Origin of the sequence: Sphingopyxis sp. A083, assembly GCF_001468495.1 — a bacterium.
Classification (GTDB): Bacteria; Pseudomonadota; Alphaproteobacteria; order Sphingomonadales; family Sphingomonadaceae; genus Sphingopyxis; species Sphingopyxis terrae.
In genome coordinates this window covers 1-56646 of sequence record NZ_LNSK01000010.1, presented here as the reverse complement: position 1 = coordinate 56646, position 56646 = coordinate 1, and the positions used below count along the sequence as shown (strand labels likewise).

General features: G+C 64.1%; 53 protein-coding genes and 1 pseudogene (1 of these 54 only partly in view). 16 read left to right on the top strand and 38 right to left on the bottom strand.

The features are described 5' to 3' along the window. The 3 genes from ATE59_RS14705 to argJ form a co-directional block, all read left to right on the top strand. Positions 1-372 carry the final stretch of a M20/M25/M40 family metallo-hydrolase gene (locus tag ATE59_RS14705; protein WP_058813094.1) on the top strand. 948 nt of this gene lie to the left of the window's left edge, so only the last 372 of its 1320 coding nucleotides appear in the window; its start codon lies beyond the left edge, outside the window; it ends in the stop codon at positions 370-372. A 92-nt stretch (positions 373-464) separates the two neighbouring features. Next, positions 465-1904 (top strand): aldehyde dehydrogenase family protein, encoded by a 1440-nt coding sequence (locus ATE59_RS14700; RefSeq protein WP_058813093.1) that lies wholly within the window; start codon positions 465-467, stop codon positions 1902-1904. A gap of 137 nt (positions 1905-2041) precedes the next feature. After that, positions 2042-3274, top strand: a complete 1233-nt coding sequence (argJ, locus tag ATE59_RS14695; protein WP_058813092.1) for a bifunctional glutamate N-acetyltransferase/amino-acid acetyltransferase ArgJ — start codon at positions 2042-2044, stop codon at positions 3272-3274. 48 nt (positions 3275-3322) lie between these two features. Here argJ and trxA read toward each other — a convergent pair whose 3' ends face one another. The 9 genes from trxA to ahcY all read right to left on the bottom strand — a co-directional run bounded on the left by trxA (position 3323) and on the right by ahcY (position 19571). Next, positions 3323-3643 carry a thioredoxin TrxA gene (gene trxA / locus ATE59_RS14690; RefSeq protein ID WP_003040459.1) on the bottom strand — a complete coding sequence of 107 codons (321 nt, stop codon included), beginning with the start codon at positions 3641-3643 and terminating at the stop codon, positions 3323-3325. Between the two features lie 41 nt (positions 3644-3684). Further along, on the bottom strand, positions 3685-7152 hold the full coding sequence (gene addA, locus ATE59_RS14685) for a double-strand break repair helicase AddA (protein ID WP_058813091.1): 3468 nt from the start codon (positions 7150-7152) through the stop codon (positions 3685-3687). Beyond that, positions 7149-10118, bottom strand: coding sequence for a double-strand break repair protein AddB (addB, locus tag ATE59_RS14680; protein WP_058813090.1), 2970 nt, complete (start codon positions 10116-10118; stop codon positions 7149-7151). The genes addA and addB overlap by 4 nt, the downstream gene beginning before the upstream one ends. 96 nt (positions 10119-10214) lie before the next feature. After that, entirely contained in the window at positions 10215-10934 is a 720-nt protein-coding gene (locus ATE59_RS14675; RefSeq protein WP_058813089.1) for a nucleotidyltransferase family protein, read from the bottom strand. Positions 10935-10938: 4 nt separating this feature from the next. Further along, a complete protein-coding gene (locus tag ATE59_RS14670) occupies positions 10939-11931 on the bottom strand; it encodes an aminoglycoside phosphotransferase family protein (RefSeq protein ID WP_231737411.1) in 993 nt (330 codons plus the stop codon). Further along, complete coding sequence (gene tsaE / locus ATE59_RS14665; RefSeq protein ID WP_058813088.1) at positions 11916-12365, bottom strand: tRNA (adenosine(37)-N6)-threonylcarbamoyltransferase complex ATPase subunit type 1 TsaE; 450 nt, start codon at positions 12363-12365, stop codon at positions 11916-11918. The genes ATE59_RS14670 and tsaE overlap by 16 nt, the downstream gene beginning before the upstream one ends. Continuing rightward, on the bottom strand, positions 12362-14710 hold the full coding sequence (locus tag ATE59_RS14660; RefSeq protein WP_443029282.1) for a PAS-domain containing protein: 2349 nt from the start codon (positions 14708-14710) through the stop codon (positions 12362-12364). The genes tsaE and ATE59_RS14660 overlap by 4 nt, the downstream gene beginning before the upstream one ends. A gap of 188 nt (positions 14711-14898) precedes the next feature. Continuing rightward, the gene (locus ATE59_RS14655) at positions 14899-17976 is read right to left on the bottom strand and encodes a TonB-dependent receptor domain-containing protein (RefSeq protein ID WP_058813086.1); all 3078 of its coding nucleotides are present in this window, start codon (positions 17974-17976) and stop codon (positions 14899-14901) included. A gap of 158 nt (positions 17977-18134) precedes the next feature. After that, positions 18135-19571, bottom strand: a complete 1437-nt coding sequence (ahcY, locus tag ATE59_RS14650) for an adenosylhomocysteinase (RefSeq protein WP_443029283.1) — start codon at positions 19569-19571, stop codon at positions 18135-18137. 432 nt (positions 19572-20003) lie between these two features. On the opposite strand from ahcY, the gene ATE59_RS14645 reads away from it, so the two are divergent. Next, complete coding sequence (locus ATE59_RS14645) at positions 20004-20399, top strand: hypothetical protein (RefSeq protein WP_003040480.1); 396 nt, start codon at positions 20004-20006, stop codon at positions 20397-20399. Between the two features lie 25 nt (positions 20400-20424). On the opposite strand, the gene ATE59_RS14640 is transcribed toward ATE59_RS14645, so the two are convergent. Then, complete coding sequence (locus ATE59_RS14640; RefSeq protein ID WP_082657445.1) at positions 20425-21039, bottom strand: YqgE/AlgH family protein; 615 nt, start codon at positions 21037-21039, stop codon at positions 20425-20427. Between the two features lie 114 nt (positions 21040-21153). Here ATE59_RS14640 and ATE59_RS14635 point away from each other — a divergent pair, with 114 nt between their 5' ends. The 3 genes from ATE59_RS14635 (at position 21154) to ATE59_RS14625 (ending at position 23976) form a co-directional block, all read left to right on the top strand. Further along, positions 21154-21636 carry a peroxiredoxin gene (locus ATE59_RS14635; protein WP_003040485.1) on the top strand — a complete coding sequence of 161 codons (483 nt, stop codon included), beginning with the start codon at positions 21154-21156 and terminating at the stop codon, positions 21634-21636. Between the two features lie 85 nt (positions 21637-21721). Then, positions 21722-23206: an AMP nucleosidase gene (locus ATE59_RS14630; protein ID WP_003040488.1), complete on the top strand. Its 1485-nt coding sequence runs from the start codon at positions 21722-21724 to the stop codon at positions 23204-23206. Continuing rightward, positions 23203-23976, top strand: coding sequence for an SDR family NAD(P)-dependent oxidoreductase (locus ATE59_RS14625; protein WP_003040490.1), 774 nt, complete (start codon positions 23203-23205; stop codon positions 23974-23976). The genes ATE59_RS14630 and ATE59_RS14625 overlap by 4 nt, the downstream gene beginning before the upstream one ends. Positions 23977-23982: 6 nt before the next feature. Here the strand turns inward: ATE59_RS14625 and ATE59_RS14620 are convergent, their stop codons facing one another. Next, a complete protein-coding gene (locus ATE59_RS14620; RefSeq protein ID WP_003040491.1) occupies positions 23983-24465 on the bottom strand; it encodes an SRPBCC family protein in 483 nt (160 codons plus the stop codon). Between the two features lie 48 nt (positions 24466-24513). Between ATE59_RS14620 and ATE59_RS14615 the strand changes: the two genes are divergently transcribed. Beyond that, positions 24514-24840, top strand: coding sequence for an ArsR/SmtB family transcription factor (locus ATE59_RS14615; RefSeq protein ID WP_058813085.1), 327 nt, complete (start codon positions 24514-24516; stop codon positions 24838-24840). 46 nt (positions 24841-24886) lie between these two features. On the opposite strand, the gene ATE59_RS14610 is transcribed toward ATE59_RS14615, so the two are convergent. Further along, positions 24887-25993 carry a fatty acid desaturase family protein gene (locus ATE59_RS14610; RefSeq protein ID WP_082657446.1) on the bottom strand — a complete coding sequence of 369 codons (1107 nt, stop codon included), beginning with the start codon at positions 25991-25993 and terminating at the stop codon, positions 24887-24889. Between the two features lie 118 nt (positions 25994-26111). On the opposite strand from ATE59_RS14610, the gene ATE59_RS14605 reads away from it, so the two are divergent. The 3 genes from ATE59_RS14605 (at position 26112) to ATE59_RS14595 (ending at position 29935) form a co-directional block, all read left to right on the top strand. After that, a complete protein-coding gene (locus ATE59_RS14605; protein WP_058813084.1) occupies positions 26112-27281 on the top strand; it encodes a hypothetical protein in 1170 nt (389 codons plus the stop codon). A gap of 80 nt (positions 27282-27361) precedes the next feature. Beyond that, a complete protein-coding gene (locus ATE59_RS14600) occupies positions 27362-28798 on the top strand; it encodes a DUF1800 domain-containing protein (RefSeq protein WP_058813083.1) in 1437 nt (478 codons plus the stop codon). A 3-nt stretch (positions 28799-28801) separates the two neighbouring features. Further along, positions 28802-29935 carry a DUF1501 domain-containing protein gene (locus tag ATE59_RS14595; RefSeq protein ID WP_058813082.1) on the top strand — a complete coding sequence of 378 codons (1134 nt, stop codon included), beginning with the start codon at positions 28802-28804 and terminating at the stop codon, positions 29933-29935. Positions 29936-29998: 63 nt separating this feature from the next. Here the strand turns inward: ATE59_RS14595 and xth are convergent, their stop codons facing one another. From xth to ATE59_RS14560, 7 genes are all read right to left on the bottom strand, one after another. After that, complete coding sequence (gene xth / locus ATE59_RS14590) at positions 29999-30769, bottom strand: exodeoxyribonuclease III (RefSeq protein WP_058813081.1); 771 nt, start codon at positions 30767-30769, stop codon at positions 29999-30001. A 39-nt stretch (positions 30770-30808) separates the two neighbouring features. Continuing rightward, a complete protein-coding gene (gene erpA / locus ATE59_RS14585) occupies positions 30809-31153 on the bottom strand; it encodes an iron-sulfur cluster insertion protein ErpA (RefSeq protein ID WP_082657444.1) in 345 nt (114 codons plus the stop codon). 87 nt (positions 31154-31240) lie between these two features. Further along, entirely contained in the window at positions 31241-31870 is a 630-nt protein-coding gene (locus ATE59_RS14580) for a M23 family metallopeptidase (RefSeq protein WP_003040511.1), read from the bottom strand. A 184-nt stretch (positions 31871-32054) separates the two neighbouring features. Then, positions 32055-32846: a ferritin-like domain-containing protein gene (locus ATE59_RS14575; protein WP_058813080.1), complete on the bottom strand. Its 792-nt coding sequence runs from the start codon at positions 32844-32846 to the stop codon at positions 32055-32057. Continuing rightward, on the bottom strand, positions 32846-33313 hold the full coding sequence (locus ATE59_RS14570; protein WP_058813079.1) for a peroxiredoxin: 468 nt from the start codon (positions 33311-33313) through the stop codon (positions 32846-32848). The genes ATE59_RS14575 and ATE59_RS14570 overlap by 1 nt, the downstream gene beginning before the upstream one ends. Beyond that, entirely contained in the window at positions 33310-36012 is a 2703-nt protein-coding gene (locus ATE59_RS14565) for a bifunctional [glutamine synthetase] adenylyltransferase/[glutamine synthetase]-adenylyl-L-tyrosine phosphorylase (RefSeq protein WP_058813078.1), read from the bottom strand. The genes ATE59_RS14570 and ATE59_RS14565 overlap by 4 nt, the downstream gene beginning before the upstream one ends. Positions 36013-36067: 55 nt before the next feature. Continuing rightward, on the bottom strand, positions 36068-36862 hold the full coding sequence (locus ATE59_RS14560) for a response regulator (RefSeq protein WP_058813077.1): 795 nt from the start codon (positions 36860-36862) through the stop codon (positions 36068-36070). Positions 36863-37073: 211 nt separating this feature from the next. Between ATE59_RS14560 and ATE59_RS17885 the strand changes: the two genes are divergently transcribed. Next, on the top strand, positions 37074-37244 hold the full coding sequence (locus ATE59_RS17885; RefSeq protein WP_156000915.1) for a NepR family anti-sigma factor: 171 nt from the start codon (positions 37074-37076) through the stop codon (positions 37242-37244). A gap of 4 nt (positions 37245-37248) precedes the next feature. Here the strand turns inward: ATE59_RS17885 and tgt are convergent, their stop codons facing one another. From tgt to ATE59_RS14520, 9 genes and pseudogenes are all read right to left on the bottom strand, one after another. After that, on the bottom strand, positions 37249-38373 hold the full coding sequence (tgt, locus tag ATE59_RS14555) for a tRNA guanosine(34) transglycosylase Tgt (RefSeq protein WP_058813076.1): 1125 nt from the start codon (positions 38371-38373) through the stop codon (positions 37249-37251). 89 nt (positions 38374-38462) lie between these two features. Then, positions 38463-38951 carry a hemerythrin domain-containing protein gene (locus tag ATE59_RS14550; RefSeq protein ID WP_003040526.1) on the bottom strand — a complete coding sequence of 163 codons (489 nt, stop codon included), beginning with the start codon at positions 38949-38951 and terminating at the stop codon, positions 38463-38465. Between the two features lie 64 nt (positions 38952-39015). Beyond that, the gene (locus tag ATE59_RS14545; protein ID WP_058813075.1) at positions 39016-41199 is read right to left on the bottom strand and encodes a putative bifunctional diguanylate cyclase/phosphodiesterase; all 2184 of its coding nucleotides are present in this window, start codon (positions 41197-41199) and stop codon (positions 39016-39018) included. A gap of 179 nt (positions 41200-41378) precedes the next feature. After that, positions 41379-41879 carry a cupin domain-containing protein gene (locus ATE59_RS14540; RefSeq protein ID WP_058813074.1) on the bottom strand — a complete coding sequence of 167 codons (501 nt, stop codon included), beginning with the start codon at positions 41877-41879 and terminating at the stop codon, positions 41379-41381. Between the two features lie 64 nt (positions 41880-41943). Beyond that, positions 41944-42705 (bottom strand): TenA family transcriptional regulator, encoded by a 762-nt coding sequence (locus ATE59_RS14535; RefSeq protein ID WP_058813073.1) that lies wholly within the window; start codon positions 42703-42705, stop codon positions 41944-41946. A gap of 254 nt (positions 42706-42959) precedes the next feature. After that, positions 42960-43085 (bottom strand): annotated as a pseudogene (locus ATE59_RS17650) (S-adenosylmethionine:tRNA ribosyltransferase-isomerase); the annotation flags it as partial. Positions 43086-43277: 192 nt separating this feature from the next. Then, positions 43278-44168, bottom strand: a complete 891-nt coding sequence (locus ATE59_RS14530) for a plasmid partitioning protein RepB C-terminal domain-containing protein (protein WP_058813072.1) — start codon at positions 44166-44168, stop codon at positions 43278-43280. Then, positions 44165-45055, bottom strand: coding sequence for a plasmid partitioning protein RepB C-terminal domain-containing protein (locus ATE59_RS14525; RefSeq protein WP_058813071.1), 891 nt, complete (start codon positions 45053-45055; stop codon positions 44165-44167). Before ATE59_RS14525 ends, ATE59_RS14530 begins: the two co-directional genes overlap by 4 nt. A gap of 2 nt (positions 45056-45057) precedes the next feature. Further along, on the bottom strand, positions 45058-46629 hold the full coding sequence (locus tag ATE59_RS14520; RefSeq protein ID WP_058813070.1) for a recombinase family protein: 1572 nt from the start codon (positions 46627-46629) through the stop codon (positions 45058-45060). A gap of 74 nt (positions 46630-46703) precedes the next feature. Here ATE59_RS14520 and ATE59_RS14515 point away from each other — a divergent pair, with 74 nt between their 5' ends. Both ATE59_RS14515 and ATE59_RS14510 read left to right on the top strand, forming a co-directional pair. Further along, positions 46704-47057 carry a hypothetical protein gene (locus tag ATE59_RS14515; RefSeq protein ID WP_156416805.1) on the top strand — a complete coding sequence of 118 codons (354 nt, stop codon included), beginning with the start codon at positions 46704-46706 and terminating at the stop codon, positions 47055-47057. A gap of 259 nt (positions 47058-47316) precedes the next feature. Then, positions 47317-47961, top strand: coding sequence for a hypothetical protein (locus tag ATE59_RS14510; protein ID WP_156416804.1), 645 nt, complete (start codon positions 47317-47319; stop codon positions 47959-47961). Positions 47962-47968: 7 nt separating this feature from the next. Here ATE59_RS14510 and ATE59_RS17645 read toward each other — a convergent pair whose 3' ends face one another. The 8 genes from ATE59_RS17645 to ATE59_RS14470 all read right to left on the bottom strand — a co-directional run bounded on the left by ATE59_RS17645 (position 47969) and on the right by ATE59_RS14470 (position 54421). After that, positions 47969-48700: a thermonuclease family protein gene (locus ATE59_RS17645; protein ID WP_082657442.1), complete on the bottom strand. Its 732-nt coding sequence runs from the start codon at positions 48698-48700 to the stop codon at positions 47969-47971. Next, a complete protein-coding gene (locus ATE59_RS14505) occupies positions 48681-49199 on the bottom strand; it encodes a hypothetical protein (protein WP_058813067.1) in 519 nt (172 codons plus the stop codon). The genes ATE59_RS17645 and ATE59_RS14505 overlap by 20 nt, the downstream gene beginning before the upstream one ends. A 248-nt stretch (positions 49200-49447) precedes the next feature. After that, on the bottom strand, positions 49448-50638 hold the full coding sequence (locus ATE59_RS14500) for a tyrosine-type recombinase/integrase (RefSeq protein ID WP_058813066.1): 1191 nt from the start codon (positions 50636-50638) through the stop codon (positions 49448-49450). A gap of 245 nt (positions 50639-50883) precedes the next feature. Further along, positions 50884-52143 (bottom strand): VapE domain-containing protein, encoded by a 1260-nt coding sequence (locus ATE59_RS14495; RefSeq protein ID WP_082657441.1) that lies wholly within the window; start codon positions 52141-52143, stop codon positions 50884-50886. Positions 52144-52369: 226 nt separating this feature from the next. Then, positions 52370-52744 carry a hypothetical protein gene (locus tag ATE59_RS14490; protein ID WP_058813064.1) on the bottom strand — a complete coding sequence of 125 codons (375 nt, stop codon included), beginning with the start codon at positions 52742-52744 and terminating at the stop codon, positions 52370-52372. Positions 52745-53277: 533 nt separating this feature from the next. Beyond that, complete coding sequence (locus tag ATE59_RS14480; RefSeq protein ID WP_058813062.1) at positions 53278-53649, bottom strand: hypothetical protein; 372 nt, start codon at positions 53647-53649, stop codon at positions 53278-53280. A 132-nt stretch (positions 53650-53781) separates the two neighbouring features. Then, positions 53782-54033: a hypothetical protein gene (locus tag ATE59_RS14475; protein WP_058813061.1), complete on the bottom strand. Its 252-nt coding sequence runs from the start codon at positions 54031-54033 to the stop codon at positions 53782-53784. Between the two features lie 61 nt (positions 54034-54094). Beyond that, complete coding sequence (locus tag ATE59_RS14470) at positions 54095-54421, bottom strand: hypothetical protein (RefSeq protein WP_058813060.1); 327 nt, start codon at positions 54419-54421, stop codon at positions 54095-54097. Between the two features lie 160 nt (positions 54422-54581). Here ATE59_RS14470 and ATE59_RS14465 point away from each other — a divergent pair, with 160 nt between their 5' ends. Both ATE59_RS14465 and ATE59_RS14460 read left to right on the top strand, forming a co-directional pair. Continuing rightward, positions 54582-54755 (top strand): helix-turn-helix domain-containing protein, encoded by a 174-nt coding sequence (locus ATE59_RS14465; RefSeq protein ID WP_231737405.1) that lies wholly within the window; start codon positions 54582-54584, stop codon positions 54753-54755. Positions 54756-54766: 11 nt separating this feature from the next. Continuing rightward, positions 54767-55018, top strand: coding sequence for a hypothetical protein (locus tag ATE59_RS14460; RefSeq protein ID WP_058813058.1), 252 nt, complete (start codon positions 54767-54769; stop codon positions 55016-55018). 75 nt (positions 55019-55093) lie between these two features. On the opposite strand, the gene ATE59_RS14455 is transcribed toward ATE59_RS14460, so the two are convergent. Continuing rightward, positions 55094-56179 (bottom strand): hypothetical protein, encoded by a 1086-nt coding sequence (locus ATE59_RS14455; protein ID WP_058813057.1) that lies wholly within the window; start codon positions 56177-56179, stop codon positions 55094-55096. 42 nt (positions 56180-56221) lie between these two features. Further along, complete coding sequence (locus ATE59_RS17640; RefSeq protein ID WP_197409183.1) at positions 56222-56563, bottom strand: AlbA family DNA-binding domain-containing protein; 342 nt, start codon at positions 56561-56563, stop codon at positions 56222-56224. Positions 56564-56646: the final 83 nt, after the last annotated feature.

Sequence of the window (56646 nt, the reverse complement as noted above, 5' to 3'; positions counted from 1 at the left end):
CAGTCGGCACGGGTGAAGGACAAGATGGCGGCGATCGTTGCGCGCCATCTGCCCGGCACCGATGCGAAGCTTGCCTTCGACCCCGGTGCTTATCCGCCGATGGCGCCGACGGCGGGCAACAAGGCGCTGCTCGACCGGCTCAACGGCGTCAACCGCGACATGGGACTTCCCGAAATGGCGGCGCTCGACCCGCTGAAACGCGGTGCTGGCGACATCAGCTTCGTCGCCGCCGATGTCGATGGCCTTGCCGGGCTCGGCACCTATTCGACCGGCGATCATGCGCCCGGCGAAAGGGTCGAATTGTCCAGCATCGCACGCCAGGCGACGCGTGCTGCCATACTCATGTCACGCATTGCCGCTGAAAAGCGCTGAGCTGGAAGAAATCGCAGCCGACCGCGCTTGATTCGCGCGGCACAGTGATTAGGTAGCAATCCGAGACGGAAGTTTCCGCCGATGGGAGAAAGATGATGAGCGATACCGAAACGCACCTGAAACAGAATTACATCGGCGGCAAATGGGTCGACAGCAAGGGCGGCAAGCTGCACGACGTCATCAACCCGGCGACCGAGGAAGCGGCATCGACCGTCGTGCTCGGCACCGCGGCCGACGTCGACGATGCCGTCGCCGCCGCCAAGGAAGCCTATAAGACCTATTCGCAGACGACGCGGGAGGAGCGCCTGGCGCTGCTCGGCCGTATCGTCGAGGAGTATAAGAAGCGCGGCGCCGATCTTGCCAAGTCGATGGCGGCCGAAATGGGCGCACCGGTCAGCTTCGCAGGCACCGCGCAAGTCGGCGCCGGCATCGGCGGCTTCCTCGGCACGATCGAGGCGCTGAAGAATTTCGAGTTCAGCGAACAGCATGGCGCAAACAAGGTCGTCTATGAACCGATCGGCGTCGTCGGGATGATCACCCCCTGGAACTGGCCGCTCAACCAGATTGCGCTCAAGGTCGCGCCCGCGCTCGCCGCTGGCAACACGATGGTGCTGAAGCCGTCGGAAGAATGCCCCGGCAATGCGGTTATTTTCGCCGAAATCCTCGATGCGGCAGGCGTTCCGCCGGGCGTGTTCAACTTGGTTCAGGGTGACGGCCCGACCGTCGGCAATGCGATCAGCGCGCATCCGGGGATCGAAATGGTGAGCTTCACCGGATCGACCCGCGCCGGCATCCTCGTCGCCAAGGCGGCGGCCGACACGGTCAAGCGCGTGCATCAGGAACTGGGCGGCAAATCGCCGAACATCGTCCTGCCCGACGCCGATCTGGCCCAGGTCCTGCCCCCGACGGTGCAGGGCGTGCTCGTCAACACCGGTCAGAGCTGCATCGCCCCGACGCGTATTCTGGTCCACAAGGACCGCAAGGAAGAGGCCGTCGGCGTCATCAAGGCGATGTTCGACGGAACGCAGGTTGGCGATCCGGCGCAGGAAGGCGGTCATATCGGCCCCGTCGTCAACAAGGCGCAGTTCGAAAAGATCCAAGGCCTGATCCAGTCGGCGATCGACGAGGGCGCAACGCTCGAAACCGGCGGCACCGGCCTGCCGGCAAACGTCAACCGCGGCTATTTCATCAAGCCGACCGTCTTCTCGGGCGTCACGCCCGACATGCGGATCGCCAAGGAAGAAGTGTTCGGCCCCGTTGCGACGATCATGGAATATTCCAGCCTCGACGAAGCGGTCGATATCGCCAACGACACCGAATATGGCCTGTCGGCCGTGGTATCGGGCGATCCGTCCAAGGCGGCCGAGGTGGCGCCGAAGCTGCGCGCCGGCATGGTCGCGGTCAACGCTTGGGGCCCCGGACCGGGCGCGCCCTTCGGCGGTTACAAGGCGTCGGGCAATGGCCGCGAAGGCGGGCTGTTTGGCCTCAAGGACTTTATGGAAGTCAAGGCGATCAGCGGCATCCCGGCGTAAGCCGACCGATCCTCCTTGTGGCGACGCCGCGGGGAGGACGACCGCCGGGAAGCGCTCGCCGCTGAACTCCGGCAGCAAAGCCCCTTCCGTTCGCGGGAGGGGTTTTTCTTTGCCCCCCCAACGGCTATGCGCGCGCCATGACTGATCGCTCGCCGCTCGCGCCCGCTGCCTTCCCCGCCCTGCCCGAAATCGCCGGGGTGACGCGCCGTATCGCGCGCGCGCACTACAAGAATTGGGACCGCTGCGACCTCACCTATGTCGAACTGACGCCGGGTACCATCGTCGCGGGCGTGACGACGCAGAATGTCTGCTGTTCGACCGAGGTCGAAATGTGCCGCGAGGGCATCGCGCACGGCCGCGCCCGCGCGCTGATCGTCAATGCGGGCAATTCGAACGCCTTCACCGGCTATCGCGGACGCGAGGCGGTCGAGCAGATCGTCGATCAGGTCGCTGCGCATCTGGCGTGCGATGCGAGGGAAGTGTTCGTCTGCTCGACGGGCGTGATCGGCGTGCCGCTGCCCAAGGACAAGGCGCACGCCGGCGTCGCCAAGGTCATCAGCTTCGACACCCCGAGCGCAAGCTGGGAAGAAACGGCGCAGACGATCACCACCACCGACACCTTCCCCAAGGGTGCGGCGGCAAGCGCGGTCGTCGGCGGTACCACGGTGCAGGTCGCGGGAATCGTCAAGGGATCGGGGATGATCGCGCCCGACATGGCGACGATGCTCGGCTATATCTTCACCGATGCAGCGGTGGCGCCCGATCTGTTGCAAGCGATGCTGAGCGAGGCGACCGCGGACAGTTTCAACGCGATCACGGTCGACAGCGACACGTCGACCAGCGACACGGTGCTGCTGTTCGCGACCGGCCTGGCGGGCAATCCGGTGCTGACGACGCGCGACGACCCGGGCGCCGACGCGCTTTATGCAGCGATCCGCAGCGTGGCGCTCGATCTTGCGCAGCTTGTCGTGCGCGACGGCGAAGGCGCGTCGAAATTCATCGAAATTGCGGTGACCGGCGCGGTCAGCGATGCCAGCGCCAAGCGCGTCGCGCTGTCGATCGCCAATTCGCCGCTGGTCAAGACCGCGATCGCGGGCGAGGATGCCAATTGGGGCCGCGTCGTGATGGCGGTGGGCAAGGCGGGCGAACCCGCCGACCGCGACCGGCTGGCAATCCGCTTCGGCGACCATTGGGTCGCGAAGGACGGGCTACCCGTCGACGGCTATGACGAGGGCCCCGTTGCGGCGCATCTGAAGGGCCAGGACATTCGCGTCGGCGCCGACCTCGGCCTCGGCGACGGGCGCGCGACCGTTTGGACCTGCGACCTGACCCACGGCTATATCAGCATCAACGCCGACTATCGGAGCTGAGTTTTCCGAGAAACGTCACCCCCGCAAAGGCGGGGGCGACGATTTGTATCAAAGCGCGCCTTCGAGCCAGCCCTTGAGCGCGCTCTTCGGTGCGGCGCCGACCTTGGTGTCGGCGATCTGGCCATTCTTGAACAGGATCATCGTCGGGATGCCGCGCACGCCATATTTGCTCGGCGCGTCGGGATGGTCGTCGATGTTCAGCTTGGCGATCACCACCTTGCCGGCGAGTTCGTTCGAGATTTCTTCGAGCGACGGGCCGATCATCTTGCACGGACCGCACCATTCGGCCCAGAAATCGACGAGCACGGGGGTGTCGCTGTCGAGGACATCGGCCTGAAAGCTGGCGTCGGTGATTGCCTTGGTTGCCATCGTCTGAACTCCTGAAATTCTGAAAAATCGTTGATGCCAAGCTAGGACGTCGGGGCGTCCGGCTCAAGGGGCGGCGGCGGCAAATTCGCCTTGGCGGCAAGCAAGCCGGGCTTGTGCGGTGCCAGCACCGCATCGTCGAGCGCGATGAGGCGCGGTCCCGCCGTATAGAGCAGCGCCGTTTCGACGCGCCGGCCCGGAAAGATGACCGCCAGCGCATCGCGATAGGCCGCCATCTGGCGCAGATAGGCGGGCGCGACATCGGACGCGCTCCCGGGTATCCGCCGCCCGGTTTTGTAATCGATCACCGTCACCGCGTCGTCGGTCACGCGCAGCCGGTCGACGATCCCCGCCACGACCATGCCGTCGACCACCGCCGAGAGCGGTACTTCGGCCAGGCTGTCGGGGCCGAAAAGCGCGGCGTGCGCCGGATCATCAAGGATGGCGAGCACCTCGTCCGCCATTGCCATACGCGCCGCATCGTCGAGCATCGGCGCCTGCGCCGCGAGCCAGCGCAGCGCCGCCGCGCGCCGCCTATCGGTCGCGACCGGCGGCAGGCGTTCGAACAGCGCGTGGAGCAGCAGGCCGCGCGTTACCGCCGCGACGCGCGCCGAACCCTGCGGCGGCACCGCGACATCATCTTCGCCCAGCGCCGAGGGCGCGAGCGGGCGCGGCGGGCGCGCCTCCTCGGGCGCCGGGGTGTGGGTCCAGGCGGGCAGCGCGAGCGGCGGCGGTGCGGCGCGCACAGCCGCATCCCTGCGCGCCCATTTGCCATCATTGACGCGGTGGACACGGCGGCGGCCCCACAGCGGCCCCGCATCCTCCCAATCGCAACCAAGCCCCTCCAGCGCCACCGCGGCCGCGCTGTGCCAGCTCGTCTCGGGCACCGACAGGTCGGGCTTTTTGGTAACGCCCGCGACGATCAGCATCTCTTCGGCGCGGGTCATCGCGACGTAGAACAGCCGCCAATGCTCCTGCGCCGCGGCATCGGCCGCGTCCTGATAGGCCTGCGCCAGCGCACCCTGCCGCTCGTCGGCGGGCATCGCGAAGACGGGCAGCTTTTCCCAGGCGGCGACATCGACGGTGAAGGGACGATGACCGATCGCGGCATCGTCGGTCGCATCGGCGAGAATGACGATCGGCGCCTGCAAGCCCTTAGATCCGTGGACCGTCATCACGCGCACGACGTCGCTGCGCGCTTCGGTCTGGCGCTTGATATCGGCGCTGCTGCCCGCGATCCGGGTCAGAAAGCCGAGTAGCGACACGGTTTCGCGCGCCTCGAACGCCAGCGCTTGGCTCAGCAGTTCGTCGATCGGGTCGCGCGCCTCGCGCCCCAGCCGCGCGTACAGCTTGCGCCGTCCGTCGATCGGCCCTGAGAGGATTGTTTCGAGAAAGCGGAAAGGGGTCGTGAAATCGGCCATGCCGAGCAGCGCGCGCAGCGCCGCCATCGTCGCGGGTGGCATAGTCTCCTCATGGGAGCGTAGATGTTCCCATATGGCGGCGCGGCCGCGCTTTGCCGTACGCGCGTAGAGGTCATCCTGCGTCCAGCCGAGCAGCGGCGAGACGAGCAGCGCGGCGAGGTTGAGATCGTCGAGCGGCTGCACCGCGAAGCGCATCGCGGCGATCAGATCCTGCACCGCGAGCGGCTGGGTCAGCGCGAAGCGGTCGACGCCCGCGACGGGGACATGCAGCGCCTGCAGCCGCGCGACGATCCGCGCCGCCAGATCGCGGCGCCGGCGCACGAGGATCATGATATCGCCGGGCGCCACAGGGCGGCCATCCTTGCCGTTCGCGATCCAGTCCTGCACCTCGCCCGCGATCGCCTTGGCCAACCGCATCGAGGCGGGATCGGAGGCGGGGGCGCTGCCGTCCCCCTCGTCTCCGCCGTCCTCCGCGGCTGCGGCATCGATCGCCTTGCCGACGGGCAGCGGCGCCCAGAGTTCGACCTGGCCGGCTTGGGCGCTTCGAAACGGGCGGTGGGGCGGCTCTTCGCCGTCGAGCCCCATCGCTCTCGTCCCGCCGTCGCCGAGCCAGCGGTCGACGACGTCGAGCACCGCGGGCGTCGAGCGATAGTTGGAAACCAGATCGACCTGGCGGAAGGGCTGGCCGCCCATCTCACCCAGCGCGTGGAACATGTCGCGCGCGGTCGCGAACGCCTTGGGCTCGGTGCCCTGAAAGCCGAAGATCGCCTGCTTGCGGTCGCCGACCGTGAACAGTGTCCGCAGCCGGTCGTCCTTTGCGCTGACGCCCGCGAAAAATTCCTCGGCAAGCGACAGGACAATGCCCCACTGGCGCATATTCGTATCCTGCGCCTCATCGACGAGGATATGGTCGGTGCGCTGATCGAGCTTGAAGCGCACCCATTCGCCGAAGCTGCTGACTCGTAGCAGCGTCCCGGCGAGCGTGATGAGATCGTCGAAGTCGGCAAGACCCGCATCGCGCTTGGCGAGCGCATAGGCCTCGGCAAAGCGCGCGCCAAGCTTCCACCCCGCCGCGAGATCGTCGGCGACGCGCATCGCGGTGGCGGTCGCGCGCAGCCGCCCGGCGGCATCGACGATGCGCACCGCGCTGTCGGCACAATCGGTCATCCGGCCCTTGTCGCCTGCAAAATCGGCGCGCAGCTCGCCCTTGCCGGTCAGGAAACAGCCGAGCAGTTCATCGAGCATCGCGGCGCGCGCCGACGCCTCGGCGATGAGCCAGCCGACCATCTTGTCCGAACAAGCATCGCCGGTCTTGGTCCCCCACGCCGCCCCGCTGGTCGCGACCGCCTTGATATCGGCGTCGGCGATCGCTCCGCCTGCAATTTCAGCAGCGAGCCACGCATCGGGATCGCCGCTAGGGAGATCGAACGCCGCGCGCAAATCATGCGCCGCCGGGGGCAGCGCCGCGCGCGGACCACCGAAGACGGCGGCGCAGCTCGACAGGAAGGCAAGCGCGGATTCCTGCCCCAGCCGCCGCGACAGCATCGCCGCAACCGCCCGCAGCGCCTCGCGGTCGGGATCATGCTCGAGCAGGTCACCGAGTATCTGCCGCTTGAGCGCCGCTAATTCATCCTCCTCGATAGCGCGAAAGCCGGGGAGCAGCTTTGCCTCGAGCGGAAAGCTGGCGAGCAAGGTCTGGCAGAAGCTGTGGATCGTCTGGACGCGGATCGCGCCGCCGGGGCTGTCGATCACCGTCGCGAACAGCGACCGCGCGCGCGTCATCAGCCCCGGCCGCTCCCAGTCGAGCCCCAGCGCGTGGAGATCGAGCCGCAGATCGCCGTCGCTCATCCGCACCCAGGTCGCGAGCCGTTCGTGGATCCGGTGCGCCATTTCGGCAGCGCCCGCCTTGGTGAAGGTGATGCACAGGATCGCCTGCGGCGAAACGCCGTCCAGCATCAGCCGCAGCACGCGCGCCGACAGCACCTGCGTCTTGCCGGTCCCCGCCGATGCGCCGAGCCAGACATGGCTTTCGGGATCGGCGGCGGCGCCCTGCCGCGGATCGAGGGTGGCGAGGCCGGCGCTTCTGCTCACAGTCCGTCCTCACCGCGTCCGAACCATTCGTCGCGGCGCATGAGTTGGTCATAATCGCCATAGCCGCCGCCCTCGCCGGGCGCGAAGGGCGCGTCGCCGAGCAGATAGTCGTGCGCCAGCCGGGTCAGCGTGTCGGCAGCATGGTCGATCGCCGCCTCTGCGGTCTTGAGCGTGCTGCGCGGGCCATAGCTGTTCGAAATCCGCCCCGCACCGTCGGCGCGGCGATCAGGACGCAAGCTCCAATATTCGAGCGCCACGACGGGGGCGGCATCGATACCCTCCATCGCCCCTTCGCGCGCAAGCAGGCCGAGCAGCCCGAGCTGATTGTCGAGCCCGTCGGCGGCGGCCTGCGCGCTCGGCGCGCCGCCCGATTTATAATCGATGATGGCAAGGCCATCGGGGCCGCGGTCGATGCGGTCGGCCTTGCCATGCAGCGTAATGCCGTCGTCGGTCCGTTCGCCCCGCGCTTCGACTGCGACGGGCTTGCGGTCGGCCTCCCAAACCTGCGCCGCAGCCCAGCGCAGCGCGGGTTCGATACGCGGCAGCCAGAAGGCGCGCGCAAGCCCGTCGAGCGCCGGATCGGCGGCGAGCGCGGCCAGTTCCGCTTCGAAAGCCTCGCGCGTCGCGCCGCCGCGCACCCAATCTTCGAACAATTTATGCACCCGCGTACCGCGCCAGCGCGGATCGGGCGCGGCACTCAACGGATCGAGCGCCGAGAGGCCGAGCATGCGGTCGGCGTAAAAGGCGAAGGGATCGCGTGCGAGCTTGTCGACGCCGGTGACGCTGATCCGGCGCGGACGGTCGGCGGCGGGCGGCTGCGGCGCTGGACGACCGGCGGGCTGCGCACTGCCCGGCGGCAGGTCGATTTCGGCGGCGAGGCGCGTGAGCGGCACGCCCCCCGGCGCGGGTTCGGGAAGCTCGCCCGCGAGCGCTGCGAGCCGCAGCCAGAAGCGCGAGGCGACGGCGGGATCGCCGCCGCTGCGCTGCGCGCGCGTTACGACGATTCTCCCGGCTCCGAGCGCGCCCGCAAAATCATGCGCCGCCATCCCCTGCTGCCGTTCGGGCGCGGCAAGACCGAGCAGACGGCGGATGCCGGGCGCGAGCCACGGGTCGGGTTGCGTCGCGGCGGGCCAGCGCCCTTCGTCGAGCCCGCCGAGGATCATCAGGTCGGCGCGCTGCAACCGCGCCTCGAGCAAGCCCCAGATGAACAGGCGCGGATGCCCGCCATAGGGCGGCCGTACGCTCGCCTGCCCGAGCAATTGCCCAAGCATTGCGGGAAAATCGGCGGGATCGACCAGCGCCGGCCCGGCGCCGCGCGCCAGCGCCCACTGATCGAACAATTCGGCGAGCATCCGGCCCGCCGGCCCCGCCCACACCGCGTCGCCCGCCAGCCATTCGGCTGCGCGCTGCAACGCCGCGAGCAGGTCGGCGGGCGGCACCGGCCCGGCCGCGAAGGGCGCGAGCGCGGCGGCGAGCTCGGTCGAAACACGCGTCCACCATGGTGCCATCTGCACGGCGACGGTATGACCGCGCGCCTTGGGATCGGCAGCGCGCGCCGCAATGCGCGCGCTCACCCCGTCCCATCCCGGAAGCAGTCCGGGCTCGCGCAACGTCAGGTCGAGCCGCCGCACCTCGTCGAGCCACATGGTGCGCTCGCCTCCCGCGCGCACGAGCGGATGGCCGAGCAGCGCCACCAGCGCGACCGGATCGAATACAGCAGCCAGTTCGGCAAGCAGCAGCAACAGCGCGCCCGGCGCGGTGCGCGACAGCGGTTGGCCGGCGCTGTCATCGACGCTGATGCCCCAGCGCGTCAGCGCGGCGGCGACGCGCTCGGCGAGCGCGCGGTCGGGGGTGACGAGGGCAGCGGTGCGCCCCGGCGTCTCGATCGCCTCGCGCATCAGCAGGGCGATTCCCTGCGCCTCCTGCCCGTCGTCGGCAAAAACAGCGCCCGACAGGCCGGCAACCGCCGCCGACAGATCGCCCGCCGCCTGCCACTGGGTGCTGTAGTCCGCGGGCGCGAAGAGCAGCGACGCGAAGGGCGTCCGTGCTTCGGGGCCATCGTGCGGCGATGCGGCATCCCATGGCTGCACTTCGTCACGAGCAACGCCCATGCGATCGAGCAGCAGCTTCAGATGATATTGCGGATGCGTTTCGAGCGGGCGCCGGTCGTCATCCGCATCGGGCCGCGTCGGGCCGAGCGCATCCCATTCATCCGCCGCCATCACCTGATCGAGCCCGGGCAGCACGACCATGCCGCGCGTCATATCGGCCACGGTGCGGAGCAACCGCGCGATGGCAGGAGCAGCGGTGGTAACGCCCGCCGCGACGACGAAGCGCGCTGGCGGCGCCGCGCGCCACCCCGCCGCGACGCGATCGAGCAGCAAGTTGCGGCGCGCCGCGCGGTCGATCGCACCCGTCCTGGCAAGCGCGGCCGGCCATTCATCGACCAGCAGCCGCAGCCGCGACAGCGACGCCCGCCAATGGTCGGCAAAGGCGCCGAGATCGAGGTCGACGAGCGCCGAAACCGACACCTCTTCATAATGAAGCTGGTCGATCACGCGGCCCAGCCCATCGGCGAGCTGGAACGCCGCCGCGCCCGTGATCGCCGGTTCGCCCGGCGGTGTATGCCGCTCGATCAGCTCGGCGAGCAGCAGGCGCCGGTGCAGCGGATCGATGGCAGGCGGCAGCGGATCGTCGTCGATCGCATCAAGCGCCAGCGCGACCGATTCATCGAGATCGGCGTCGCCGATCACCGCCAGCCGCGGCATGAGAAGCCCCTGCCCGCCCGCGCGGACGAACGCCGCCTGCACCGCGCTGCGTGCACGATTGCTCGGCAGCAGGATCAGCCCCTGCGCCAGCCCCAGCGCGCCGTCGTCGAAGCGCGCGATCACCCCGGCGGCGAGCGCGTCGGCGAAGGCCCGATGAATCGGGATGGAATAGATGGTGGGTTGGCCGATCACAGCCATCAGGATTCCTTCGTCATCCCGGCGAAGGCCGGGATCTCTCCCTATCGCCATGACGCACCGGCGAGATCCTGGCCTTCGCCGGGATGACGATCCGTGTCAAACTTCGCTCAGCGCCGCTTCGGTCGGTGCAATGCTGGCGGGGGTTCCGACGTCGAACCATTGCCCCATATGCGACAGACCATAAAGCCGCCCCGCCGCGATCGCGCGGTCCCACAACAGGTTCGTCGAAAAGGGTCCATCAGGCGCGCCAACGAGCAGGCGCGGCGAAATGAGCTGGATGCCGGTATAGACGAAGGGTGCGACCCGGCCCGGCTTGCGCCGCGACAGCTTGCCGCTCGGGTCCATGTGAAAATCGCCCTTGCCGCCGTGTCCCGTCGCGCTCGCCTGACGGATGACGAGGAGCAGCCCATCCATCCGATCGCCGTCCCAGTGGCGCGCCAGATTGCGGATGCTGTCCTGCGGCCCGTCGGTCCAGATATTGTCGCTGTTGACGATCAGGATCGGGTCGCCCTTGAGCAGCGGCAGCGCCTTGACCATGCCGCCACCGGTTTCGAGCAGTTCGCCGCGTTCGTCCGACACCGCCAGGGTGAAGGATCGCTTCTGCTTCGCGAGATGCGCCTCGAGCGCGTCGGCGAGATAATGGACGTTGACGACGACATGGCTGATCCCCGCCGCCTCGATCCGGTCGAGGCTATGATCGATCAGCGGCTTGCCGGCCACGCGCACGAGCGGCTTGGGCCGCGTCGCGGTGAGCGGGCGCATCCGCTTGCCGATCCCCGCCGCCATCACCATCGCGCTTTCGATCGTCGCGGTCATGCCGTCACTCGCTCCACGCCGCCGCGCGCTTGGCGGCGGGCACATTGTCGTCGAACCATTTTTTCACCGGTGCGAGCGCCGGATGCGCGAGGTCGCGTTCGAGCAGACCCCACATGCGCGGCTGGAACTGGCGGTATCCGGGCTTGCCGTCGCGCTTCCACAAGCGCACGAAAACGCCCAGGATGCGCGTGTTGCGCTGCGCCGCGAACGCCCAATAGGCGGCGCGGAACGCCGTACCCTGTCCCGTCGCAGCGACATAGCGATCGAGCATCGCGGCCTCGACCGCCGGGGTCACGTCGCGGCGCGCATCCTCGAGTACCGAGGCGAGGTCATAGGCGGGATGGCCGACCAGCGCGTCCTGAAAATCGAGCAGACCGAAATGTTCAATGCCGCTGCGTCCATCGACGAGCATGATATTTTCGGCATGAAAGTCGCGCAACACCGTGACGCGCGGCAGGCCGTCCTGTTCGACGGGCGCCAGCGCCGTTTGCCACGCCGCGCGAAATCCGTCGCGATCGACGGCAAGGTCCAGCGCGGGGCAGTACCAGTCGGTGAACAGCATCACTTCGTCGAGCCATTGTTCGATGCCGTGGACGGGCAGCCCCGGCATCGCGGGGCGCGCGTGCAGATGGACGAGCAGGTCGGTGACCCCGGCGTAGAATTCGACCTCCGCCGCGGGGCGCGCGTCGAGCGTTTCGCGCAGCCGCACATCGCCGAAATCCTCGATCAGCAGCAGGCCCTGCGCCAGATCGCGGGCGAGGATCGCGGGCGCGCTCATCCCCTGTTCGCACAGCCATTCGGCGACCGCGATGAAGGGGCGCGGGTCTTCGTGCGGCGGCGGCGCATCCATCAGCACCGCCTGCCGCCCTTCCCCGACGACGCGGAAATAGCGGCGGAACGAGGCATCGCCCGCGAGCGGCAGAATGCGGGCATCGCCCCAGCCATGCGCGGCAAGAAAGGCGGGCGCATGGTCGGGCGGAATCATCGGAGCGGCCATCGCGCTTCCCAAGCGGGCGGCACTTCCGCTGTCAAGACGCGCGTATCGCCCCCGCCCGAAATCGTCAGCGCCAGTGCGTCGCCCCATGCCTGCGCCCCCAATCGATCAGGCCATTCGATCAGCAGCGCGCCGTCATAGAGATAGTCGTCGAGGCCGAGTTCGATCAGTTCATCCTCTCCCTCGATGCGATAGAGATCGACATGCGCGATCGGCAGATCGACTTCGGGCGGGGCGTAGGGCTGGACGATCGCGAAGGTCGGGCTCGGCGCCTCGCCCGCCAGACCGCGCGCCTTGAGCATTGCACGCGCCAGCGTCGTCTTGCCCGCGCCGAGGTCGCCCGACAACAGCACGACATCGCCGGGTCTCAGCGCGGCGCCGATGGCGGCACCGATGCGATCGGCGTCTTCGAGATCATAGGCGCAGCTGAAGCTCATCCGCGCGGCAGGGTGACGCGGACCAGCGTTCCCTGTCCCTTTTCGCTGAGCACCTCCATCGTGCCGCCGTGCGCGGCAACGAGCTGGCGCGCGAGCGCGAGGCCGATGCCGCCGGTCTGCGTACCCGCCTGCTGCCCCTTCGTCACCGCGGCGACCGCATCGGGCATGCCGGGGCCGTTGTCCGACACGACGATCTCCACTCCGCGCGCGTCGCCGTCGGCGTGGAGCAGCACGCGCCCGCCGCTGCGCTTGGCCGGGGCGGTAAAGCGGATCGCATTGTCGAGCAGCCCGCCCACGACCCGCGACAGGCGCGGCGCATCGCCTTCGATACTGCCAAGATTGTCGGACAGATTGCCGACGAGTTCGATCTTTTCGGTCTCGGCGAACGGGGCCGCGTCGGCGAGCGCCTTGCCGAGCAGCGCGCGGACGTCGACCGGCGCGCGTTCGACCGCCAGCGTCCCCGCCTCGCCCTGCGCGAGGTCGAGCACATTGTCGATCTGGCGGCCGAGCACCGCGACCGAATCCATGATCGCGTCGACATAGGAACGCGCGGCAGGCGGAAGCTCGCCCGCATAACCCGCCTGCAGCATCTCGCCGAAGCCGCCGATCGAGGTCAGCGGCGTGCGCAGTTCGTAACTCATCCGCGACAGAAAGGCGGTCTTGACCTTGTCCGCCGCCTCGAGCGCCTCGTTGCGTTCGCGCAGCGCGCCCTCCATCTTCCGGCTGGCGGTGATGTCGAGCATGATGAGCAGCGCATTGCCGTCGGGCAGCGGGATCGAGGCGAAATCGAAATGGCGTCCGTCCTTGAACCGGATTTCGCCCGCACGCTGCGTCCGCTCGAGCGTCGCGGCGCGGATCACTTCCTGAACGATGCTGATCTGGTTGGGCTTGGCGAGCCGGTCGGCGAGGCCGTTCATCAGCACATCGACGCGCGGATGCGCCGCAAGGGTCGATTCATCGACGCCCCACAAGCGGCGGAAACGCTGGTTCCACAGGTGCAGGCGGCCATCGGGAGCGAAGACCGCGATCGCCTCGAACAGATTGTCGAAGGTCGCGGTGCGCACGCGCAGCAACGTGTCGCGCGTCGAGGCCAGTTGCACCTGCTCGGTGCGATCCTCGGCGATCAGCAGCAGGCCGCCGTCGGGGGTCGGCTGGGCGACGACATGCAGATGGGTGCCGTCGCGCAGGCGCCATTCCTCCTCGCTCGCGTGCGGCAGCGCGAACCAGTCGACATGCGCCTGCCGCCATTCGGGATAGTCGCGCACTTCGGGCGTCCGGCCGCCCTCGCGCCATGCATCGAGCAACCGCGCGAGCGCCCGGCCTTCGGACACATCCTCGGCCGTCACGTCGAACAGCCGGCGAAAGGGCTGGTTCGCAAAGACGAGGCCATGATCGGGGCCGAACTGCGCCACCGCCGCCGACAGCCGATCGAGCAATTCGCGCTGGGTATCGACAAAGCGGCGGTGCGCGCCGCGCTCGCTCTCCAGCTCCTGAATATCGATCGCATAGCCCGCTATACCGATGACGCGGCCGCCCTCGGGCGCCAGCGGCACGTCGACGACCCGCATGATCCGGCGCTCGCCCTCGATCGTTACCGGGACGGTGCGCATATGCGCCGCGCCCGCGGCACGCGCCGCTTCGGCCGCGTCGGTCGCGCTGACCCCGGCGATTGGCTCGCACAATTCGGTGCCATCCTCGATCACCCGCGCCGCGCTCTTCGCCTCGACCGCCCGGACATAGGCGGTGTTGACGAGCGCGAGGCGAAGATCGGGTTCGCGGAACCACATCGGAAACGGCGCCGCCTCGATCAAGCCCGACAGCGCCTCGAACGCCGCCATCGCCTCGTCGCGTTCGATCCGCGCCTTGGCGAGCGATTGCTGCCCGTCGGTCGCATCGCTGAGCCACAGCAGGACGCTGCCCGGTCCGCCGACCGACTGCGGCGCCGCCACGCCCTGACAGACGATCGTACGGTTGCTGCCCTGCGGACGCAGGCTGAGCGTGAAGGGTTTGGCACCGCGCTGGGCGCCGAGGATCGCCTGGCGCAGCGCTTCGTGCGCCTGCGCGTCGAGCCCGGTGCCGAGTCCGCGAAGCTCGTCGAAACTGCGCGGCCCGGCATCGAGCCCGAGCCAGCGGCCGAGCCGCTCGCTCGCCTCGATGCGCCAGTCGCCGCGCACCACGACGGGCAGATAGGGAGACGCTTCGAGCAGGCTGGCGAGGCGTTCGGTCTGCCCGGCGACGAACGCCGAGCGCCGCTGCATCGCAACCCCGCGCCCGACCGCCCACAGCCCGGCGACCAGCCAGAGCGCGGCGAACAGGCCGAGCGAGAAGAGCAAGCCCGCGCTCATCGGCACGGACATCGCGCCGATCGAAGCAAGAGGACGACAGGGACGCCGGATATCATCCGTCTGCCCCTATCGACTGCGCAGCCTCTATTCAATCGTCCGCCGCACGGGCGCGGCGGGACAGGACGCCGGAAGGCCTCGTCCGGTCGAATATCCCCGGCACTCCGCACCGATTGCGCGCGCCCACGCGGTCAGAATTTTGCCGTGGCGGATGCGCGGAAATAGCGTCCCAATATGCCCGAATAATAGGTGATCGTGCCATTGGCCGCCGGCGCCGGGAACGGCGGTTTCGCGTCGAAGACATTGTCGACGATCAGGCGCAGCGCAAACTGCTTCGATACGTCGACGCCGATCGAGGCGTTGAACAGCCACCACGAGCCGACACCGCTATATTCCAGCGCGTTGGGCGCCGCGTCGGCGTTCCACACGCTCTTGCCATAATATTGCGTTTGCCAGAGCAGGTTTACCGGGCCGCGATCGACCGTGACATTCGCGGTGAACGAATGTTTGGGATTGCCGATTTCGCCGCGTGCGGTGTCGATATCGCCGGTTCCGACGCGCGTTTCGAGCTTGTCGAGATAGAAGTAATTGAGCGACAGGCCGAGCGCCGTGTCCGCCGCGACCTCGCGCCGATAGGCGACTTCGGCGGTCAGGCCGCGGAAGTCCATCGACGCCGCATTGGCATAGCCGGTGCGCACGAAAGCGACCTGCCCGCCTGGATCGCGGTCGATCTGGCCGCAAACCGCCGCCGGATAGGCGACCGCGTCATAGCAGGCGTCGAGCGTCTGGCCGGCACCCAGCAACACGATCGCATCGCGCAGCCGGATATCGACCCAGTCGGCGGTGATCGTCAGACCGGGCACGAAGCGCGGGCGGACGATCGCGCCGACGGTCCAGCTGTCGGCGCGCTCGTTCTTGAGTGCGGCGTTGCCCGAAACCGAGATCGGCGCCGTGAATCCGACGATGTTCGACGTGAAGGCATCGGGGTTCGCTATCCCCGCTGCGATGCAGTTTGCGCGCCGCTGTGCCGGGTTCGGTCCCGAATTGACGAAGCGGCGATCGCACGGATCATTGGCCGTCGCAAAGGCCAGCGACGTCGGGCTGAAGCTTTCGGTGATTGCGGGCGCGCGCACCGAGCGGGTGAAATTGCCGCGGATCGTCACATCGGCGACCGGCGACAATCGTCCACCCGCGGTCCACGTCCAGTCGCCTCCCGCCGCCGAATGATCGATATAGCGCGCCGCGCCGTCGAGTTCGAACGCATGGACAAAACTGTCCATGTCCGGCGAAATGACCGGAATCTTGAGTTCGCCGGAAAATTCATTCGTGGTGAAGCTGCCCCGCACCGGATCGATCGGGATGCTGCGGCCGAACGGCATCCGGAATCCGCCCCCGACATCCTCGCCATAATAATAGGCGCCGGGGTCGAACGCGGTCTTTTCATGCCGATGCTCATAGCCGAGCGAGGCGATGACATCGCCGCCGGGCAACCGGAACAGCGGCCCGTTGACCGACGCGCTGAGCACGAACTGCGAATTGGTCGCGGTCGGGTCGGCGATCGTCGTCACATAATCGAGCGCGGCCTGGCTGAAGCGGCCGACGCCGAACAGGTCGAGCGGCGCGCAGGTCGCGCTGCGCGTCGCGATGTTCGCGTTGCTGTATCCGGGGCGGCAGATGATATTGCCGTTGGCGGCACCGCCGCCGAACACACCCTCATCGACGGCATCGACCGCGTTGAGGAAATTCTGCTGCACCAGCACGCGTTCGCGCCCGCGCGTTTCGGAATGGCCGTAATTGGCCGAGACCTCCCATTTGTAGATCCGGTCGCCGACGTCGAATTCGCCGTCGAACCCGGTGACGAAGCGATAGAGTTCGACCGTCGTGTCGGAACGGCCGGTCGTCAGGTCGGCATTGGCGCGTGCCATCAGAAAGCTGTCGGGAGCCGTCGTGAAATCGGGATTGCCGTCGCCGTCGGCATCGATCGGAATCCCGCCGAGCAGACCATAGGCGGCCAGATTGTCGCGGATCGTCGCGCGGTCGGCGTCGTTCAGATAGGGATTGTCGAGGCTGAGCACCAGATTGCCGTTCGGCGACGTGCCCGGCCCCGCCAGCGCCGTATTGTACACCGGCTGCGCTGCGACATTGGTCCCCTTGCTGTGCGCATACCAACCCTCGGCGAACCAGCGAACCGTGTCGCTCAGCTCGAAACTGCCGAGCGCGGTCGCGAGATAGCGGTCATTATTCGTCGCGAGGTTGCCGTAATCCTTTGTCGCAAAGCCATTTCCGCCCGAGCTTTCGAACAGGCTGCCCGTGCGCGTCCCGAAGTCGAGCGGGACGAGTCGGCCGGCGTCGTTGAACGTCAGGACATTGCCCGACGCGTCGAAAATCCCGCCGAATTCGGGAATGCTGTCGAAGGCGAGCGGCACGCCGCTGTTGGTGAAGACATTCAGCCGCTGGTCGTAATAAAGCTGCTGCTGAAAGGGAGATGCCGGATCGGCGGCAGTCGTAAAAAAGGGGCCGGCGGCGCTCGTCAGAAAGCGGTCGCCCGTGGTGAGGCCGCGCGCGCGATTCCATTCGCCGCTGAGCGTGATGTGGCCGCGCCCGCCCGCAAAACCGGCGCCCCAGATGCCGCTGATGCGATAATCCGGTGCGTCGCCGCGCTGCGACACGCCCGCCTGGCCTTTGAGTTCAAGCCCGTCGAAATCCCGTTTGAGGATGATGTTGACCGTGCCCGCGATCGCATCGGAGCCATAGATGGGCGCGCCGCCGACCGCGACCGTTTCGATGCGATCGACCAGCGTTTCCGGGATGACGTTGAGGTCGACCTGACTGCCCGGTCCGACCGGCCCGAATACCGAGGCGGTATTGGACGACACGAAGCGCCGGCCGTTCACCAGCGTCAGCGTGCGCTGGCTACCCAGCGAAAAGAAATCGACGAAGGTCTGGCCCGAACCGAACGGCCCCTCCTGCGCACCGACATTGCTGTTGCCGGGAACGCCGAAGGCGGCAATTTCCGACAGCGCTTGCGCGACATTGGTATAGCCGCGCCGGTCGATCTGGTCGGCGGTGGTGACCAGCGTCGGCTGGATCGTGTCCGCATCGGTGCGCGCGATGCGCGATCCGGTGACGATGATCTCCGCACCGCTGTCGGCGTCCGCCGACGCATCGGGCGCAACATCCTGCGCCGCAGCCGGCGCAGCCGCCGCCAGAATAGCCAGCGCGGACAGGCCGCCATAAAGCCCTGCTCGCATCGCGCGCACGGTAATCATCCCGGGAACTCCCTCATTTAAGCGATGCCCCCCGGCCGCACCAAAATATGAATCGAGCGAGCGGTGCCCCGAACCCCCAAAAGCAAAGGGCCACGCCCCCATCCAGTCTCCGGACGGCAGCGCGACCCTACAGCCTGCTTATGAAAAATTAGTAACGATCAGTAACGATAATGATCGGGCTTGAACGGTCCTTCGACCGGCACGCCGATATAATCGGCCTGCTTCTGCGTCAGCGTCGACAGCTTCACCCCCAGCTTTTCGAGGTGCAGCGCCGCGACCTTTTCGTCGAGATGCTTGGGCAGGACATAGACGTCGTTCTTGTAATCACCGGCCTTGGTAAACAGCTCGATCTGCGCGAGCGTCTGGTTGGTGAAGCTCGACGACATCACGAACGACGGGTGGCCCGTCGCACAGCCGAGGTTCACGAGGCGGCCCTTCGCCAGCACGATGATCTGCTTGCCATCGGGGAATTCGACGAGGTCGGTACCCGGCTTCACTTCGGTCCACTTGTAATTGGCGAGCCCCGCGATCTGGATTTCGCTGTCGAAGTGGCCGATGTTGCAGACGATCGCCATCGGCTTCATCGCCGCCATATGGTCGGCGGTGATGACGTCGGCGTTGCCGGTCGCGGTGCAGAAGATGTCGGCGCGGGCGACCGCTTCGTCCATCGTGACAACTTCATAGCCTTCCATCGCCGCCTGCAGCGCGCAGATCGGGTCGATTTCGGTAACCAGCACGCGCGCGCCGCCGTTGCGGAGCGAGGCGGCCGAGCCCTTGCCGACGTCGCCGAAGCCCGCGACGCACGCAACCTTGCCGGCCAGCATGACGTCGGTCGCGCGGCGGATCGCATCGACCAGGCTTTCCTTGCAGCCATAAAGATTGTCGAACTTCGACTTGGTGACGCTGTCGTTCACGTTGATCGCCGGGAAGGGCAGCTTGCCTTCCTTGGCCAGCTGGTAAAGGCGGTGGACGCCGGTCGTCGTTTCTTCCGACACGCCCTTGATCGCGCGCACGCTCTTGGTGAGATAGCCCGGCTTGGCGGTCAGGAAGTCCTTGAGCGCACGGACAAATTCGACTTCTTCGGCGTTGGTCGGCTCGAACAGCGGCTCGCCGGCTTCGACGCGCGCCCCCCACAGCGCGAACATCGTGGCGTCGCCGCCGTCATCGAGGATCATGTTCGCGGTCTGATCGTCGCCCCAGTCGAAGATCCGGCCGACATAGTCCCAATATTCAGCGAGGCTCTCGCCCTTCACCGCAAAGACGGGCGTGCCGCCAGCGGCGATCGCGGCGGCGGCATGATCTTGGGTCGAAAAGATGTTGCAGGTCGCCCAGCGCACCTCGGCGCCCAGCGCGATCAGCGTTTCGATCAGCACCGCGGTCTGGATCGTCATGTGCAGCGATCCGGTGATGCGCGCGCCCTTCAGCGGCTGCGCCGCGCCATATTCGGCGCGCAGCGCCATCAGGCCGGGCATTTCGGTTTCGGCGATCGCGATTTCCTTGCGGCCGAAGTCGGCGAGGCCGATGTCGGCAATCACATAGTCGGCGGCGCCGTCCTTGGTCTTCGCCGCCGCGATTGCGGCATTGGCGGCGGTAATGGTGGCATTGGCTGCGGTGGTGGCCACGGGGGAGTCTCCATATTGGCGAGTACGGCCGCAGGCGAGCGGCCCCGAATTGTCGAGCAATTATGTTGCGCGCCCTAACCGAAAGCGCGTCGCCATTCAAATATAAACTTTTCTTTATATCTGCAAGGCGCGGGTCGCAGTCGAACGCGGCGCAGGCACGATTCGTCCTCCGCCAATCGCGAGGCAGCGCAAAATAAATTTCGGGCGCGCGCCAATGTTACAACGCGCGGGGCGCAATTGTGACACAGCCTTGCAATAGCCAACTTCCTAAGAAATTTGCCTTATAATACGCCTTGCGATGAGCATAATCCGTCTATGTGACAGCAATGTTACATAGCCCGCGATTCATTGACTTTTATCCCCACAAACGAGAAAATAGGTCAAAGTTTTCGGGGAGATACCTAGATGAAAAAAATTCTACTCAGCCTGGCTGCCCTGGCCGTCGCGTCGCCGGCGATGGCTCAGTCGATCGTCGTCACGGGCACCGAGGACAGCGCCTCGACGCCGCTGTCGGTTGCCTTTGAAGAATTACAGGCGGGCGAAAACAAGGCGGCAGTGGCCAAGCTGACCGACGGCCGGGTCGATGCCCGCGATCCGTCGCGCCTGATCAATCTGGGCACCGCCTATGCCCGGCTTGGCCGCACCGCCGACGCCGCGACCGCCTATCGGTCGGCGATCGACAGCCCGATCCGCTACGACCTCGAGCTTGCGAACGGGGATTTCATGGATTCGCGCTGGGCCGCACGCACCGCGCTCGCGCGGCTTGACCAAGGACGCCCGCTCCTCGCCCTCGCGCACTGACGCAGCCGATCGACGGGCGGCGATCCTACGCTTCGCCGCCCTCGACCGTCAGCAGGCGCGCATCGATGCCGGCTTCGGCAAAGGCTGCCTGCCACCGCTGCGCCGGCGGCGTGTCGAACAGCAGCGCGTCGCTGCCGGGCGTCAGATGCCAGGCATGGCGCACCATTTCCTCTTCGAGTTGCCCCGGTGACCATCCGGCATAGCCGAGCGCGACGAGCCATTGCGACGGCCCGCGCCCCTCGCCGATGGCGCGCAATATGTCGTGCGAGCTCGATATCATCCAGCGCCCCGACACCTGCACCGCGCCTTCGCCCGACCAGTCGCGGCTGTGGAGCACGAAACCGCGCGACGGTTCGACCGGTCCGCCCAGAAAGACCGGCTGATCGAGCGGTGCGTCGTGCGCGATGTCGAGCTGATCGAGCACCGCACCGACGGTCATGCCGTCGATCGGGTCGTCGATGCTGATCCCCATCGCACCCTCTTCGTCGTGGCTGATCATCGCGATGACAGAGTGATCGAAACGCGGATCGCCGATGCCGGGCAGCGCGAGCAGCAATTGGCCGGTGAACCAGGTCGGCGCCTTTTCCATCGCCCCATCATGGACTGCCGGGCGCGCAGGGTCCAGCGTCTTTGCGGCCATATCGACGAACGGCGGGGTCCATTGTGCAATGTGAACGCTCCGCCGCTTGACTCGCGGCGGCGCACACCCAATGTCTCGCCCGCACAAGACCCCCCTCAACGAAAGGATGCCAGCATGACCATCACTACCGGAGACTCGCTGCCCGACACCAAGCTGGTGAAGGTCACCGAAGGCGGCCCCGAACAGGTTTCGGCCGCCGATTATTTCAAGGGCCGCAAGGTCGCGCTCTTTTCGGTTCCGGGCGCATTCACGCCGACCTGTTCGGCCAAGCACCTGCCGGGCTTCGTCGAGAAGGCAGCCGAACTCAAGGCCAAGGGCATCGACGAAATCGTCTGCACCGCGGTCAATGACGCCTTCGTCATGGGCGCCTGGGCGAAGAATGCCGGCGCGACCGACAGCGTGACGATGCTCGCCGACGGCAATGGCGATTTCGCCGAAGCGGTCGGGCTGACCATGGATGGCAAGGCATTCGGCATGGGCAAGCGCGGCCAGCGTTTCTCGATGGTCGTCAACGATGGCGTCGTGGAGCAGCTCAATGTCGAAGCGCCGGGCGAATTCAAGGTGTCGAGCGCCGACCATATGCTTGAACAGCTCTGAGCGGTTTGCGGATTGAAATGAGGGGCGGCGCGGCGCTGCGCCGCCCCCCTTTCCTTTTGTCATATTTTCGTGCAACAGCGTCGCGATGACATCAGAATCATCGAACGAAAATATCGCCGACCCCACCACCCTTGTCGAAGGGGTCATCGCCGAACTTCAGTCGCGTTTCCGCACGTCGGTCGGCAATCTCAAATCCGCCATCGCCGCCTTCGTCCGTGACGGCACCTTGCCGCCCGCCGATGCCGCCGCGACCGGCCTGTTCGACTATCCGGCGCTGCGCCTCGTCACCAATGGCGAGTTTCGCGAAGGCCAGGGCGGCCACAACCTCGCCTTCGGTCATTTCGAGCGGGCGGGCGAGTTCGTCACGACGGTAACGCGCCCCGATCTGTTCGAGGCTTATCTGCGCGAACAGCTGACCCTGCTCGTCCGCCATTATGAGGTGACGCTGGAGGTGACGCGCACCGGGCAGCAGATCCCCTTCCCCTATGTCCTCGACGCCAGCGACGGGTCGGACATGGGCCGCGTCACTCCGCTCGAACTCGCGCGCCATTTTCCGACCACCGAACTCGCCGATATCGGCGACGAGCTGGCCGACGGCCTGTTCGGCTTCGACCCCGCGGCGGCGCAGCCACTCGCGCTGTTCGACGCGTTGCGCACCGATTTCAGCCTCGCGCGCCTGCGCCACTATACCGGCACCGCGCCCGAGCATTTCCAGCGCTATATTCTGTTCACCAACTATCACCGCTATGTCGACGAATTCGTCGCCTGGGCGGGGGCGCAGGTCGGCAAGGGACGCTACACCGCGCTCGCCGGTGCGGGCGGTCTCTATGTCGACGAGCCGGATATCAATGCCAGCGCGCTCGCGAGCGACAGCGCATGGCGACGGCACCAGATGCCCGCATATCACCTGATTGCCGAGGGCGGCAGCGGCATCACGCTCGTCAACATTGGCGTCGGCCCCTCGAACGCCAAGACGATCTGCGATCACCTCGCGGTGCTGCGGCCCGAGGCATGGATGATGATCGGCCACTGCGGCGGGCTGCGCCCCAGCCAGCGGATCGGCGATTATGTGCTCGCCCACGCCTATCTGCGCGACGACCATATTCTCGACAGCGTGCTGCCGCCCGAAATTCCGATCCCGCCGATAGCCGAAGTCCAGCAGGCGCTGGCGAGCGCCGCCGAGGCGGTGTCGGGAACCAGCGGTGCCGACCTCAAGAAACGGATGCGTACCGGCACCGTCGTCACCACCGACGACCGCAACTGGGAATTGCGCTTCACCGATTCCGCGCTGCGCTTCTCGCAGTCGCGCGCGATCGGCATCGACATGGAGTCAGCGACCATCGCGGCGCAGGGCTACCGCTTCCGTGTGCCTTACGGCACCTTGCTGTGCGTGTCCGACAAGCCGCTCCACGGCGAACTCAAGCTGCCGGGACAGGCCAACCGTTTCTATGAAGAAGCAATCGCGGCGCATCTCCAGATCGGCATCCGCACGTGCGAATTGATGCACGACGAGGGCGCCAAGCTGCACAGCCGCAAACTGCGCGCGTTCAACGAGCCGCCGTTCCGGTGACGCCGGCAGCCGCCCTTTCGCGCTCCGTCGCGGGCCGCGTCGCAATCGTCACCGGCGCCGCGAGCGGCATGGGGCGGGCGACCGCGCTGTTGCTGGCGCGCGAGGGCGCGAAGGTCGCGGTCACCGACCTTGACCCTGCCGCATGCGAGGCGGTTGCCGCGGAAGCCGGCGACGGCGCGCGCGCCTTCGCGCTCGACGTATCGGACGGCGAGGCGATCAAGCGCGTCGTCGCCGACATCGCGGCGTATTTTGGCGGTATCGACATCCTGATCAACAATGCCGGCGTGTCGAGCTTCTGCCCGCTCGATGCGGGCGACGATTATGATGCGATCTGGCACCGCGCGATCGCGGTGATGCTGACCGCGCACCAGCGGATGGTGCGCGCGGCGCTGCCGTGGCTGCGGCAAAGCGACGCGCCGCGCATCGTCAACATTGCCTCGACCGAGGGACTGGGCGCGACGCCCGGCGACACGCCCTATGTCGCGGCCAAGACGGGCGTGACCGGGCTGACGCGCGGTCTGGCGGTCGATCTGGGCAAGGATGGGATCACCGTCAACTGCATCTGTCCCGGCCCGATCCGCACCGCGATGACCGACAAGGTACCCGACGCGGACAAGGCGATCTTCGCACGGCGCCGCACCGCGCTGCGCCGCTATGGCGAGCCCGAGGAGGTCGCGCATGTGACGCTGAGCCTCGTCCTGCCCGCGGCGAGCTATATCACCGGCGCGGTGATCCCCGTCGATGGCGGGCTGATGGCGCGCAACGCATAGACGGCATCAGACATAGAAATCGGCGCGCAGGTTTATGCCGCGTTCGACCCAGAGTTTGAGCGCGCAGAGCATCTGCGTCCAGCCGTGACAATTGCCGTAGCTGCCGTCGAGCGCCGCCTGCGTTTCGCGCCAGCCGCCCTCGGCGATCTCGACCAGCGTGCGGCCGTCATCGAGCGGCTTGAAGGTCATCGTCACGCGGGTACGGTAAGCGGCGTCCGCCATCGTGCCGCCCTCTACCCCCGGCGCCTGGCCTTCATAGGCCGCCCATTCCAGAACGATCTTCTCATCCTGCACCACCTCGATCACATGGACCGGAAAGGCGCCGGGATAATCGTGGAAATCCCACGTCACCACCGCGCCGGTCTCGAGCCGGCCCTGTGCGCCGCCGGTGGTGAAATAGTGCGACAGTTGCGCGGGATCGGCAACCGCCTCGAACACATCATGCACCGGTTTGGCGATGCGCGCCGCGACCCTGAATTTCAGTTCCATCGTCATTCTCCGCTTGAGTAGCACTTAATTATGTTATAAATTTATAACATGTCAATCCACGACGATTTCGACCGCATCTTCAAGGCGCTCGCGCATGGCGTTCGGCGGCAGATTCTGGACGATCTGAAGGATCAGCCGCTGACGACGGGGGCGCTGTGCGACCATTTCGTCGATCTCGACCGCTGCACGGTGATGCAGCATCTGAAGGTGCTGGAGGAGGCAGGGCTGGTCATCGCCGAACGTCACGGCCGCGAACGCTGGAACCATCTGAACGCGATGCCGATTCAGGACATCCACGACCGCTGGATCGGCCCGCATGCCGCAGCGGCGGCCGCGCAGCTTGCGCGGTTCAAGCAGGCTGTCGAAACGCAGTAGAAGCGGTCGCCGCCGGCCCTCTTTCGAGCGCCGACGCGGCCGAATGTCAGCCGGCTGTTCCCTTGGCCGAACCCGCGACAAGATTCATCACCAGCTTCGGCAGGCTGCGGTAATTGGCGGCATGATATTGCGAATCGCCGGGCAGCGCTGCTTGCAGGCGGCGGTGCGCCTCTGGCAACGCGTGATAGGGAACGCCGGGCAGCAGATGATGCAGCGCGTGATAGCGCAGCCCTACCGGCGCCCACAGCTCGGGGAGCAGGCCCGGCGGCGGTACGTTGACGCTGTCGAGGAACTGCGCGGTTACGGTCAGCACCTCTCCGTCATTTTCCCACAGATGCGCAACGAGCGTGCGGATCTGGTTGAGCACGAGGCTGGCCGCCGCAATCGCGCCGAAGATCAGCAGCGCGCGCAGCGGCACCCAGCCGAACACGCCCGCCGCGATCAGCAGCGTCGACCAGGCCCAGGCGCCGCCTTCCTGCCACGCCCACTGGCGGCGAAAATCGCCTTCGGGCGGGCGGCGACGAAACATCGGGTTGATGATCATCCCCGAATAGCGCTCCATCACCACGCGGCGGAGCGGCGGGATGACGAACGACAGCGGGGTCAGCACCGCAAAGCGAAAGAGCAGCGCCAGCGGCGCAAAGGCGGCCGCGACGACGAACAGCGGCACCGTCCACGGCTTCATCAGCGCCAGCGGCAGATATTCGGGATCTTCTACCGTGCCATATTTGGTGCGGTTGTGGTGGAGGCTGTGGATGCCTTCGTAAAGGAAGGAAGGGATAAGCAGCGGGATACCGACGAGCAGGTTCCACACGAGCCGGAAACCGGGGAGCGCATTTTTGCGGATATGCGTCAGTTCATGGATGAAGCTGCCCGCGCGGTAGAGCGCGACGACGGCGATGAGCGCTGCGGCGAGCATCCATGCGGTCGATGGTGCCAGGATCGCCGCCGCGACACCGGCATAGCCGATAAACGCCGAACCGAGGAAATCCACCCAATAGATGCGCGCGTTCGGATTGACGAGATCGCGCGTCAGCTCCGAGGCCGCGCGGATCATCGCCATATCGTCGGCAATCGCCGATTTGGGCGTCTGGGTGGCCGGGGCCGCGGGGGGAGTCGCGATCCGTTCGGCAGCGGGATTGGTCGTCATCATGCCGGCGTCTTCACCATGATTTCGTGGCAGCATGATGGCCGAATACGGGTCGCCAGCGCCACAGCTATGCCCTAATGCGTCGCCACAAATATAGGCACCGTCATTCAGGAAACCAGCCATGGCCGCACATTCGCAAGGTCCCGTCTCCATCCATCCCGTCAAGGACAAGGCGGACAAGCGCGAATTCGTCGAACTGGCCTTTCGGCTCAACCGCGGCGATCCCGCCTGGGTGCCGCCGCTGAAAAACGAAGCGTTCGACCTGTTGACGCCAGGCAAGAACCCCTGGTTCGAACATGGCAAGGCGCAGATGTTCCTCGCACGCCGCGACGGCCGCACGGTGGGACGCATTTCGGCGCATGTCGACTTCCTCGCGCTCGAACAGCCGGCGAGCCAGGGCATGGGTCCGGGGACGGGCAATTGGGGGCTGCTGGAGGCCGAGGATGCCGAGGTCGCGCACGCATTGATCGTCAGCGCCGAAGACTGGCTGCGCGGCCAGGGAATGAACCGCGCGCTCGGCCCGCTGTCGATTTCGATCTGGGACGAACCCGGGCTACTGGTCGAAGGCTTCGATACGCCGCCGACGATCATGCTCGGCCACAACAGCCCGCTCTATCAAGCGTGGATCGAGGGCGAGGGCTATCGCCCGGTCAAGAAGCTGTTCAACTATGCGGTCGATATCGTCGACGGCTTTCCGCCGCTGGTAAACCGCATCGTCGCGGCGGGCGAGAAGAACGAGCGCATCCGCATCCGCCGCGTCGACAAGCGCAAGTTCGATGCCGAGGCGCAGCTGATCATGGGCATTTTGAACGACGCCTGGTCGGACAATTGGGGTTTCGTTCCGCTGACCGACAGCGAGATCGCCTATGTCGGCAAGAAGCTGAAGGACATTGTTTTCGAGGATCTGATCCGCGTCGCCGAAGTCGACGGCGAGGCGGTCGCGTTCATGATCGTGCTGCCCGACATCAACGAACTCCTGATCGGGATGGACGGATCGCTGTTCCCCTTCAACTGGGCGCGGCTGCTTTGGTGGCTGCGCAAGCCCAAGAGCAAGCGGCTGCGCGTGCCGTTGATGGGCGTGGTCAAGAAGTTGCAGAACAGCCGCATGGCGAGCACCCTCGCCTTCATGATGATCGAATATATCCGCCGCGACGGCGTCGCCAAATATGGCGCCGAGCAAGGCGATATCGGTTGGGTCCTCGACGACAATCAGGGGATGAACGCGGTCGCCGACGCCATCAACGCGACGGTCAACCGCGTGTATCAGCTTTACGACAAGCCGCTATCCTGACGCGGCGGGCCGCCACCCCGCTGGCATGATTTTGCGACAAAGGGCGGGCAGCTTCATGGTCTGAACCCGAAGGATGCGCGATGCCCAGCCTTTATCTTGCCGCCAACCGCTTCGGCCTCGGCCGCCGCTTCGACGATCCCGCGCCCGTCGATCCGCAGGCCTGGCTGCTGCGACAACTTGACGACTATGACCCGGTTCCCGCACCGATCGCCGCCTTGCCCGGCCGCGCAGCCATCGCCGCCTCCTATGTCGAATATCAGGACGACCGGCGAGCGATGCGCCGCAATGCGCCGGATGATGTCGCCCAGAAGGACGGCACAGGCGCGGCGATGGACCCCGAACTGCAACGCTTGTCGCGCTCGGCAATCCGCACCCATTATGTCGATGCTGCCGCCGCGCGGCTTGCCAATGCGGTCGCGACGTCAACACCCTTCCCCGAACGGCTCGTCCACTTCTGGTCCAACCATTTCGCCGTGTCGGCCGACAAGCTGCCGGTGATCGGATTTGCCGGCAATTACGAGTTCGAGGCGATCCGCCCGCACATCATGGGCAAATTTTCGGACCTGCTGATCGCGGCGGTGCGGCATCCCGCCATGCTGCTCTATCTCGATCAGGCGCAAAGTTTCGGGCCCGACAGTCCGGTGTCCGATCGCATTCGCGCGCGCGGACGGCGGCAGGCGCCGGGGCTCAACGAAAATCTGGCGCGCGAGATCATGGAATTGCACACGCTGGGGGTGCGTACCGGCTATACGCAGGCCGACGTCACGGCCTTTGCCAAGGTGCTGACCGGGCTGACCGTGGCCGGGCTTGGCCGCGGTGCCGGGCAGCGGCTGATGCCTGCGGGCGCGGCCGACGGCGACACCGTTTTTATCGCACCGCTGCACGAACCCGGCGCGCAGTCGATCATCGGCAAACGCTACGCGCAGGGCGGCGCGGACCAGGCCGAAGCGGTGCTGCTCGACCTCGCGCGGCATCCGGCGACCGCGCGACACATCGCGACCAAACTGGCCCGGCATTTTTCCGGCGACACACCGGCCCCCGCGCTCGTCGCGCGGCTCGAGGCCGATTTCCTTCGGACCGGCGGCGACCTGACCTCGCTCTACCGCACGCTCGTCGCCGCGCCCGAGGCATGGGGGGCCGAACCCGCGATGTTCAAATCGCCGTGGGACTGGACCGTATCGGTGATGCGAAGTCTGAAACTGCCGGCGCTTGGCGACCGGCAGAATGTCCCGGCGCTGTTCACCCAGCTCGGCCAGCCGATCTGGCGCCCCGGATCGCCCGCCGGCTATGACGATCTGGTCGCGACCTGGGCCGGATCGGCGGCGCTGATGCAGCGCGTCGAACTCGCCAGTCGGATCGCCGGTCGCATCGGCGACCGTGTCGACGCCCGCCAGCTCGCGCCGCTGATCCTCGCCGACGCCTTGACGACGCAAACCGCGCAGGCGGTCGCCCGCGCCGACAGCCCCGGCCAGGCGCTCGCGCTGCTCTATGCCAGCCCGGCCTTTCTGCGGAGATAGACGATGATCCTCTCGCGCCGCCATATGCTCATTAGCGGACTGACCATTGCCGCCGCCGGAGCGGTCCCGCGCTTTGCCTATGCCGCCGCGGCGACGCCGCGCCGGCTGGTGTTCGTGATCCAGCGCGGCGCCGCCGACGGCCTTGCGATCGTCGCACCGACGGGTGATCCCGACTATGCCGCGGCGCGCGGCGCGCTCGCCGAAGAGGCCGGCGGCGCCAGCCTCAACGGCCTGTTCACGCTGCACCCGGCGCTTGCCGCCGGCGCCGATCTCTATCGCGCCAAGCAGGCGCATTTCGCGCACGCCGTCGCCACCGCCTATCGCGACCGGTCGCATTTCGATGGTCAGAATGTGCTCGAAGGCGGCGGCTCGCGCCCGTATAAAAAGAGCGACGGCTGGGTCGGGCGGCTGCTGACGCTGCTGCCCGCGGCCGAGCGCGAGGCGCTCGCGATCGCGCCGGCGGTGCCGCTGGCGCTGCGCGGCAGCGCCCCCGTCGCCACCTACGCCCCCAGTCGCCTGCCGCAGGCCGACGCCGACCTGATCGCGCGGCTGTCGGCGCTCTATGCCGCCGACGCGCTGTTGCACCCGCTGTGGGACAGCGCGGTCAAGACGCAGGAGCTGGCGGGCGACATCGGCGGCAACAATGGCCGCAATGGTGCCGACCTCGGCAAGCTCGCGGCATCGTTGATGCTTCCTGCCGACGGCGCGCGGGTGATGATGATCGAAACCGGCGGCTGGGACACGCACAGCGGCCAGCGCGGGCGGCTGACGGCCCAGCTTCGCGGGCTCGACCAGCTTGTCGGCGCGCTGCATGTCGGGCTTGGCCCGGCGTGGAACGACACGCTGGTCGTGGTCGCGACCGAATTCGGGCGCACGGTTGCGGTCAACGGCACCGGCGGCACCGACCATGGCACCGGATCGGCGGCGATGTTCTTCGGCGGTGCGCTGGCGGGCGGGGGGCCGGTCGCGGGCGGGATGGTCTCGGCCGACTGGCCCGGGCTGAGCGCCGCAAACCGCCTCGACGGCCGCGACCTCAAACCGACGCGCAGCCTCGAAAGCGTGATCGGCGCCGCGATCGCGCATCACTATGCGCTTGATCCGGCGCGGGTGATGCGGACGCTCTATCCCGACGCCTGAGGCCATGGTCCAGCCTCATCGCGAGCGCGGCGAAGCAATGACGATTCAACTAATGGGGTTGCGTCATGCAAAGCTGGCCCAGGTTGGCGCATGGTCGCTCGCCTTTTCCCGGCCGCGATACGCCTTGTCGACCTGCGCATCGATCAGGCGGTCGGCCATCGCCGGGCTGAGCAGCAGATGGTCGATGCGGAAACCATGGTCGCGCTGCCACCCGCCCGCCTGATAGTCCCAGAAGGTCCAGACATGCCCGGCCGGATGGCGGCTGCGGACCGCATCGGTCCAGCCATCGCCGAGCATTCGGAACCACGCGTCGCGCGATTCGGGCTGCATCAGCGCATCGTCCGCCATGCCGCGCACGTCCCACACATCGTCATCGTGCGGGATGACATTATAGTCGCCTGCCAGGATCGCGGGGATTTCGCTCGCGAGCAGCGCCTTCGCGCGTTCGCGCAGCCGGGCCATCCAGCGCAGCTTGTAATCGAATTTGGGGCCGGGATGCGGATTGCCGTTGGGAAGATAGATCGCCCCGATACGGACGCCGAAAACATCGGCCTCGAGATACCGTGATTGTTCGTCCTCGGCCTCGCCAGCGAGCCCCCGCTGCACTTCGACCGGATCGGTCCCCTTGGCGAGGATCGCAACGCCGTTGAAGCCCTTTTGCCCGTGATAGAGGAAGCCGTAACCCGCCGCCTCGATCTCCTTGGTCGGCATCGTTTCGTCGCTCGATTTCAATTCCTGCAGGCAGACGACATCGGGCTGCGTTTCATCGAGCCATTCGACAAGGCGCGGCATCCGCGCCTTGATCCCGTTGATGTTGAAGGTGGCGACTTTCATCGCCCCGCTATGGCAGGAAGCGCGCCGCTTAGAAAGGCGTCAGATCGAGAAGCTGGAGCCGCAACCGCAGCCCGAGGCGGCGTTGGGATTTTCGACCTTGAACGAAGATCCGCCAAGCGAATCGACAAAATCGACGGTGCAGCCGCGCAACAGATCGAGGCTGATCGAATCGACCACTAGCTTGACCCCGTCGGTTTCGGTGACGCGGTCATCGGCGTCGATGCTTTCAGCCAGACCGAAGCGATAGGTGAAGCCCGAACAGCCGCCGCCATCGACCGCAAGGCGCAGTGCAGGTTCCACCCCGCCCTTGCGTTCGGCGATCCAGCGGACGCGCGCCGCAGCGGCGGGAGACAGGGTGATATCGTCGATCTGCGTGGCCATCATATGAAGATAGGATCGCGAGCCCCAAAAGAAAAGGGCGCCCCGGCCGCTGGCCTGGGGACGCCCCTCCTCTCCGACCCAGAGAAACTGTTACTCGGGACCGCCCATGGCCAGCTTGTCGCCGGTGAGCGCCGCGATCGTCATCGAATCCGACCGGACGAACGGCATCGGGTTGACCGGTTCGCCGTCGATGCGGACTTCGTAATGGAGATGGTTGCCGGTCGAGCGGCCCGTCGAACCGACATAGCCGATCACATCGCCCTTCTTCACCTGCTGTCCGGGCTGCACGACGAAGGACGACATGTGGCCGTAGCGCGTCTCGATCGCGTTGCCATGTTCGATTTCGACATAATTGCCGTAGCCGCCAAGGCGCTGGGCGCGGCCGACGATGCCGTCGGCGGTGGCGTAGATGGGGGTGCCATAAGGCGCCGGAATGTCGACGCCATTGTGACGCGCGAGCTTGCCGGTGATCGGGTGGACGCGCATGCCATAGGACGACGAGAGCGACATCTGCTCAATCGGACGGCGCGACGGGATCGCGATGCCGATATTGGCGGTCAGCCCGGTGTCGAGACGCTTCCACGCCTGAAAAATCGCATAGGCTTCGCTGTCATCGCGCTGCGTCGGTGCCCCCGGGACGCTGTCCTCATCGGGTTCGTCGGGGACGACGATGCCCGCGTCGCTGCTGCCTTCGACCGCATGTGCAGCCGGAACGGTCATGCCTGTCAGTGCCAAGGCACCGAAAACAAGACCAAATCGGAACTTTTGCCCCAGAGAAGCGTTTCGCACGTATCGACCCCGCTATCGCCTTGTCGCCGACCCGTTTTACGGCGGTGTCGGCGCCGGTTGTTTCTCGTGGATGGGATTATTCCCTTGCCCGCGATGGTTACTGCGTGGCCGATCCTTACGAAGCAATAACGGCGTAGTATTCTTGCGTTAAACCGGCATCCCGGCGCGCCGAGTCGTTGAACGGCGGCTTCAGAGCTCCGCGAAATCGCGATTTCACGAGGGTTTGCCATGTCGGCGCCGGGACGAATCCCAATTCATCGCACATCCAGTTGAACCAGACAGTGCCGGCGCTCACATGCCGGATCTCGTCGGTGTAGATGCGCTCCAATATCTTCGCCGAAGCCTCGTCGCCTTGGGCGCGAAAGCGCGCCACGGTGGCAGGTGTCACGTCGAGGCCGCGCGCCTCCAGCACCATCGGCACGATCGCCAGCCGCGCGAGCGGATCGTCGGCGGTCGCCGCCGCCGCTTCCCACAGGCCTGCATGGGCGGGCAGCGCGCCATAGTGACTGCCAAGCGTGCGCAGGCGCCGGTCGAGGAGCGCGAAATGCATCGCCTCGTCGGCCGCAACGGCGATCCAGTCATCGACGAAGCCGCGCGGGAAGCGGTCGCCGAAGCGCCCCAACAGATCGACCGCCAGATCGATCGCGACGAATTCGATATGCGCCAGCGCATGCAGCATCGCGATGCGCCCCCGCTCGGACCCGCCCTTGCGGCGGCGCGGCATCTGGTTCGGCGGCAACAGCGCGGGCTCGGCCGGCCATGCGGGCTGATCCGGCATCGTCCCATCGCAGCGCTGGGCAAGCGCACCGCGGCGCCACGCCCGCGCCAACGCCCGCGCCGCGCGGCGCTTGTGGTGCGGGTCCGGCGTCAGCAGGACCGCGCGTGCCGCTTCGCCCAGGCTTTGCATCAGAGTGTCTTTGCCGCCTCCAGCACCGCATCGGCATGGCCCTTCACGCGCACCTTGCGCCATTCGCGGGCGAGCTTGCCATCAGCCCCGAACAGGAAGGTCGAGCGTTCGATTCCCATATAGGTGCGGCCATAATTCTGCTTTTCGACCCAGGTGCCGAAGGCTTCGCACACGCTGCCGTCCTCGTCGGAGGCGAGCCGCACGGTCAGACCATATTTGTCGCGAAACTTGCACAGCTTCGCCGGCGCGTCGCGCGACACCGCGATCACCTGCGCATTCAGATGCGCGAAATCGGGTGCGAGCCGGGTGAAATCCTGCGCCTCGGTGGTGCAGCCCGGCGTATCCGCCTTGGGATAGAAATAGACGACCAGCGGCGCGCCCTTCAGCGCCTTGAGGTCGATCGCTGCGCCGTCGGCATCGGCAAGCGTGCCGGCCGGAATATCGTCTCCGATCGCGAGTGCGCTCATTCTTCCTTCTCCTTCTGGGGCGCGGCGGACCGAATCGCGGCCCACCAGTCGCCGATCTCCTGCCGCGCCGCATCGTGCGCGGCAAGCAGTTGCGGCCAGCCCGGTTCGCCGCAGGCGCTGGCGACGAGTTGGCGCGCCGCCGCAGTGGCGGGGGCGCCTTCGGGGGCGGTCAGCCGCAGCATGACGAGCATCCGCGCGAGCAGCGCATGCGCCGTCCCCATTCCCGCCGGCGCCAGGCCCGCAGCTTCGAGGCAGGCGAGCGCGGTCGGAATATGCGGATCGCGACAGCGCCCGCTCGCCAGTTGCTCGGTCTGCATCGCAAATTCCAGATCGACGAGCCCGCCGGGGCCGCCCTTGATGTCGAGCGCGCCCTGCGGCGGCTTATGCGCGGCGATCTTGTCGCGCATCGTCGCGGCGTCGGCGACGACCGCGGCCCGGTCGCGCGGCGCCGTCAGGACCTTTTCGATCACGCGGCCCACCTCGGCGCGCGCCGCATCGGAGCCATAGACGGCGCGCGCGCGCAGCAGCGCCATATGCTCCCACGTCCACGCCTCCTCGCGCTGATAGCGGTCGAAGCTGTCGACCGTGACCACCAGCGGCCCCTGCGCGCCCGACGGACGGAGCCGGACATCGACGTCATAAAGCTTGCCCGCCGCGGTCGGTACCGACATCGCCGCCGTCACCCGCTGCGCGAGCCGGTTGTAATAGGTCGTGGCGCCGAGCGGCCGCGGCCCGTCCGATTCGGCGAGATGGTCGCCAGTGAACAGATAGATGAGATCGAGGTCGGAGGCGTGGGTCAGCGCGCTGCCGCCAAGTCGCCCGAGCGCGAGCACGACCAGTTCGCTGCCCGGAACGCGGCCGTGCGCGGCGACGAATTCGGCAACCGTGGCGTCGGCGAGCACCTGCAACGCCGCTTCGGCCAGATCGGCATAGCCACGCGCGACGATCAGCGGGTCGGTCGATCCCGCGATCAGTTGCACGCCATAGGCAAAACGCCGCTCGCCCACCCGGTCGCGCACGCGGTCGAGCAACCGTTCATAATCAAGACCGGCAAGCGTCGGCGCCCATTCGGCGAGCAGTTCGGGCTTGCTCGCCGGTGCCTCGAACGCGCGCGCGTCGATCAACCCCTCGATCAACTCGACGCGCGCCGCGAGCGCATCGGAGAGCGCGGGCGCGAGCGCGAGGATGCGCGTCGCGATTTTCGCCAGCGCGGGCTGCGCCGCGAGCAGATGAAAGAAGCCCACCGCACTGGGCAGCCCCCCCACCAGCTTGTCGAAGCGGACGAGCGCCGCGTCGGGATCGGGTGCCGCGCCGAGCGCCCGGACGAGTTCGGGGAGCACCGTCTCCAGCGCCTCGAGCGCTGCCGGGCTGCGCAGCGCGCGCGCCTTCCCGCCGCGCCATTCGGCGATGGTGCGCAGCGCGGCGTCGGGCGGATCGAACCCCGCCGCGGCAAGTGCCCCCGCCAGCTCCCCCTCGCCCATCGGCAGCCCGCGCGCCACCGCGCGTTCGGCCACCAGCCGGTCGTAGACGGCGCCGACATCGGTAACGACAGGTTCGAGCGCGACGAGCAGCGCGGTGCCGTCGGGCGCTCCGTCGAGCCGCGCCACCGCGTCGAGCGCGGCGGGCTGGACCGGCAGGCTGTGCGTTTGCTGATCCTCGACCATCTGCAACCGGTGTTCGATCCGCCGCAGCACCGCATAATGACCGGCAAGCCGCGTCGCGATATCGGCATCGATCCGTCCTGCCCCGGCGAGCGCGGCCAGCGCGTCGACCGTCGCCGGCACGCGCAGCGAGGGATCGCGCCCGCCATAGATGAGCTGATGAACCTGCGCGAAAAATTCGATCTCGCGAATGCCGCCGCGGCCGCGCTTGAGGTCAAAACCCGGGCCGAATGCCTGCCCTTGCGCGAAATGGTCGCGGATGCGGTCGCTCATCGCGCCGATTTCCTTGAGCTGGCGAAAATCGAGGCTGCGTCGCCAGATGAAGGGCTGGATCGCGTCGAGGAAATGCTGCCCGAGCGCGCGGTCGCCCGCCGACGCCCGCGAACGGATGAAGGCCGCCTGCTCCCATGCCAGCGCCTCCGACTCATAATAGGATATGGCGGCGCTTTCGGGCAGGACGATCGGCGTCACCTCGGGGTGCGGGCGCAGGCGCAAATCGACGCGCAACACATGGCCATCGGCAGTACGCGCCGACAGGATTTCGACCATCCGCCGCGCGATCCGCACCGCCGCCTCATCGGGGTCGTCGCGCGAGCGGCGCGGCATGGTGTCGGGATCGAAGATCAGGATCGGGTCGATGTCCGACGAATAGTTGAGTTCGTGGCTGCCGAGCTTGCCGAGCGCAATGACGGCAATCCCGCGCGGCGCCTCTCCGGGGACGCGCTCGGCAAAGGCTGCGGCCAGCGCCGCGTCGCAGGCGGCATCGGCAAAGGCGGAGAGGTGGCGCGTCGTTGCCGCCACATCATGCTCACCCGACAGATCGCCGAGCGCGAGCAGCAGCGCCGTGCGCCCGCGCCACCGGCGCAGCGCGGGCATGATGTCATCAACTGCCGCTGGCAGCGCCACATGCGCGAGCGCCGCATCGGCCCCATCGGCCAGAAAGCGCGCCACGTCGTCGGGATAAAGCTCCGCGAGCCGCGCGAGAAACGGGGCGTTGGCGGTCAGGCGGTCGAGCGCGGACTGGCGGGCGGCTGTCATCGCCCGCCGCTATCGCCTGCTCCACCGGCGCTCGCAACCCTCACTGACGAAAAGCTCAGGCCGGAACGGTGCTTTCGTCGAAGAACAGCACCTGCGAAATCGCGGCGCGGAGCGTGGCCGGCTGATAGGGTTTGGTCAGCAGGAAAGCCGGTTCGGGACGGTCGCCGGTGAGCAGGCGTTCGGGGAAGGCGGTGATGAAGATCACCGGCACGTTCATGCCGGTCAGGATTTCCTGCACCGCCTCGATGCCCGAACTATTGTCGGCGAGCTGAATGTCGGCGAGGACGAGGCCCGGCTTGTGCGTCTGCGCTTCGGCCACCGCCTCGGCGTGGGTGGTCGCCACCGCGACGACGTCGTGGCCCAGATCGCGGACGATCATTTCGATGTCCATCGCGATGATCGGTTCATCCTCGATGATCAGGATGCGCGCGCGCGTCTGGCGTTCGATCTCCTCGGTCGCCTCTGCAATCAGGGCGTTCACGGCATCGGTGTCGCGGCCGATGATCCGCCCCGTATCCTCGGCATCGAAGCCTTCGACCGCGGTGAGCAGCAGCGCCTGGCGCGCGAGCGAGGGGACACGGCGGAGCCGCGCGTCGGCGATCGCGATTTCGGGCGAGGCGCCATCGTCGTTCGCGGCCGCCTGTTCGGCGACGAGGCCGAAATTGTCATGAACCATGCGATAGAGCTGGACGCGCAAATCATGATCGAGATCGACCGCGGCCGGGTTGGCCACCAGCGTTTCGAGCAAGCGTGCCACCAGCGCATCGCCCGCCGGCTGGCTTCCGGAAATCGCGCGGCCATAGCGCCGCAGATAGGGAAGATGCGGCGCGATCGCCTGACCCAAGGACATATATTACCTCCACATGCGGACGAGGAACCCGCTTGAAAACCCGCAGAATATCGAGGGTCCGGCAAGGAAATGCGCGCGCCCCCGACATAATTTCACCTGATGGGAACGATTTAGCCGCAATTTGGTTTCATAGGGAAGGAACAAACGCGCCATTGCAGTTTGGTGAAGGCGCGGTTAGCAACGGGGCCCATGTCGCAAGGAAGCAACGATAATGACGTCTAAGGCCGGCTCGTCGCCCGAAAAGGCCGCCGGGAAAGACGCCGAGAAAAAGCTCCCCAGAAAGGCGCAGGATGTCAATCTTGCGCTTCGGCGCGCCTATGAGTCGGCGATCGACGAAACGATCCCGCAATCCATGCTCGACCTTCTGAACAAGCTCGACTGATTTTTCAGCGGCGGTATCGCGCCGCGAAATCGTTCTGGAAGGCGGCGAAACGGCCTTCGGCAATGGCGTCGCGCATCGCCTGCATCAACGCCTGATAGAAATGCAGATTATGCTGTGTCATCAGCATGGCGCCCAGCATCTCGCCCGACCGGACAAGGTGGTGGAGATAGGCGCGCGACCAGGTCGTGCAGACGGGGCAGTCGCACGACGCATCGAGCGGCCCCATATCCTCGGCATATTTGGCATTGCGAATATTGAGCGGCCCGTCCCAGGTGAAGGCCTGCCCGTTGCGGCCCGAGCGCGTCGGCAGCACGCAATCGAACATGTCGACCCCGCGCGCGACCGCTCCCACCAGATCGTCGGGCTTGCCCACCCCCATCAGGTAGCGCGGCTTGTCGGCCGGAAGCTGGCCGGGTGCGAAATCGAGCACCCCGAACATCGCCTCCTGCCCCTCACCGACCGCCAGCCCGCCGATCGCATAGCCGTCGAAACCGATGTCGATCAGCGCCTCGGCCGATCGCGCGCGCAGCCTTTCATCGAGTGATCCCTGCTGGATGCCGAAAAGCGCCGACCGCGCGGCGTGCGCCTCGCCCGCGTCGAAGCCCGCGCGGCTGCGCGCCGCCCAGCGCATCGACCGCTCCATGCTCGCTTCGGCACGCTTGGCATCGACGCCGTTTGGCGGGCATTCGTCGAACGCCATGACGATATCGCTGCCGAGTAGCCGCTGAATTTCCATCGATCGTTCGGGAGTCAGCATGTGCCGCGAGCCGTCGAGGTGGCTCTTGAACGCCACACCCTCTTCACTCTGCTTGGTCAGCGCCGAGAGGCTCATCACCTGATAGCCGCCGCTGTCGGTCAGGATCGGCCGGTCCCAGCCCATGAAATCGTGCAGCCCGCCGAGGCGCGCCATGCGCTCGGCGCCGGGACGCAGCATCAGATGATAGGTGTTGCCAAGAATGATGTCGGCGCCCGTCGCGCGCACTTCGGCCGGGCGCATCGCCTTCACCGTCGCGGCGGTCCCCACCGGCATGAAGGCGGGGGTGCGGATATCGCCGCGCTGCATCCGGATCACGCCGGTACGCGCGGCGCCGTCGGTCGCGGCGACCTGAAAAGCGAATCTGTCGGTCATGGCGCGCGCCTATGACGGGGACAGCGCCGAAAGTCGAGGTCAGAGCGCCAAGGACGCCGCAACGCTGTCCGGCAAACAGAGACCGCCGCCTAGGCGCGCTCGTGCTCGCTCGACGGTTCTTCCTCGGCCGCCTTGGCCTTTTCCTTCGGCTTTTCCTTTTCGAAGATGGCGAGCAATTCCTGCTTCTTCGCCTCCGAAAGATCCTTCTCGGCCTCGGGGAACATCTCTTCCTCTTCCTCGTCGATATGATGAAGATAGCGGTCCTTCATCGTGCGAAAGCGGGTGAGCCAGCCGGTCGAGGCAAAATCCATTTCGTAAAGCTCGGTCAGGAAATCCTCGATCTCCTTATGCTCCGACACGCTGTGCTGTGCATCGTCACGCAGTTCGGGCTTGGCGAGCATCGTCGCATAGAGCGACATTTCCTCCGACGCGGCGTGCGCGGTCACTTCGACGCGGAACGCCTCGAACAAGGTGCGGCGCTCGTCGCTGTCGCCGTGGGTCTCGTCGATGCGCGCCAGCAGGTCGCGGTGGCGGTCGTGGTCGGCCTTCAGCCGCGCGAAAATCTTCGTCTCAGCCATGATGGTCTCCGTTCCGTGAATGGGATCGGAGGTAGAACGACCGACGCGCGGCGCGGTTCCCGGTTCAGGCGGCCTTCCAGTCGCTCGAGGTGCTGAACGCCGGCAGGACGAGCGTATTCGCCGCCTGCTGGCTCGCCGCCGCGATCAGATAGGGGGAGACGCGGTGACGGGTGCAGAGCCCGCCGTTGCCGTCGCTGACCATCGATTGTTCGAATTCGATGCCCTGCTGATGATTGATCGAGCGCCGAACCGTCGCCGTCGCAAGCTGGCCTTCGCCGAAGTCGATCACGAATTGCGTCCCGACCGGGACATCGAGAATCCCCTCGATGAAGGCGCCGGTGCGCGACAGGTTGCGGATCACCACCGCGTAGCGATGATTGTCGTGAATCGCATGAACCTTGCGGAACATCTGGAAGCGGTCGTTGCGCTGGCGCGCCGGGCCCGACGGCTTGATCGTCCACGCACCGCGCTCGGTCTGCTCCACCAGTTCGGCGTTGGCGACCGGCTTGCTGTAGACATAACCCTGGACATGGCTGACGTTGAGTTTGCGGATCAGGTCCAGCTGATCGAGCGATTCGATGCCTTCCGCGGTCGTTTCCATGTCGAGCGCTTCGGCGAGCGCGACGATCGCCGCGATGATCGCCGCATTGCGCGACCCCTTCACGGTCGCACCGCGCACGAAGCTCTGGTCGATCTTGATCTTGTCGAACGGCGCCGATTGCAGATAGCCGAGCGACGAATAGCCAGTGCCGAAATCGTCGAGCGCCAGCCGCACGCCAAGCGCCTTCAGCGCCGTGAACATCCGCGCCGTCTCGCTGGAATCGGCCAGGAAGACGCTTTCGGTGATTTCAAGTTCGAGGCGGTCGGCGGGCAGCCCGGCGTTGGACAGCGCGCTGGTGATGATCTTGGGCAGGTCGCCGTTGGCGAACTGGATCGCCGACACATTGACCGCGACGCGCAAGTCGCCGGGCCAGCGCGCGGCATCCTCGCACGCCTTGCGCAGCACCCATTCGCCAAGCGGCCAGATCAGATTGGCCTCCTCGGCGATCGGGATGAACAGCGCGGGCGAGATCGGGCCGCGGTCGGGATGGTTCCAGCGCAGCAGTGCCTCGACGCCCGTCACCATATTGCTCTTGGCGTTGACGACCGGCTGATAGGTCAATTCCATCTGCCCGCGCGCCAGCGCGTCGCGCAGGTCCTCCTCCAGCGCGCGGCGATCCTCGGCCGATTGATGCAGGTCGCTCGAATAGAAGCGGAACCGGCCGCGCCCGTTGCCCTTTGCGGCATAAAGCGCAAGGTCGGCGTTGCGCACCAGATCCTCGCTCGACTGTCCATCGAAGGGCGCGATCGCGACCCCGACCGACGCGCCGATGATGCAGCGGCTGCCTTCGACCGAATAGGGCTGCGACAGGCTGCCGATGATGTCGGCGGCCATGTCGCCGAGGCGTCCGCGATCCTCGATATCGGGCAGGATGATCTGGAATTCGTCGCCGCCCAGGCGGCTCACCATCTCCTTGTCGCCGACGATCTTGAGCAAACGCTCGGCAACCTGCTTGAGCAGCGCATCGCCTGCCGGGTGGCCGAGCGTATCGTTGACCTGTTTGAAGCGGTCGAGGTCGAGCAGCATGATCGCGCAGCTCCGCTGCTGCTGCGAAAAGGCCGCGAGCGTCGTGTCGAGCTTTTTGGAAATGTGGAAACGGTTGGCGAGTCCGGTCAGCGAATCATAGAGCGCGAGCCGCGAGGCATCCTCGGCCGATCGGCGCTGCGCGGTGATGTCGGTGCCGCTGCCGCGATAGCCGCAGAAATTGCCGCGGTCGTCATGGTGCGGCCGCCCCGAAATCGCCCACCAGCGATCGTCGCCCTCAAAGGCACTGCGCAGCGGGAGATCGTCGAATTTGGACTGGCGCGTCAGCAGGAACGGCAGCGTGCGCTGCCGTTCGCCATGGCTTTCGGGCGGCAGGAACAGATCGGTGAGCGGCGTGCCGAGCAGTTCGCCGCTCGACCGGCCCATCAGGCGCGCGACGGCATCGGTGATATAGGTCAGCCGACCCTTGGTATCGGTCGACCAGAACCAGCCGCGGCCGCTTTCCTCGTAATTCTGGAGCAGCAGCAGCGCTTCGCGGGTGTGCAGATTGGGGATCGCTTCACCACCCGAACGCGCGGCGCGCGCGCCGAACTTGCCGAGCAGGCCGCGACCACCCGTCGCAGCGCCCCCATCGACATGTTCCCCGTCCCCGCGAAATGGCATGATTACAACGACACTCGTGCTGGTCCCAACCCGCGGAGATGTTTGGGCCCAATGCCTTGCGATAATGTAAATATCCGCGTCCCGACCGCCGAAAATTGTCCCATTCAGGGAAGGCGTGGGTCCGGGTTCCATCCCATCGTCGCCCGCATGCTTCAGCTACTCGCTATTCCCCGCGCTCTTCAATCGCCGGTGGCCATCGCATCCGCGCCATTCGCCGCAAGCCGGGTTCGCTTGTCATAATCGCCCAGGATCGCGCTGGTCAGCCCGAAGTCGGTGAGAGCCAGGATCGTCAGATCTTCGGTTTCCGAAACATTCTTCGATTGATGAAACACCCAGCGCGGAACGAAAGCCACTTCGCCGGGCTTCAGGCCGATCGCCGAATTGCCGATGCGAACCTCCGCCTCGCCGCGCATCACGATGAAGAGCGATTCATGCGCATGTTTGTGCAGTTCGTTGTTACACCCGGGCGCAATGCGCACCACACGGGCATCGAATGCCTGAACAGCCGGGAAGTCGAGCACGTCGACCGAAAAATCGATGCCCAGCTTTTCGTTGCGGTTTCGATATATTTCGCGGTGATTGTTTAGGATGTCGGCGTGACATTCGCCGACTTGATCATCGGCAATCAGCGGTCGGCGAGAGTCGATATTCTCGATCAGTTTGGTAAGCTCTGGGGTCATATTATAGTGTCCCGAATTCAATGGTCACATCTTGCCGAGGCGGCTTCGGCCGCGCGTCTTCACGTCAGGAAACCAGTTCCATTCGCGAGGCGCCGGCGCAGGTCAGGGCGCGTTCGTACATCCAGTCCCAGAAGCCCGAACGCAGCGACAGCGCCTTGATCATTCCACGGCGCAGGTCGCCTTTTCCCGTCGGCGTCGCCGCAAAATGAAGCGAGATTTCTTCGAGCGCTTCTTGATGATGGTCATCGACCGCGGTGTGCAAGGGGAAGAATACAGTATCGCGCGGATTGAGATCGGTTCTGGACAACGCCTTTACAAAGGGGACGTAGATCGTGCTGACGATATTCTCGGTGCCGAGGCCGAGAGCGCCCAGCGCTTCCGCCGCCGAACCGTAGGTCAACGTACCGAGAAAGGATTCGCGCCAGCAAACCAGTTCGATGGCTTCATTGTCGGGCGAATGGGGCGAGGTAATGCCGGTTGCCTCACGGAACCGCCGGAACAGCTGCGGATGCGGCACACCTTCGATCCATTCCCTCTCGACGCCAACCGCGGCGAGTTCGGCATATTCTTCCTCGCCATAGACGCCCGATTCCTCGGTCAGATTCTCCAGAAGACTGCCCCGATGCGCCGGGATTTCCAGCTTCGATATCACGGTGGTCAGGTAGCGGGGGAAATGAAGCGAATAGCCATAATAATGGTCGGCGAAATCCGCCAAGGCCCACTGCGTATCGGGCAAATCCCCATCCGACAAAGCACGGAGATAGGGATGATGGACCGCGCGATGATTCAGCGACTCTTCGACAAGATCATTGATGAAAACGGACACACATCCTCCTGACAATATTATTGTTTTATGGGGGCTCCGATAACCGCATCCACGACGATGGGCCGGGTGTGTCCCTATAACTATGTCATTGAGTTGATTGTACGAGATAGAGGCACTGGTGCATTTTCCGGATCGTCCGGGCGACCAATCCTCTCTGCCAGACCTGAAGAAGGTGCATCGGCGCCTTGCCCACCTCACTGAAAATCGGCTGCGCTACGGAAAACTCGTTGGGTACCGGAAAAGCAGCTCTCGCCTTATCGTTGGGGCAGCAACAAACTCGAATCGCCGTAGCTGTAGAACCGGTATCCACCGGCAATCGCATGCGCATAGGCCGCCTGCATCGTCTCCAATCCCATCAGCGCACTGACCAACATGAACAAATTTAGAATCGAGTGAACATTTTCCTATTATTTCCATTGGTTAGACTAAGGCAAATCGCGTTCCCAACACCGTTCCCCACCAAATTCCCACGCGCAGCGGAAATCGGGTTTCACCGAATTATAAGGTGAAAAGATTTTGGTCGGATGGGCGGATTGAAAAGCGCCCCACCCTTTTCCCACTCGAAACGGTTCTCAGGCAGCATCGCGCAACTGGACGATACGTTGGAATTCCGCCAATATTTCCGGATGGTTCCGCGCCAAATGGTGAACCACGCGGACGTTGTCGATCAGACGGCTCACATATCCCATAGCCAAGACCAGATCGAGATGGTCCGTCCCGTAAGACTGCTCGATCATCCGGAACTCGCGATCGACGTTGCCCGACTCCCGTTCCATGTGCTCGATCTGATCTTCGCTGAGACCCCGGATTACCTTTCGTTGTTCGCTCACGAGTTGGCCTTGGGGTGTCGCAGCGACCAGCGACTGCGCGTAGGGCCGCGAGTATCGATTCATCGCGATCATGGTTTCGGCGACTTCGATCTGGCGCATCGGGCGAAGCTTACGGATTTCATCAAAGGTTCGAATAGGCACCATGCGATCTTGCAGAAGCTTAGCCGCCTCTTCGCAAATCCCATCGAGCAAGCGAGCCTTGTTTCTGATGCTCGGGATGTTGACATTGAGCGCTCGCGCCAGTCGCTCTTCTGACACGCCCCTTTCGAGAGCCTTCAAAATCATCTTGTGCTCTTGAACGATCGCCATCCGGCTGATGCGCTTATTATAGGTAACGGCCTCGTCGTCGGTAGCGATGAGACACACCACATCCTTGTCGCCGCGGATGCGCAAAATATCGAGCCGAAGATGACCGTCCAGGAGGCGATACCGCTCGCGATCACCCGGCAACCTGACGACGACTGGCGGCTCGATTATTCCGACCTCCTGCATGGATGCGGCAATCTGACCATATTTCATTGACCGCCGAATCGCGTCCGAGACGTCTCGAAGCGTCTCGATATCGGAAAGAGGAATGCGCAGACTAGCCGTCTCAAAAGCCAGCCTGACCTTTCGATTAGAAGGCCGATTCATTGGGGTTCAATCCTTGCTGTATGGATGCGCTCCGCAAGCCGGTTCGGCATTGTCGCCAGCCCCTCATCCTCCAGGAGCGCGACGAAGGTTTCGTCATTCGACAACTGGCCAAGCGCCTCGACGACGAAGACGAGTCGGCTGCGGGTCGCCTCAGTCTTTCGGATCAAAAGACGCTTTCGCTCCGTGTCTTCCTGGAAAGCCTTGACCAACCCTTCAGGCGTCATCGCGTCTTTATGGACATATTTGCTGGCCGGGTTCGCTTTGCCCGAGCGCTTTCGAACTTCGACCAAACGGCGCGCCGCAATCAAGCTTCGACCGCGAAGGAGCTTGTCCTCATATGCCTTGTGAAGAGCAGCCTGCACACCTTCGTCGTCGGCTTCGCAAATTTCGAGAGCGACCGAGATTGGAAGATATCCAGCTTCGACAGCGGCAACCAACCTGCGTTCGCCCTTCTCCAAGAGCCTTGCGACACAGGTAACATAATAGGCTGAAAGGCCGGTCTTCTCTGCAATCTCCGGGTCTGAGTATCCCCGCTTCCGCATGCCCGCCACATCCTGCAGCAAGTCGACCGCTTGATGTTGCCTGCGCGCGCAGTTCTCGACGAGACTGGAGACGAGACAATCTTCGGGATCGGCAGTGACGATGAGTGCTGGCACCTCCGCCTGCCCGAGTTGGCGAAACGCCTCCAGCCTCCCTTGCCCGCACACGAGATCATATAATGGTCCATCCGAACCTTGCCGACGAGTCACCGTGATTGGCCGCTTGAGCCCTATGTCGGCGATGTTTTCAACGATGCCCTGAAACACTTTCTTGTTCCGAAGGCGTGGATTGACGACCGTGATGTTCTCAACCGGGATCATCTCGACGCGTTGTGCAGGGAGCGACATGGCTAAGCTGCCCGCCGGAAAGGCGCTCGCCTCGCAAGGCTGAAAAAGCCTTCAAGGGTTTCATGCCGGAATGCGTCGAGCGATAGCCCGTTGTGGTCGGCCATTCGGCATATGCCTTCTGCCAGCGTCATTCGCGGCAAGACATAGTAGTCGTGCGGTTCCATATTTTCCTCGTCCATCCTGACACAAATCGTGAAATCCGGACGCAGCACTTCGTCGAGCCGGATTTTCCATCTTCGACTCCCACCCTGGGTGAGCTTGCACCGCGCTATGACGATGGAAGCGGTGACCTCGCTATTGACGAGAATCGTGTCGTCATTTCCATTTTTGAGAGCAGTACCGCCGACCGCGCGGATCCCTTCGATTGCCGTTTCCACGACCGACGGATGTAGCCGACGAAGGGCGCGATTTATCTCTAGGTAGCGATAGTCGTGGTCGGGAATGAAGCCGACGAGTGAGTAGGCGCGAAGTAAACTGCCGAAACGAGATTGATAGGCGCTGCTCGACGGGCCGTCCTCATACTCATCAACGATGATCCCCGAAAGGTAACCGTTTTTCTCGTATATCGCCGCGAGCAAGGCGAGCATCTCGTCGTCGGTCAGCCTATGCGACCTTTGTTCGATTATCGCTTTCGCCTGATCAAATTGGGCCTGCGAGACGATCGCCGGGAACGCGTCGTCCTCTCTAATCCAGTTGGACGGATCGTTGCGGACGTGTTTCGACTTCAGTTTAAACGACGTTCGACCCCATACATTATGACCAGCATATTTGTCGTTGATCAGAATCTGATGGACTGCGCCGCGCGTCCACGGCCGACCTAAGTCCGACTTGATGCCTTGTCCGTTCAGCCAGTCCGCGATTTCTCGCTCGCTCTGACCGTCACCAACAAATCGCCTGTAGATTTCCTGGACGATCTCAACTTCGTCATCCGGACCGTGGACAAGCACGATGCGGTCGGTTGCGATGCTCTTATGCTCGCCCCGATCCAGAATGCCTTTGTGGCGCCCTTGTTCGTCGACGAGCATCCGCCTCAGGCCGAAGCCGGGAGCCCCGCCTTGACGATAACCAAGCCCGATCAGACGGCACTGACCGGCGAAGACCTTCACCGAGAGTTCGCGGCTATATTCGCCAGCCATCGCTCTCTTGACGGTCTTGATGATGGACGACCCGATCGTGCCGTCATTCTCGAATTGCTCGGCGCAATAGTGGACGGTGATGCCCGCGCGCTTACAGCAAAGCTCATGGTAGGCGGCCTCATCAGTGTCCTGCCACCTTCCTAAGCGGCTCACGTCATAGACGAGCAGCGCCTCGAAATCGATGTTGCCTTCCTCAATGTCGGCGAGCAATTGCTGCAATGACGGTCGGCCATCGACGCTAAGACCACTCTTACCTTCATCTGCGTATGTTCGGACGATTTCGAATCCGCGGCGCGTGGCATAGGCCCTGATTTCCGCGGCTTGGTTGTCGGTCGAGTACTTCTGGTGCTCGGTCGACATCCGAACATATTCGGCTGCCCGTTTGGTCGGCTCGTCGCCGGCACGGCCGTCATCGTTTGTGACCCACTCAATGACCATCGGAGCGCCCTGAGATCGCTTGTCATCACCGCCAATCGGATGGCGTTGCGTGGTATCAGCAAAGGAGAGGCAAGGTGTTTCAAAATAAGGGCAGTTCTTTTCCGCTCGGCCGGGACTTGCTGACCGATGCGGAGTTCACGCAGGTGATCGCTTCGGCGCTCAAGATCGAGTTCGGATCGACCCGGAACGGTGCGAAGATGTTAATGAGGTGGACAGGCGTCAGTAGCCGGACAGCAAAGAACTGGCTGAGCGGCAGCCACGCACCAAGCGGCGTTCATCTCGTCCTGATCGCACGCCAGTCCAATGCAGTCTTGAAAGCAATTATGCTCATGGCCGAACGACCCGAGATGTCACTCGGGGCCAGCCTGATTTCGCTACGACGGATATTGGAGGAAACCATTTCCGCGCTCGACGAAGTGATGTTGTAGGAACTGTCTGAACTGCACACCCCTGTCAGCGCCGCGGGTGTTCCAGCTTCCATTGTCCTCCAGCGCATTACCGAATAATAACCTTCAACCAGTGGGGGAGGCTTTGGAATTGTTACTCAGTTTTCGTCGGATGGCGGTCCTACCGCTTTGCGCAGTAATGAGCTCTTGTGGCTCGGCGCCTGCTCCAGCTGGGGCAACCGAGGATGTCGCTACGCTACTTTCAAAGAATGATCCGGCCGCGTGCGCACTGGATGAAGCGGTGGACACGGCTATCGCTGCAGCGAATAAGCACTATGTCGACTACCTTCAGAACGGGGGTGAAAAGATCCGAGCTGACGCGATAAGCGCCACCAACATTCGGACCGACATCCACGAAATCACATGCAGCGCCGTAATTCACAACAAAATCCCTGGCCGGGATGGCGAGCAATCTAATCCTTTCGTGTTCAAGCTAAGGCCGACACTCGGCAAGGATGCCGGGAGCTTCGTCGCGGAGGTGCCAGACATCAGACGCGCCGCGAACGCGGTCACGGTCCAGATGGCATGGTGGAACGCCCTAAACTCGGCGACCGATATGGCGGCCGCCCCTTCTACTGAGGATTCAGGTGACGCCCCTGCTCCCGCAACGACGCCCACTAGTGACCAAGATGTGCCCGATGAGCCTACCGAAAGCTGGACGCCCATAGAAAAAGCAATGATTGAAGAGTACAGCACCTTGGATGGTCAATGCCGCGGCGGCTTGGGTGATGCTCCGGAAACCCAGCGCGCCTGTGCCGAGCGAGACAGAGAAGACTCGCCCTTGAAACGTCGACTTCGGGCGGCGGAAATATGTTACGGTCGCGAGGGTGAATACGGCTATCAAAACGACTTCCACCGCTGCGGCAGAGGGTCGTTCCGTTTTTAAGCCGAGATCATAGGCTGCGGGTGCATCTGCATCTTGGAAAGTTTGAACATCCAAGAAAGTCACCCATGCGTCCTGTCCGAGGCACGAGCCTGCCGCCGCAGCCAGCGGGACAATGTTGCTCTCCCGCGTCGGCAGTGAACAGCGTTGGCTGCTCCGACACAGCATTTCCGACTCGTCGGGCGCGATAACGTTCTTTCTTGAACTCCCAAGGGTGCATGTTCGAATCGGATGCCCATATCCCTCGCCGATGAGCTTGGGCTTCCGCTAGCGCAGCGAGGTATTGGTCGTAAGGCTGATAGCGATCGAGAACCCATGCCCAGCCATTGACCACCATTTCCAACTCGATGTTTCTGAAGCCATCAGGGCTGGCGCCCCATGGCGAGGACCGGTCGCGCCCATGATTGTTCGCCAAGTAAGGGATAGCCACGATGCGGCCATGTCGATCAAAGACGCCGCCAGTGTCCATCTTGGTCAGAACAACAAGGTCGAGAATCGTTCCGCCGATTAGGGATGCCAGAAAGTCACGGGCCTCTCGTCCTCCAGGCTGCCCCATCTCGGGAGCGTCGATAAAGCCGCAGCGAATTGCGACTTCAATCGACCTATCGCGCCGCGGCGATTCTATGCGTGTGAGAAAACCATCTCCGTCAAAGACCTTCAGAACTGGAACCCGAAGAGTTTCGACGCCGGGGTCTTCCTCCACAATCAGCGGGGCAAAGTTACTATGACGGATGGCTGTCATCGAACTGCGCCCAATCCAGAAGAACTCGATCCTTTTTACTCTTGGGGAGCGCACGGCGACCGATCAGCCGGCCGGACACCTCAAAATCTGCCGAGATTTTGACGATCAGAACCTTACTGAAGTTACGGCTCATATTGAGTTCGACGACGTCATTGCGCTTGAATGGCGTGATCGTCTTTACCTCGACAAAATCGTTCCCAAGCTTGCCGTCCGAGCCCTGCGCATAGTTCCGATGCAGGCGGATGCCGTACGTGATGGCACCGTAGAGTTCGCCTATATCGCCATAGACCTGGAGATGCCGCCCGGTCAGATGGAAGTAGTCCTCGGCCGTAGCAAGGAGGTCCTCGAAAATCGGAATCAACGAGAGATCTGCATCCGGATAGCGCTCGCGCAACTGCTGCTGCTGGAAATGGTAGTCGAGCTCACTCCAGCTTACCCACTCGCCATCATCCCAAATCGCGTTGTCAGGCCCGAGCATTTCGCTTCCCGCGTAGTCCATATTGCAGGATATCCGCCAAAATGATGAGAAATCCTTAAAGGAAACCAGCTAGGGGGGAGAAGCTGCAGGGGCAGCCAGCGCTCGCGACCCGCGCTTGGCTCAATCGTAGCAATGGCGCGAGACGTTTCGGACGTATCGCCCGAGGCGAAAGAGCATTGGGCCTCGCGGTCTTCCGAAAAAAATAAAGAAAGAGCGCCCCGACCACCCGTCTGCAGATAGTCCGCAAGCGAGTGATCGGGGGTAAAGGGTTATTGTGCTCCCGCGCGTTGGCTTACCCACTCCGCGCCGATCATGTTGGCGGCTAGATTGGACGCATCACGCAAAGTCTGATCGGAGATTTTTGCATAGCGCTCTGAAGACCTTACCGAAGCATGACCAAGAGCCTTAGACACAATGTAGATCGACGTACCTGCTTCGGCGAGGCGTGTCGCAAATGCGTGCCTAAGGTCGTGGACACGGATATCGCCGAGCCCGACCGATCTCCGAGCACTGTCCCAAGAATGATAGATTGACGTGTAAGGCTGCAGCGTTTCAGGATTCGGGACGACATAGTCACATCCTTCCCAGCGGCGAAGTGAGCGCAAGACTTCCATCGCGGCCTCTGACAACGCGACCTGACGAGATTTGCTCGTCTTCGCACGCTCCATCGGTATGCGCCAGCTTTGCCGGTCGAGATCGATCTCCGACCATTTGGCATCGAGAAGCTCCCTCTTCCTGCACCCTGTGAGCATCAGCATCCTGACGATTGCCGGCAACTGAGTATTAGGACTGGCATCGACTGCCTCCAGCAGCCGTTTCGTCTCCTCGATCGAAAGATAGCGCTCTACCACGTTGTCGCAGGGCTTCTGCTGGACGCCTTCGAGCGGATTACGGTCGGCTCCAGGCAGTCCCCATTTCTTTGCGAGCTTGTACATGTAGCCCAGGATCACCTGCCATCGGTTGACGGTGGCTTGGGCGTAGCCGTCGACCTTCACCTTTGCGTCGAGCCAGTCGAGAACTTCTTGCTGCTCGATTTCATTCAGGTGCCGCTTCCCGAACTTTGGCAGGACGTGAATACGCAGGTATCGTTCGTCGATCGCATGGCTCCGCTTGTAGGTGCGGACATAGTCGAGGTAGCGCTCGCTTAGTTCGGTCAGGGTCGGAATCCGCCGGGTTACGGCCCTTTCCTCGGCGGGGTCTTTGCCTTCAACGACACGGGCGCGAGCCTTGATCGCGAGCTTGCGGGCTTTGTCGCAGGTGATGTCTGCCGCGTTTCCGATTTTGTACTGCTTCTGGCGACCGTACTCGTTCTTGTATCGCAAAGCGTATGTCTTGTTGCCGCTCGGGAGAATCTCGCAGCAAAAGCCCGTAACATGGGTGTCGTAAAGGCGAACGTAGCGTTGGCCTTTCGGACAGTGGGTAGCGAGAACTGTAGTTTGATCGAGTTTAGCAACCGTCATGGCTGTCTCCTTGTTTTAGAGGAATTGAGATTGAGGTCGCACAGCGCCGCCCGTCGCCGGTGAGGCTCGGGTGCCGGACGTGCCGGTTTCAACGCTGTGCGAGGTGTTGGTCTGACCAGAGGGCGAATCCCGTGGTCAGGTAGCGCGCGGCATTGGCGCTATGGTGGAGGGAGGGGGCGGCAAATTCGCAAAACTTCCCGAGAGGTTCGGCGTCCTGCCTCCCCCTGCCCCCACCGGGGAGGCGACTAGTATACTTCCGGCTTTGGAGCCTTCCACGCAGAGCGCGTGTGGACCCGCCATTTGTCGCGCCCCTGGATACGCTTCGGTGCGCCGTAGATTTCACGCAGCGCAGCGCCACATTCTTTGCACTGCGCGTTGGTCGGGTTGGCTATCCCGATTTCCAGCAAGAGTTCGATCGCTGTTTTCGCTTCGCCGCCTTCGTAACCGGTCATTTCGAGATCAAGATGATCGGCCACTCTTTCTGCGATCGCGCTGACGGCACGATGCTTCAGATTATAGGCAGCCAGTTCCCGAGCCTCGGCGGCCGTCAGCCACCATTGCTCGCCTCCATCCAAATCCAGAGCGAGTTGGGCGAAGAGTTGCTGCATATCGACGTCATGCTTGAAGTTCAGGCCTCGCACCGCAATCGTCCACCAGCGCCGGTTGCCAGTGGGATCGACTAGAAAGCGGTCATCATTGACCGTTGCAGCGAAGATCGTTTTGCGCGGGTATTCGGCTTCATCCTTAGCATAGGGTCGACGAAGCTTGTCGAAATCATTCGTAAGGAAGCCCTTGAGACGGGCAATGTCCTTCCTGAATGAACTCTCCAGCTCGCCGATCTCCACGATGTAGTGCGTGATGCACCCTATGATCGAATCCTTGTTCGATGCATCGAGGTGATGGTCGAGCTTGATGTAATCCCCGCGCAGATGCTGAGGGAGCAGCCGCGCGATCCAGGATGTTTTCCCGACACCCTGATCGCCCTGCAGGGTCAACACGCCGTGCACGGGAACGGGGCCATCCTTGAGCGCCGCCGCCGTGGCGCTGAGAAGCCAGCGGTATAGGAGTGCTGTCTTCAACTTCTCGGGGTAGTCGTCGGTTACGAGCACGGTATCGCAGAACTCACCGAGCCGATCGGTGCCGTCCCATTCCTTGCTCCCTATCCAATCCTTCATCGGGTTGTACGGGTTGCGCGTGCCGAGTTCGTCGACGAAGGGGTAGAGCCAATTCGTGCCGATGCCGTTCAGCATCGCCGCGCTGGCAATCTGGTTCATGGAGGCCCGCTTACCGTCGCGCCGCACCTCCAGGCGTTTCTTGATGACGTTGAAGCGCGCGGTGAAACCGGCCTGATCGAGAAGGTGGCCGACATTCTCGATCGTGGCGGGGAGCCCGCCGTTAGGTCTCGGTGGATGGGGGAACGACTGCGGGTCGATCCGATCCGGCACCGTGGCGCCCGGCTTTTCCTCACTTGAGGTAGAGATTTTGGAGTTATCGTGGGTAAACATGGTTCCTTTCTTTGATGCGGGCAAAGGCACTTTCAGCCGTGTGTTTTCAAGTTAGCGGCTTTATGTGCCCTCTGACTCTTCGTACGCCCAATAGGGCTAATCCAACGGGTTTGGCTTCCTCGTGAAAGTGCCTTTCCTAGGAAGTACCGTCGCTACCGGGGAAATTGCAGCGACGACGACTTTAAGCCTTACGCGCTCACGGCCGGACGAATGACCGTTCGCCTAGTTAGTGCGACAGAAGCGTGTACCTCTTGTCGCTTCCCTTCTGCCAAAGATGTTCGGCAGGATCGTCTCCGGTTGCCTCGTCTAGGAGGTAAGCGGTCCACGCGTAGGTGCAGGTGGTGTAGCGCGGGACTGTTCGAACGATTTCGTCACGGGTGTCGATGCCGCGCATGATACAAGCATGAATGACAGCCCGACATCCTTCCTTTTTGAAAAAGTGTTGGTCGTCAGTGTCGAGAGCTTTCGCGCCAAAGAACGCAAGCGCGTCCACGTAGGCCTTGTTGCACGGAGCGGGTGCCGCCGTGCGAGTGTAGAGATTTTCGACGAGAGCTTGCCAGGTCGCGGCAATGCGCGCGCCGAAGGGCACGGTATTTTTCATTTTGTTTTCCTTGAACGATTTGAGTGCGTGCCCTCGGGGAGACGATGCTCGTCAGGAAATCACGGCCGAAATGGGGGTATACCTCAGGTGCATTCTCAGCGCGCTCTAACGAACAGCGCCCTCCTTGCACTTGCTGAGGACTTCTCGGAGGGGACAACCCTGTGTCGGTTACCGAGCGGCCCCGAGATAGGGCGCCCAGACGGCACTTCAAGCTGACGAGTTAGAATTTTTCGCGCACTGAGCCAAAATCACCGCCAATCCGACTATACATAGACTGATGGTCGGGTGGGATCCGACTAAGCTCACGACGGTGCAGTAGGTGAGAAAGGCCCCCACCTCCCGAGGACGCAGGTACAGGCCCCACAACAACGACACGAGGAACAGGCAAATCAGCGTGACGATCGCGGCCTTGAGGGCAGCGAAGATCACACATGCGGTTAGAAATATTCCGATCAAGCGCATGGCGTGCTTTCTAAAATGCAAAAGGGCCGCTCATCGGCGGCCCCTTCGAAGTGTCAGTGTCGGTTTTGCAGTCAGGTGCAGAAGGCCCGAAGCATTCCGATCAGCTCGGGGTCCATGCCAGCCGCGATCTGAACGAACAGAACTACCGCGTAGCCATCATCGCTCAGCACGAAGACCGTTTCGAAGCATAGGTCGTCGTGAACGAGCACCCATTCCCATTGCGGAGTACCGCAGTCGGGGTCCGGCCGGATTGGCCAGCGAATAACCGCCTCAACGGCATCAATGGTATCGCCGGGTTCGACGACAACAAAGTGCGCCATGTCAGCGAAGGGCAACTCGTCGCCCAGAATCGCTCTACGGCGTCGGATCAGGTCGATCAGTTTTTGGTGAAGAGGAAGTTCGAGCGCCCGTCGGAGCGACTCGTCATCAACTAGGGAAATCATCGGATTCCTTTCCAGAAAACGAAAAACGCTCCCAAGGCGAGAGCCTCAGGAGCGTCGGGATGGATTTGTTGGTTTTCGTCAGAGCGGGGGTTTAAGAGGTCCCCCGACGACCAGCTATGTCACAAGATTTTGCTACTCGCCTGACTCGGCCTTCGTCGCTTGCACTTGGGCCTTCGCCTTCTTCAGGTCATTCCACATTTGGACAGCAGCCTTCTTTTGATCTGCAGTCAGGTAATCTCCAACTCCACACATCTTTTCGGATGTCTCGGCATACATGCCGCCAGCCGCCTTCTGCTCAGCGCAAGCGTCCGCAAACTGTTCATCGACGGATTGGCTGCAAGCGCAGAGCGCAAATACCGCCGCAGATAGCATAAGTGTTTTCATGGTTCCCCCTCCTGATGATGTGACAGACTTATCGAAGCGATTTTGATGTGACCGAGTTGAGTCATTCACCCCGCCCCTTCGCTTTGAAATCGGTGTAGTCCACGCAGCTCGCGTGGCTAATTTCAGCGGGCTCGCCGACCCACTGCCAGCCTTCTCCCGCGGTATGCTTGAGCTTGACCTGCTGGTCGCCGGTGTAGCCACCGAAGGAATTCCTTGCGTTGACGGTGACACAGGCCCATTTCCCGCCGGGACCTTCGCGAATGTCGATTGCTCCGAACTCCGCAGAGTCCGGATCTTTCAGCCCCGCTTTCACGGCCTCCGTAACAGCGCCGTTGTCAGAACATCCTCCCAGCAGAGCCAGCGCGGCAAAGCTTGCTACATATTTCATTCCTTGTCCTTTCTTCGGGTTGTGCTCACCGGACTACCGCCGCTTTTTATCGAGGCAGAACGGCAAGGCTAGTAAAAATGAGATTCATAGTCCGTGGTTTAATCGGCAACATTCTGGCCCATCCTGGAGGATGGACGTCCGGCAACGATTGGCTGTGAACATGAAGCGGCTGCGCAAAGAGCGCGGGTGGTCGCAGGAGGCCCTTGCCGATGAGGCAGGGCTCGACCGGACCTACGTTAGCGGTATCGAGCGCGTCGTGAAAAATCCGACGATATCGGTTGCAGAACGGGTCGCCATAGCGCTCGGCTGCTCGCTCGGCGACTTGCTCGACTAGAGGATTTCAGAATGACGATGGACTTGCCGATGTCCAATGAGGACCTGCTGGAACTTGCTCAACACCGGATTGATGAGCTGCCACCGGGTGAATATCAGGTTCGCGAAATCTATGGGGCGCTCTATGAAGCGGCGATCCTCAATCCGAAGGCGTTTGGCAAAACGTTCAAGAAAGCGGTGAAAACCGGAGCCCTGCGAAACATCCAGCTCGGCAGGATGGACACTGGCGACAAGCATTGGCGGTACATCTTGCACGCGAGCTAGATTTCACAGATGTAGCCCGTGACCCGGCAGACCGACGACGATGCAAAGACTTTTCAAGCCATTCAAATAAGATGGCTATTTCTGCGCGCCGTTGAATTGGTCATTCTTTTTCCCATCGGGCGCGAGATACATAATCGGATGCTTGCCATGAACTTTCAGCGCGTCATCCCTAAGTGACTGCTCGACTTGATCGAACGCGTTCGCGAGTTCAGGGGTGATTTCAAAGCCGATCCGCTTATCCCGCCGAAATTCGAAATCGGGATTGAACCAAAGGTCGAAGGAATCATCGATATTGGCATCATCGATCGCACCGTACACGGCTTCAAAGTCGGTCACGAACTTCCGTTGCCCTCTCGATAGCATCGAGCCGGAAACGAACGTAGCAGCATACCAAGACTGCACGAACATCTTTTGCTCAGCACGCGCTTCGGCTGTTTTTGCCAGCTCCTTTACGAGGTCCTTCTTTACGTAGAGCGGAACGTATCTTTTCCGGGCAAAGTCGAACTTCCATCCAAGATTTTCGTCGAACGTTCGACCGGCCAAAATCTTGCTGACGAATATGATCAAGCCATCGCGATAAGGTATAAACGCAGACTGCCCCCCATCTTCGCCGAACTCTGTTTTCGCCAACCCGACCGAAAGTGCGAACGCGAGCTTTCGTGCGATCGCCATAGTGTCGGTTTTCAGGTGCGCCCCCATGTCCGCGCCGATCGCGCCGCGGTCAAACAGCCTCTCCAGAAAGTGCCTGGATAGGAGGAAGCAGAGCGGCGCTTGATGAGCGGCGACCTTTTTCCCACCGATTTGAGCTCCCGCGCGCGTAAGCATGACCATCTCCTCGACGTAGGGAGCGGCTTCGATGTCGATACGTTGCGCGATGCTAACCGGAAGGAGAAGGTTTGAAGACAAATTGAACCTGTGCTTGGCACCGAGCCGGGTGCGGCTGATATCTCCCGACGTGGCGAAGCCAAAACAATCGGCGGCTTCAAGCGCGGCTTTATAGTCGGATACAAACTCGGCGAGTGGGTCACCTCGGTGCGGGGAACCTTCTTTCCAGCCTTGCTCCCAAATTTCGTCGATGCGGGCACGGAGCGCGGCCTTTCGTTGCCATTGCTCGCGGAAAAAGCGGTTCGTGACAGCACGGTATGAGGGGTCGATCTGCATCCCGCCCCTGTCTCCGGCTCCGAGCAGCTTTTCAAGGCCCAATCATGTGAAACGCTGTCGAACATACTCCTGGACGCTGTTACCCATGAGTTCAGTCGTAGCATTACCGCCGCGAACATAAAAACGTTGCTGATTGCCGTCCTTCACGAACGCCGGCCGTGGACCGCTTTCGCAGCGAATAGACAGCAACCTTTCACCTTCTTGATCTTCGAAATGAGGATGAACATACGGAAGGAACACGTCGCCGATCCTCTCGCGTATCAAATTGACGAGATGCAACCCCATCTTGTCCTCATTCGGAAACGCATCCGCTGACAAGCCGATCACGCCGCCATCGTCGGTGACACCTATTAGCAGCGTTCCGCCCTTAGGCCGTGTTGACAAAAGGGATTCCCAAGCCCGCCTCCTTCTGATTCAAGACTGCTTTTTGAGGAGCAGTCATGGGTCGCGGGGATTTGTCGGATGCG

Bases quoted from the DNA above. Each gene is read 5' to 3' on its own strand.
- addB (WP_058813090.1), bottom strand. From the start codon at position 10,118: ATGGCTGTGATCGGCCAACCCACCATCTATTCCATCCCGATTCATCGG.
- ATE59_RS14620 (WP_003040491.1), bottom strand. From the start codon at position 24,465: ATGGAACTGAAATTCAGGGTCGCGGCGCGCATCGCCAAACCGGTGCAT.
- ATE59_RS14660 (WP_443029282.1), bottom strand. From the start codon at position 14,710: ATGAGCGCGGGCTTGCTCTTCTCGCTCGGCCTGTTCGCCGCGCTCTGG.
- erpA (WP_082657444.1), bottom strand. From the start codon at position 31,153: ATGATGGCCACGCAGATCGACGATATCACCCTGTCTCCCGCCGCTGCG.
- ATE59_RS14645 (WP_003040480.1), top strand. From the start codon at position 20,004: ATGAAAAAAATTCTACTCAGCCTGGCTGCCCTGGCCGTCGCGTCGCCG.
- ATE59_RS14655 (WP_058813086.1), bottom strand. From the start codon at position 17,976: ATGATTACCGTGCGCGCGATGCGAGCAGGGCTTTATGGCGGCCTGTCC.
- ATE59_RS14460 (WP_058813058.1), top strand. From the start codon at position 54,767: ATGACGATGGACTTGCCGATGTCCAATGAGGACCTGCTGGAACTTGCT.
- ATE59_RS14615 (WP_058813085.1), top strand. From the start codon at position 24,514: ATGTCAATCCACGACGATTTCGACCGCATCTTCAAGGCGCTCGCGCAT.
- ATE59_RS14530 (WP_058813072.1), bottom strand. From the start codon at position 44,168: ATGAATCGGCCTTCTAATCGAAAGGTCAGGCTGGCTTTTGAGACGGCT.
- tgt (WP_058813076.1), bottom strand. From the start codon at position 38,373: ATGACCGACAGATTCGCTTTTCAGGTCGCCGCGACCGACGGCGCCGCG.
- ATE59_RS14505 (WP_058813067.1), bottom strand. From the start codon at position 49,199: ATGGACTACGCGGGAAGCGAAATGCTCGGGCCTGACAACGCGATTTGG.
- ATE59_RS14465 (WP_231737405.1), top strand. From the start codon at position 54,582: ATGAAGCGGCTGCGCAAAGAGCGCGGGTGGTCGCAGGAGGCCCTTGCC.
- ATE59_RS14545 (WP_058813075.1), bottom strand. From the start codon at position 41,199: ATGCCATTTCGCGGGGACGGGGAACATGTCGATGGGGGCGCTGCGACG.
- ATE59_RS14600 (WP_058813083.1), top strand. From the start codon at position 27,362: ATGCCCAGCCTTTATCTTGCCGCCAACCGCTTCGGCCTCGGCCGCCGC.
- ATE59_RS17885 (WP_156000915.1), top strand. From the start codon at position 37,074: ATGACGTCTAAGGCCGGCTCGTCGCCCGAAAAGGCCGCCGGGAAAGAC.
- tsaE (WP_058813088.1), bottom strand. From the start codon at position 12,365: ATGAGCTTCAGCTGCGCCTATGATCTCGAAGACGCCGATCGCATCGGT.
- trxA (WP_003040459.1), bottom strand. From the start codon at position 3,643: ATGGCAACCAAGGCAATCACCGACGCCAGCTTTCAGGCCGATGTCCTC.
- ATE59_RS14575 (WP_058813080.1), bottom strand. From the start codon at position 32,846: ATGCAAAGCCTGGGCGAAGCGGCACGCGCGGTCCTGCTGACGCCGGAC.
- ATE59_RS14630 (WP_003040488.1), top strand. From the start codon at position 21,722: ATGACATCAGAATCATCGAACGAAAATATCGCCGACCCCACCACCCTT.
- ATE59_RS14540 (WP_058813074.1), bottom strand. From the start codon at position 41,879: ATGACCCCAGAGCTTACCAAACTGATCGAGAATATCGACTCTCGCCGA.
- ATE59_RS14640 (WP_082657445.1), bottom strand. From the start codon at position 21,039: ATGGCCGCAAAGACGCTGGACCCTGCGCGCCCGGCAGTCCATGATGGG.
- ATE59_RS14570 (WP_058813079.1), bottom strand. From the start codon at position 33,313: ATGAGCGCACTCGCGATCGGAGACGATATTCCGGCCGGCACGCTTGCC.
- ATE59_RS14550 (WP_003040526.1), bottom strand. From the start codon at position 38,951: ATGGCTGAGACGAAGATTTTCGCGCGGCTGAAGGCCGACCACGACCGC.
- ATE59_RS14480 (WP_058813062.1), bottom strand. From the start codon at position 53,649: ATGATTTCCCTAGTTGATGACGAGTCGCTCCGACGGGCGCTCGAACTT.
- xth (WP_058813081.1), bottom strand. From the start codon at position 30,769: ATGAAAGTCGCCACCTTCAACATCAACGGGATCAAGGCGCGGATGCCG.
- ATE59_RS14490 (WP_058813064.1), bottom strand. From the start codon at position 52,744: ATGAAAAATACCGTGCCCTTCGGCGCGCGCATTGCCGCGACCTGGCAA.
- ATE59_RS14525 (WP_058813071.1), bottom strand. From the start codon at position 45,055: ATGTCGCTCCCTGCACAACGCGTCGAGATGATCCCGGTTGAGAACATC.
- ATE59_RS14565 (WP_058813078.1), bottom strand. From the start codon at position 36,012: ATGACAGCCGCCCGCCAGTCCGCGCTCGACCGCCTGACCGCCAACGCC.
- ATE59_RS14500 (WP_058813066.1), bottom strand. From the start codon at position 50,638: ATGACGGTTGCTAAACTCGATCAAACTACAGTTCTCGCTACCCACTGT.
- ATE59_RS14470 (WP_058813060.1), bottom strand. From the start codon at position 54,421: ATGAAATATGTAGCAAGCTTTGCCGCGCTGGCTCTGCTGGGAGGATGT.
- ATE59_RS14475 (WP_058813061.1), bottom strand. From the start codon at position 54,033: ATGAAAACACTTATGCTATCTGCGGCGGTATTTGCGCTCTGCGCTTGC.
- ATE59_RS14670 (WP_231737411.1), bottom strand. From the start codon at position 11,931: ATGGCCGCTCCGATGATTCCGCCCGACCATGCGCCCGCCTTTCTTGCC.
- ATE59_RS14595 (WP_058813082.1), top strand. From the start codon at position 28,802: ATGATCCTCTCGCGCCGCCATATGCTCATTAGCGGACTGACCATTGCC.
- ATE59_RS14455 (WP_058813057.1), bottom strand. From the start codon at position 56,179: ATGCAGATCGACCCCTCATACCGTGCTGTCACGAACCGCTTTTTCCGC.
- ATE59_RS14605 (WP_058813084.1), top strand. From the start codon at position 26,112: ATGGCCGCACATTCGCAAGGTCCCGTCTCCATCCATCCCGTCAAGGAC.
- ATE59_RS14560 (WP_058813077.1), bottom strand. From the start codon at position 36,862: ATGTCCTTGGGTCAGGCGATCGCGCCGCATCTTCCCTATCTGCGGCGC.
- ATE59_RS14635 (WP_003040485.1), top strand. From the start codon at position 21,154: ATGACCATCACTACCGGAGACTCGCTGCCCGACACCAAGCTGGTGAAG.
- ATE59_RS14580 (WP_003040511.1), bottom strand. From the start codon at position 31,870: ATGACCGTTCCGGCTGCACATGCGGTCGAAGGCAGCAGCGACGCGGGC.
- ATE59_RS14610 (WP_082657446.1), bottom strand. From the start codon at position 25,993: ATGATGACGACCAATCCCGCTGCCGAACGGATCGCGACTCCCCCCGCG.
- ATE59_RS17645 (WP_082657442.1), bottom strand. From the start codon at position 48,700: ATGACAGCCATCCGTCATAGTAACTTTGCCCCGCTGATTGTGGAGGAA.
- argJ (WP_058813092.1), top strand. From the start codon at position 2,042: ATGACTGATCGCTCGCCGCTCGCGCCCGCTGCCTTCCCCGCCCTGCCC.
- ATE59_RS14700 (WP_058813093.1), top strand. From the start codon at position 465: ATGATGAGCGATACCGAAACGCACCTGAAACAGAATTACATCGGCGGC.
- ATE59_RS14675 (WP_058813089.1), bottom strand. From the start codon at position 10,934: ATGACCGCGACGATCGAAAGCGCGATGGTGATGGCGGCGGGGATCGGC.
- ATE59_RS14520 (WP_058813070.1), bottom strand. From the start codon at position 46,629: ATGGTCATTGAGTGGGTCACAAACGATGACGGCCGTGCCGGCGACGAG.
- ATE59_RS14495 (WP_082657441.1), bottom strand. From the start codon at position 52,143: ATGTTTACCCACGATAACTCCAAAATCTCTACCTCAAGTGAGGAAAAG.